This window comes from Sphingobium sp. SA916 (assembly GCF_002894065.1).
GTDB lineage: Bacteria > Pseudomonadota > Alphaproteobacteria > Sphingomonadales > Sphingomonadaceae > Sphingobium > Sphingobium fuliginis.
Genome location: NZ_LXYF01000041.1, coordinates 115,344 through 172,453, shown reverse-complemented (window position 1 = coordinate 172,453; position 57,110 = coordinate 115,344). Strand labels below are relative to the sequence as shown.

51 protein-coding genes and 2 tRNA genes (2 of these 53 cut by a window edge) are annotated in these 57,110 nt (G+C 63.9%); 18 read left to right on the top strand and 35 right to left on the bottom strand.

What is annotated here, in order from left to right:
- The 3 genes from A8G00_RS13330 to A8G00_RS13320 all read left to right on the top strand — a co-directional run.
- Positions 1-1,105, top strand: the final stretch of a protein-coding gene (locus A8G00_RS13330) for an efflux RND transporter permease subunit (protein WP_103000896.1). The gene continues 2,072 nt to the left of window position 1, outside the view; 1,105 of the gene's 3,177 nt are visible here — the last part of the coding sequence; its start codon lies off the left edge, out of view; it ends in the stop codon at positions 1,103-1,105.
- Positions 1,106-1,110: 5 nt separating this feature from the next.
- On the top strand, positions 1,111-2,511 hold the full coding sequence (locus A8G00_RS13325) for an efflux transporter outer membrane subunit (protein WP_103000895.1): 1,401 nt from the start codon (positions 1,111-1,113) through the stop codon (positions 2,509-2,511).
- A gap of 81 nt (positions 2,512-2,592) precedes the next feature.
- Positions 2,593-3,078, top strand: a complete 486-nt coding sequence (locus A8G00_RS13320) for a methylated-DNA--[protein]-cysteine S-methyltransferase (RefSeq protein ID WP_103000919.1) — start codon at positions 2,593-2,595, stop codon at positions 3,076-3,078.
- 14 nt (positions 3,079-3,092) lie between these two features.
- On the opposite strand, the gene A8G00_RS13315 is transcribed toward A8G00_RS13320, so the two are convergent.
- The 4 genes from A8G00_RS13315 to dapB all read right to left on the bottom strand — a co-directional run bounded on the left by A8G00_RS13315 (position 3,093) and on the right by dapB (position 5,144).
- Positions 3,093-3,169 (bottom strand) — tRNA-Arg (locus tag A8G00_RS13315).
- 74 nt (positions 3,170-3,243) lie between these two features.
- Positions 3,244-3,675: a hypothetical protein gene (locus A8G00_RS13310; RefSeq protein WP_061938857.1), complete on the bottom strand. Its 432-nt coding sequence runs from the start codon at positions 3,673-3,675 to the stop codon at positions 3,244-3,246.
- A 47-nt stretch (positions 3,676-3,722) separates the two neighbouring features.
- Complete coding sequence (nth, locus tag A8G00_RS13305) at positions 3,723-4,373, bottom strand: endonuclease III (protein ID WP_044662448.1); 651 nt, start codon at positions 4,371-4,373, stop codon at positions 3,723-3,725.
- Between the two features lie 6 nt (positions 4,374-4,379).
- A complete protein-coding gene (gene dapB, locus A8G00_RS13300) occupies positions 4,380-5,144 on the bottom strand; it encodes a 4-hydroxy-tetrahydrodipicolinate reductase (RefSeq protein ID WP_103000894.1) in 765 nt (254 codons plus the stop codon).
- A 187-nt stretch (positions 5,145-5,331) separates the two neighbouring features.
- Here dapB and A8G00_RS13295 point away from each other — a divergent pair, with 187 nt between their 5' ends.
- Positions 5,332-6,030, top strand: a complete 699-nt coding sequence (locus tag A8G00_RS13295) for an NAD-dependent deacylase (RefSeq protein WP_103000918.1) — start codon at positions 5,332-5,334, stop codon at positions 6,028-6,030.
- 172 nt (positions 6,031-6,202) lie between these two features.
- On the opposite strand, the gene A8G00_RS13290 is transcribed toward A8G00_RS13295, so the two are convergent.
- The 3 genes from A8G00_RS13290 to A8G00_RS13280 form a co-directional block, all read right to left on the bottom strand.
- Positions 6,203-7,228, bottom strand: a complete 1,026-nt coding sequence (locus A8G00_RS13290; protein ID WP_103000893.1) for a FecR family protein — start codon at positions 7,226-7,228, stop codon at positions 6,203-6,205.
- On the bottom strand, positions 7,146-7,751 hold the full coding sequence (locus A8G00_RS13285; protein ID WP_048575718.1) for a sigma-70 family RNA polymerase sigma factor: 606 nt from the start codon (positions 7,749-7,751) through the stop codon (positions 7,146-7,148). Before A8G00_RS13285 ends, A8G00_RS13290 begins: the two co-directional genes overlap by 83 nt.
- A 146-nt stretch (positions 7,752-7,897) precedes the next feature.
- Positions 7,898-8,089 carry a hypothetical protein gene (locus A8G00_RS13280; RefSeq protein WP_103000892.1) on the bottom strand — a complete coding sequence of 64 codons (192 nt, stop codon included), beginning with the start codon at positions 8,087-8,089 and terminating at the stop codon, positions 7,898-7,900.
- A gap of 145 nt (positions 8,090-8,234) precedes the next feature.
- Between A8G00_RS13280 and A8G00_RS13275 the strand changes: the two genes are divergently transcribed.
- The 6 genes from A8G00_RS13275 (at position 8,235) to A8G00_RS13250 (ending at position 17,074) form a co-directional block, all read left to right on the top strand.
- A tRNA-Leu gene (locus tag A8G00_RS13275) sits at positions 8,235-8,319 on the top strand.
- Positions 8,320-8,388: 69 nt separating this feature from the next.
- Positions 8,389-10,002 (top strand): trigger factor, encoded by a 1,614-nt coding sequence (tig, locus tag A8G00_RS13270; RefSeq protein ID WP_103000891.1) that lies wholly within the window; start codon positions 8,389-8,391, stop codon positions 10,000-10,002.
- A gap of 246 nt (positions 10,003-10,248) precedes the next feature.
- Positions 10,249-11,226: a glycosyltransferase family 2 protein gene (locus A8G00_RS13265; RefSeq protein ID WP_044662442.1), complete on the top strand. Its 978-nt coding sequence runs from the start codon at positions 10,249-10,251 to the stop codon at positions 11,224-11,226.
- A 113-nt stretch (positions 11,227-11,339) separates the two neighbouring features.
- Positions 11,340-11,975: an ATP-dependent Clp endopeptidase proteolytic subunit ClpP gene (gene clpP, locus A8G00_RS13260; protein WP_007685070.1), complete on the top strand. Its 636-nt coding sequence runs from the start codon at positions 11,340-11,342 to the stop codon at positions 11,973-11,975.
- Positions 11,976-12,110: 135 nt separating this feature from the next.
- On the top strand, positions 12,111-13,379 hold the full coding sequence (clpX, locus tag A8G00_RS13255; RefSeq protein WP_007685071.1) for an ATP-dependent Clp protease ATP-binding subunit ClpX: 1,269 nt from the start codon (positions 12,111-12,113) through the stop codon (positions 13,377-13,379).
- Between the two features lie 365 nt (positions 13,380-13,744).
- Entirely contained in the window at positions 13,745-17,074 is a 3,330-nt protein-coding gene (locus A8G00_RS13250) for a TonB-dependent receptor (protein WP_103000890.1), read from the top strand.
- Positions 17,075-17,123: 49 nt separating this feature from the next.
- Here the strand turns inward: A8G00_RS13250 and mtgA are convergent, their stop codons facing one another.
- The 3 genes from mtgA to A8G00_RS13235 form a co-directional block, all read right to left on the bottom strand.
- Positions 17,124-17,819 carry a monofunctional biosynthetic peptidoglycan transglycosylase gene (mtgA, locus tag A8G00_RS13245; protein ID WP_048575722.1) on the bottom strand — a complete coding sequence of 232 codons (696 nt, stop codon included), beginning with the start codon at positions 17,817-17,819 and terminating at the stop codon, positions 17,124-17,126.
- A gap of 204 nt (positions 17,820-18,023) precedes the next feature.
- Positions 18,024-18,938, bottom strand: coding sequence for an RNA polymerase sigma factor RpoH (rpoH, locus tag A8G00_RS13240; RefSeq protein WP_025548839.1), 915 nt, complete (start codon positions 18,936-18,938; stop codon positions 18,024-18,026).
- Positions 18,939-19,013: 75 nt separating this feature from the next.
- Positions 19,014-19,979 (bottom strand): RluA family pseudouridine synthase, encoded by a 966-nt coding sequence (locus A8G00_RS13235; RefSeq protein WP_103000889.1) that lies wholly within the window; start codon positions 19,977-19,979, stop codon positions 19,014-19,016.
- A gap of 17 nt (positions 19,980-19,996) precedes the next feature.
- Here A8G00_RS13235 and A8G00_RS13230 point away from each other — a divergent pair, with 17 nt between their 5' ends.
- A complete protein-coding gene (locus tag A8G00_RS13230) occupies positions 19,997-20,398 on the top strand; it encodes a Mov34/MPN/PAD-1 family protein (protein ID WP_103000888.1) in 402 nt (133 codons plus the stop codon).
- Between the two features lie 81 nt (positions 20,399-20,479).
- Positions 20,480-21,133 (top strand): histidine phosphotransferase family protein, encoded by a 654-nt coding sequence (locus A8G00_RS13225; protein WP_044662436.1) that lies wholly within the window; start codon positions 20,480-20,482, stop codon positions 21,131-21,133.
- Here the strand turns inward: A8G00_RS13225 and A8G00_RS13220 are convergent.
- From A8G00_RS13220 to map, 4 genes are all read right to left on the bottom strand, one after another.
- Positions 21,130-22,182: a nitronate monooxygenase family protein gene (locus tag A8G00_RS13220; RefSeq protein WP_103000887.1), complete on the bottom strand. Its 1,053-nt coding sequence runs from the start codon at positions 22,180-22,182 to the stop codon at positions 21,130-21,132. The two genes, A8G00_RS13225 and A8G00_RS13220, sit on opposite strands and share 4 nt — an antisense overlap.
- A gap of 301 nt (positions 22,183-22,483) precedes the next feature.
- Positions 22,484-23,896: a type I glutamate--ammonia ligase gene (glnA, locus tag A8G00_RS13215; RefSeq protein ID WP_025548834.1), complete on the bottom strand. Its 1,413-nt coding sequence runs from the start codon at positions 23,894-23,896 to the stop codon at positions 22,484-22,486.
- A gap of 96 nt (positions 23,897-23,992) precedes the next feature.
- A complete protein-coding gene (locus A8G00_RS13210; protein ID WP_007685085.1) occupies positions 23,993-24,331 on the bottom strand; it encodes a P-II family nitrogen regulator in 339 nt (112 codons plus the stop codon).
- Positions 24,332-24,573: 242 nt separating this feature from the next.
- Positions 24,574-25,404, bottom strand: a complete 831-nt coding sequence (map, locus tag A8G00_RS13205) for a type I methionyl aminopeptidase (RefSeq protein WP_025548831.1) — start codon at positions 25,402-25,404, stop codon at positions 24,574-24,576.
- Positions 25,405-25,484: 80 nt separating this feature from the next.
- Between map and A8G00_RS13200 the strand changes: the two genes are divergently transcribed.
- Positions 25,485-26,246 carry a molybdopterin-binding protein gene (locus tag A8G00_RS13200; protein WP_025548830.1) on the top strand — a complete coding sequence of 254 codons (762 nt, stop codon included), beginning with the start codon at positions 25,485-25,487 and terminating at the stop codon, positions 26,244-26,246.
- Positions 26,247-26,317: 71 nt separating this feature from the next.
- On the opposite strand, the gene A8G00_RS13195 is transcribed toward A8G00_RS13200, so the two are convergent.
- From A8G00_RS13195 to A8G00_RS13165, 7 genes are read right to left on the bottom strand one after another with little or no spacing between them, the layout of a single operon-like run.
- Entirely contained in the window at positions 26,318-27,514 is a 1,197-nt protein-coding gene (locus A8G00_RS13195; protein WP_048575727.1) for an acetyl-CoA C-acetyltransferase, read from the bottom strand.
- Positions 27,515-27,539: 25 nt separating this feature from the next.
- Positions 27,540-28,694, bottom strand: a complete 1,155-nt coding sequence (locus A8G00_RS13190) for an acyl-CoA dehydrogenase family protein (RefSeq protein WP_048575728.1) — start codon at positions 28,692-28,694, stop codon at positions 27,540-27,542.
- A 25-nt stretch (positions 28,695-28,719) separates the two neighbouring features.
- Complete coding sequence (locus A8G00_RS13185; RefSeq protein ID WP_103000886.1) at positions 28,720-29,544, bottom strand: hypothetical protein; 825 nt, start codon at positions 29,542-29,544, stop codon at positions 28,720-28,722.
- Positions 29,541-30,749: a CoA transferase gene (locus A8G00_RS13180; protein WP_103000885.1), complete on the bottom strand. Its 1,209-nt coding sequence runs from the start codon at positions 30,747-30,749 to the stop codon at positions 29,541-29,543. Before A8G00_RS13180 ends, A8G00_RS13185 begins: the two co-directional genes overlap by 4 nt.
- Positions 30,750-30,755: 6 nt before the next feature.
- Positions 30,756-31,772 (bottom strand): NADP-dependent oxidoreductase, encoded by a 1,017-nt coding sequence (locus A8G00_RS13175; RefSeq protein ID WP_103000884.1) that lies wholly within the window; start codon positions 31,770-31,772, stop codon positions 30,756-30,758.
- 10 nt (positions 31,773-31,782) lie between these two features.
- Entirely contained in the window at positions 31,783-32,928 is a 1,146-nt protein-coding gene (locus tag A8G00_RS13170) for an acyl-CoA dehydrogenase family protein (RefSeq protein ID WP_103000883.1), read from the bottom strand.
- 32 nt (positions 32,929-32,960) lie between these two features.
- Entirely contained in the window at positions 32,961-34,142 is a 1,182-nt protein-coding gene (locus A8G00_RS13165) for an acyl-CoA dehydrogenase family protein (protein ID WP_103000882.1), read from the bottom strand.
- Positions 34,143-34,409: 267 nt separating this feature from the next.
- On the opposite strand from A8G00_RS13165, the gene A8G00_RS13160 reads away from it, so the two are divergent.
- Together A8G00_RS13160 and A8G00_RS13155 are read left to right on the top strand one after the other, a co-directional pair.
- Entirely contained in the window at positions 34,410-35,636 is a 1,227-nt protein-coding gene (locus A8G00_RS13160; RefSeq protein WP_103000881.1) for a cytochrome P450, read from the top strand.
- A gap of 13 nt (positions 35,637-35,649) precedes the next feature.
- Positions 35,650-35,841: a ferredoxin gene (locus tag A8G00_RS13155; RefSeq protein ID WP_025548817.1), complete on the top strand. Its 192-nt coding sequence runs from the start codon at positions 35,650-35,652 to the stop codon at positions 35,839-35,841.
- A gap of 124 nt (positions 35,842-35,965) precedes the next feature.
- On the opposite strand, the gene A8G00_RS13150 is transcribed toward A8G00_RS13155, so the two are convergent.
- Positions 35,966-37,441, bottom strand: a complete 1,476-nt coding sequence (locus tag A8G00_RS13150; RefSeq protein ID WP_103000880.1) for an aldehyde dehydrogenase — start codon at positions 37,439-37,441, stop codon at positions 35,966-35,968.
- Positions 37,442-37,451: 10 nt separating this feature from the next.
- On the bottom strand, positions 37,452-38,837 hold the full coding sequence (locus tag A8G00_RS13145) for an MFS transporter (protein WP_253257993.1): 1,386 nt from the start codon (positions 38,835-38,837) through the stop codon (positions 37,452-37,454).
- 391 nt (positions 38,838-39,228) lie between these two features.
- Here A8G00_RS13145 and A8G00_RS13140 point away from each other — a divergent pair, with 391 nt between their 5' ends.
- Together A8G00_RS13140 and A8G00_RS13135 are read left to right on the top strand one after the other, a co-directional pair.
- Positions 39,229-42,282, top strand: coding sequence for a TonB-dependent receptor (locus A8G00_RS13140; RefSeq protein ID WP_103000879.1), 3,054 nt, complete (start codon positions 39,229-39,231; stop codon positions 42,280-42,282).
- A 318-nt stretch (positions 42,283-42,600) separates the two neighbouring features.
- Positions 42,601-43,944, top strand: a complete 1,344-nt coding sequence (locus A8G00_RS13135; protein ID WP_103000878.1) for a UDP-glucose/GDP-mannose dehydrogenase family protein — start codon at positions 42,601-42,603, stop codon at positions 43,942-43,944.
- A gap of 212 nt (positions 43,945-44,156) precedes the next feature.
- On the opposite strand, the gene A8G00_RS25645 is transcribed toward A8G00_RS13135, so the two are convergent.
- On the bottom strand, positions 44,157-44,405 hold the full coding sequence (locus A8G00_RS25645) for a hypothetical protein (RefSeq protein WP_146032594.1): 249 nt from the start codon (positions 44,403-44,405) through the stop codon (positions 44,157-44,159).
- A gap of 43 nt (positions 44,406-44,448) precedes the next feature.
- On the opposite strand from A8G00_RS25645, the gene A8G00_RS13130 reads away from it, so the two are divergent.
- Positions 44,449-45,594: a family 16 glycosylhydrolase gene (locus A8G00_RS13130; RefSeq protein ID WP_103000916.1), complete on the top strand. Its 1,146-nt coding sequence runs from the start codon at positions 44,449-44,451 to the stop codon at positions 45,592-45,594.
- Here A8G00_RS13130 and A8G00_RS13125 read toward each other — a convergent pair.
- The 11 genes in view from A8G00_RS13125 to A8G00_RS13075 are tightly spaced (at most 2 nt apart) and all read right to left on the bottom strand, a layout consistent with a single transcriptional unit that may run on beyond the window.
- Complete coding sequence (locus tag A8G00_RS13125; protein WP_103000877.1) at positions 45,579-46,514, bottom strand: glycosyltransferase family 2 protein; 936 nt, start codon at positions 46,512-46,514, stop codon at positions 45,579-45,581. The genes A8G00_RS13130 and A8G00_RS13125 overlap by 16 nt on opposite strands.
- Positions 46,514-47,599: an acyltransferase gene (locus tag A8G00_RS13120; protein WP_103000876.1), complete on the bottom strand. Its 1,086-nt coding sequence runs from the start codon at positions 47,597-47,599 to the stop codon at positions 46,514-46,516. Before A8G00_RS13120 ends, A8G00_RS13125 begins: the two co-directional genes overlap by 1 nt.
- Positions 47,596-48,723, bottom strand: a complete 1,128-nt coding sequence (locus tag A8G00_RS13115) for an endo-1,4-beta-xylanase (protein ID WP_103000875.1) — start codon at positions 48,721-48,723, stop codon at positions 47,596-47,598. Before A8G00_RS13115 ends, A8G00_RS13120 begins: the two co-directional genes overlap by 4 nt.
- The gene (locus tag A8G00_RS13110) at positions 48,720-49,688 is read right to left on the bottom strand and encodes a glycosyltransferase family 2 protein (protein WP_025548804.1); all 969 of its coding nucleotides are present in this window, start codon (positions 49,686-49,688) and stop codon (positions 48,720-48,722) included. Before A8G00_RS13110 ends, A8G00_RS13115 begins: the two co-directional genes overlap by 4 nt.
- On the bottom strand, positions 49,688-50,644 hold the full coding sequence (locus A8G00_RS13105) for a glycosyltransferase family 2 protein (RefSeq protein ID WP_103000874.1): 957 nt from the start codon (positions 50,642-50,644) through the stop codon (positions 49,688-49,690). The genes A8G00_RS13110 and A8G00_RS13105 overlap by 1 nt, the downstream gene beginning before the upstream one ends.
- Complete coding sequence (locus tag A8G00_RS13100; protein ID WP_103000873.1) at positions 50,641-51,570, bottom strand: glycosyltransferase family 2 protein; 930 nt, start codon at positions 51,568-51,570, stop codon at positions 50,641-50,643. Before A8G00_RS13100 ends, A8G00_RS13105 begins: the two co-directional genes overlap by 4 nt.
- Positions 51,563-52,927, bottom strand: a complete 1,365-nt coding sequence (locus tag A8G00_RS13095; protein ID WP_229742521.1) for an O-antigen ligase — start codon at positions 52,925-52,927, stop codon at positions 51,563-51,565. Before A8G00_RS13095 ends, A8G00_RS13100 begins: the two co-directional genes overlap by 8 nt.
- 2 nt (positions 52,928-52,929) lie before the next feature.
- On the bottom strand, positions 52,930-54,219 hold the full coding sequence (locus A8G00_RS13090; protein ID WP_044662419.1) for a polysaccharide biosynthesis protein: 1,290 nt from the start codon (positions 54,217-54,219) through the stop codon (positions 52,930-52,932).
- Positions 54,212-55,036: a WecB/TagA/CpsF family glycosyltransferase gene (locus A8G00_RS13085; protein WP_025548798.1), complete on the bottom strand. Its 825-nt coding sequence runs from the start codon at positions 55,034-55,036 to the stop codon at positions 54,212-54,214. The genes A8G00_RS13090 and A8G00_RS13085 overlap by 8 nt, the downstream gene beginning before the upstream one ends.
- Positions 55,033-55,950, bottom strand: coding sequence for a capsular biosynthesis protein (locus A8G00_RS13080; RefSeq protein ID WP_025548797.1), 918 nt, complete (start codon positions 55,948-55,950; stop codon positions 55,033-55,035). The genes A8G00_RS13085 and A8G00_RS13080 overlap by 4 nt, the downstream gene beginning before the upstream one ends.
- A protein-coding gene (locus A8G00_RS13075; RefSeq protein ID WP_025548795.1) for a GNVR domain-containing protein crosses the window boundary here: on the bottom strand, positions 55,947-57,110 show its 3' portion. It continues 195 nt past the right edge of the window; only the last 1,164 of its 1,359 coding nucleotides appear in the window; its start codon lies off the right edge, out of view — the gene reads right to left on this strand; its stop codon occupies positions 55,947-55,949. Before A8G00_RS13075 ends, A8G00_RS13080 begins: the two co-directional genes overlap by 4 nt.

The following is a 57,110-nucleotide window of genomic DNA, read 5'->3' as shown; positions in this document are numbered from 1 at the left end:
CCGCGCCGGGCTGGGCCATGACAGGATGCTGGAGGCGCGCAACCAGTTGCTGGGCATGGCCATGGCCGACAAGCGGCTGGCGCAGGTGCGCCCCAACGGGCTGGAGGATACGCCGCAGCTCAAGCTCAACGTCGATCAGGCGGCAGCGGGCGCGCTGGGCATCGCCCAGTCCGACGTCAACGATACGATCAGCACGGCGATGGGCAGCAGCTACGTCAACGACTTCATCGACCGCGACCGGGTGAAGCGCGTCTATGTGCAGGCCGATGCGCCGTTCCGGACCACGCCGGATTCGATCGGCGTGCTGCATGTGCGGGGAAGCGGCGGCGCGATGGCGCCGATCTCTTCCTTTGCGACGACCGAATGGACCCATGGCCCGGCGAAGCTGGAGCGGTTCAACGGCGTGCCGTCGATGCAGATCATGGGTGCGCCCGCGCCGGGCGTTTCGACCGGCGAGGCGATGAAGGCGATGGAGGAGATGGCGGCCAAGCTGCCGGCAGGCGTCGGTTATGAATGGAACGGCATTTCCTATGAGGAGAAGACCTCCGGCGGGCAGGCGCCGGCGCTTTATGCGCTGTCGATGCTGATCGTGTTCCTGTGCCTGGCCGCGCTTTATGAAAGCTGGTCCGTGCCCATCGCCGTGATGCTGGTGGTGCCGCTGGGCGTGTTCGGCGCGGTGGTCGCCGCGATGCTGGTCGGCCTCAACAACGACATCTACCTTCAGGTCGGCCTGATCACGACCATCGGCGTGTCGGCCAAGAACGCCATCCTGATCGTCGAATTCGCCGAGGAGAAGATGCGCGAGGGGCTGCCACCCGCGCGGGCGGCGCTGGAGGCGGGCAAGCTGCGCCTGCGGCCGATCCTGATGACCAGCTTCGCCTTCGTCTTCGGCGTGCTGCCGCTGGCGGTGGCGAAGGGCGCGGGCGCAGGCGGCCAGAACGCCATAGGCTGGGCCGTGGTCGGCGGCATGCTGTCCGCGACGGTGCTCGCCATCTTCTTCGTGCCGGTCTTTTTCACCGTCGTGAAGCGGCTGTTCCGCGAACATCATGGCAAGGATCAGGGCGGGCATGAGGGCGGCGCCCGGCTGGGTCCGCAGGAGGCATGAGGATAATGAACAAGATGAAGCCGTTTTCGGCGGCTGCTCTGGCGCTGACGCTCGCGGCCTGCGACATGGCGCCCAAATATGTGCGCCCTGCCTTGCCGGTGCCGGCGGGGAGCCCGCAGGGGCCGGCCTATCCGGCTGGGCAGGGGCAGGCGATCGTTCCGGCGGATATGGCCTGGAAGGATTTCTTCGTCGATCCCCGCCTGGCGCGGGTGATCGAGACGTCGCTGGCCAATAATCGCGACCTGCGTGTCGCCCTTGCCAATGTCGAGCAGGCGCGGGCGCAATATCGCGTGCGGCGGGCGGACATATTTCCCACTGTGAACGCCAGCGGCAGCGCCACCTATCAGGACACGCCCTTCTCGCAGGTCGGGACGGGCCGGATGGACATCTATTCGGCGTCCGTGGGCGTGTCGGCCTGGGAAATCGACCTGTTCGGCCGGGTGCGCAACCTCAGCAGGGCGGCGCAGGAACAATATTTCGCATCGGTCGAGAACCGGAATGCGGCGCAGACCGCGCTGGTCGCAGAGGTCGCGAACGCCTGGCTCGCCATGGCGGCGGATCAGGAGCGGCTGAGGATTGCGCGCGATCTGGAAAAAGCCTTCGGCCAGACGCTGGACCTCACCAAGGCCCGCTTCGCCAAGGGGATCGCGTCGGAACTGGAAGTGCGGCAGGCGCAGACCAGCCATGACCGGGCGCGGTCCGATATTGCCGAAGCGACGACCCTGGTGGCGCAGGACCAGAATGCGCTGAACCTGCTGGCCGGTATGACGGTGGCGGCGGAGGACTTGCCGGCGGCGATGCCGGATGGCGACGTCACCCTCTCCAACCTGCCGGCCGACCTGCCTTCCACGGCTTTGCTGCGACGCCCGGACATCATGGCGGCCGAACATCAGTTGCTGGCGGCCAATGCCAATATCGGCGCGGCGCGAGCAGCCTTCTTCCCGAATATCTCCCTGACTGCGGCGTTCGGGACCTTGAGCCTTGGCCTGTCCAATCTGTTCAAGTCGGGCAGCGACACATGGTCGGTGGTGCCGTCCGCCAGCCTGCCGATCTTCGATTTCGGCCGCAACAAGGGCAATCTGCGTTATGCGCGGGCCACCTATGACGCGATGGGCGCCACCTATGAGAAGAGCGTGCAGACGGGTTTCCGCGAAGTCGCCGATGCGCTTGCCCGGCGCGGTACGATGACGGGGCAAATGGAGGCGCAGACATCGCTGCGGGATGCGGCGCGGGTAAGCTATCGCCTGTCGGAAGCGCGGTTCCGCGCCGGCGTCGATCCCTTCCTGACCACGCTGGATGCGCAGCGGACGCTCTATAATGCCGAACAGAGCCTGCTGGCGACAAGGCTGGCGCGCGCCGCGAACATGGTCGAACTGTATCGCGCGATGGGTGGCGGCCTGAAATGATCTTTGACCGCAAGCGGCGGGAAGGCGGCCATGCATGTCATGCCCCATGCTGGCGTCGGCAAAGGGTTGAAAGGACAGGGCATGACTTATGCATATCGGACGCTGGCATCGCCCGTCGGTGAACTGACGCTGGTCGCGTGCGAGGCGGGGCTGGCGGCGGTCCTGTGGCAGGATGACGATCCCCGGCGGGTGCCCATGGGGCAGCGGACCGAAAGGGGCGATCATCCGGCGCTGGAGGAAGCGGGACGGCAACTGAATGAATATTTCGCCGGGCAGCGGGAGACGTTCGATCTGCCGCTGCATTTCAAGGGCACGGATTTTCAGAAAAGCGTCTGGACCGCGCTGCTGACCATCCCCTTTGGAGAAACGCGCAGCTATGCCGATATTGCGCGCCAGATCGGGAGACCGTCCGCCTGTCGCGCAGTGGGTGCCGCCAATGGGCGCAACCCGATTTCCATCATCGCGCCGTGCCACCGGGTGGTGGGCGCCAACGGCGCACTGACGGGCTTTGCAGGCGGCTTGAAGGCCAAAAGCTATCTGCTTGGTCTGGAGAGAAAATTTCTCTGACATCCATTCGAAAATGGCGCACCCAAGAGGATTCGAACCTCTGGCCTTTGCCTTCGGAGGGCAACGCTCTATCCAGCTGAGCTATGGGTGCGTGTCGCTGGTGCGAAGGGCCGCTTAGCAAAGCCCAATCGCTCGCGCCAGCATCAAAATCGCCTCAGGCCAAAGTTATTTCGCCATTTTCTGCATCGGCTGGAATTTTCCGAGGCCGCAGCTCGGTCCACGCTGCAATCCGCCAGTCTGATAGAGCACCGTGATGATGTCCACCGAGCAGAGCTGGGACAGGCTGGTCTTGTAGAGGAAGCGCCGCTCGAAACCCAGGCTGGGGCAACTCATCGGCAGGATATTCCGATAGACCTTGTTGCCGTTCATGATGAAATCGATGGTCCTGTCGTCGCGGACCTCGGTGGAGCGGATCGCATTCAGTTGAACGCAATCGACCGGCTTGCCGGCGGGGACCAGATTGTCCGGAGCCTTCCCGGCTAGGGCAGGGGCAGCCGTGCAGGCGAGTGCCGCGGCCAGGGCGAATTGGCGGATAAGGGGGGCAGACATATCGTCTCTCCTGTTGACTGTTCGGATGACGTCGCGGGAGCCTGTCATCCGTCCTGTCGCTCCTTCTACCGCGCGGCGGCTGAACCGCGCAATAATCAGGGGCTGGTGCCGGGCGCGGGAGTCTTGGGCTTGAAGCGGCAGAGGTCGGCCACGATGCAGCGCCAGCATTCGGGCTTTCGCGCCTTGCAGACATAGCGGCCATGCAGGATCAGCCAGTGATGGGCATCGCGGCGGAAGGGGCCGGGAACGTTTTTCTCGAGCTTCAGTTCGACGGCAAGCGGCGTCTTGCCCGGCGCGAGGCCGGTACGATTGCCGACACGGAAGATGTGGGTGTCGACCGCGAATGTTTCCTGCCCGAACGCGGTGTTGACCACGACATTGGCGGTCTTTCGTCCGACGCCGGGCAGGGTGGTCAGGACATCGCGATCCTGCGGCACTTCTCCGCCGAAATCGCGCAGGAGGATTTCGGACAGGGCGATGACGTTCTTCGCCTTGGCGTTGAAGAGGCCGATGGTCTTGATATGCTGCTTCAGGCCTTCTTCGCCCAGTTCCACCATCTGCTGTGGCGTGTGGACATCGCGGAAGAGCGCGCGGGTCGCCTTGTTGACGCCCACATCCGTCGCCTGCGCGGAAAGCACCACCGCGACCAGCAACTGATAGACATTGCCATATTCCAGCTCCGTTCGGGGCGCCGGATTGGCTTCAGCGAGGCGGCTGAAGAAATCGAAGATCTGGTCCTTCTTCATCGGCGTTTACAGGCCCAGCACGCCTTTCATGTCGTAGCGGCCGACAGGTTGGCCGATCAGCCATTGGGCTCCCTTCACCGCGCCCCGCGCGAAGATGACGCGGTTTTCAGCGCGATGGCCGATTTCGATCCGCTCGCCCTCGGCCGCGAGGATCACCTGATGGTCGCCCGCCACCGATCCGCCGCGCAATGCCGCAAAGCCGATCGCACCCCTGGCCCGTGCGCCGGTGATGCCGTCGCGCCCGCGTTCGCTATGGTTGGCAAGAGCGATGCCGCGCCCGCGCGCGGCGGCTTCGCCCAGCAACAGCGCAGTGCCGGAAGGCGCATCGACCTTATGACGATGGTGCATTTCGACGATCTCTATGTCCCAATCGTCGTTGAGGCGCGCCGCAGCCTGTTCCACCAGCGCCGCCAGCAGGTTGACGCCCAGAGAGGTATTGCCGGTCTGGAGGATCGGGACTTGCCTTGACGCTTCGTCGATCAGCGCATGGTGCGCGGATTCCAGTCCGGTGGTGCCGATGAGGATCGGCTTCTTCGCCGCAATGCAGGCGTCCAGATGGGCCGACAGGGCGGCGGGCACGGAAAAGTCGATCAGCACGTCGCTTTGCTCGGCCAGGGCAAGCGGATCGGCAGTGATGGCGATGCCGGGGGCAAGCTCTCCCGCGCAACCGCGGTCGGTGCCTCCGGCGATTTCCAGCCCAGCCTCCTGAGCGACCTGCGCGATGGCGCGTCCCATGCGGCCAGCCGCTCCGAAAATCCCGATCCTTGTCATCAGCCTCATTCCCTGGAAGGTCGGATGGCCGATGCCAGAACGGGCCGGGCTTGTCATCCCCGCGGTACGGAAATGGACGATAAATGGCTGGTGAGGCCAAGCCAATGATCCGTTCTGCAAAAACGATGTCCGGATGATCCCGAATGCGGCATAGCCATGACATGCAACCATGGCGCCGGAAGAAGAGATGGACGACATTCGCAATATCGTGATCCTGACCGGTGCGGGAATTTCGGCGGAAAGCGGCCTTGCCACCTTTCGCGGGCCCGATGGCCTGTGGGAGGGGCATCGGGTCGAGGATGTGTGCACGCCCGAAGCTCTGGCGCGGAATGCCGCGCTGGTGCATCGCTTCTATGACGAGCGGCGGGCCAGGCTGGATGAGGTGAAGCCCAATGCCGCGCACGAGGCGCTGGCGGCGCTGGATGCGGCATGGCCGGGCGAGTTGCTGATCGTCACGCAGAATGTGGACGATCTGCACGAGCGGGCCGGGGCGAAGCGGCTGGTCCACATGCATGGCGAGTTGCGGTCGGCGCTCTGTGCGGCTTGCGGCAAGGCGGTGCCATGGACGCCGGCTCTGCCCCCCGGCTCGGCCTGCGGCGGGTGCGGGCGTCCGGCCCTGCGCCCCGACATCGTTTTCTTCGGGGAGATGCCCTATCGGATGGATCTGATCGACGATGCCTTGCGGCGGTCCGACCTGTTCGTTTCGGTGGGCACTTCCGGGGCAGTGTATCCGGCGGCGGGATTCGTGCAGACCGCGCGCCATGTGGGCGCCCGGACGCTGGAGTTGAATCTGGAGCCATCGGCGGGCAGCTTCTATTTCGAGGAAAGCCGTATGGGGGCGGCGAGTATCCTGGTGCCGGAATTGGTGCGGGAATTATTGGGGTAGTCCGGAACGGGCCGCTTCGCATGGCCATTGGACCGAAAGCGGATTCTTCTGCTGCGGTCCGGTCGTGCCATCTCGCCTGAGATCCCGGGGTTCGCCCGGATGACGGGGTGAGAGGCCGGGGGACCATGGCGATAATGCCTGGGGATGAGGGGGAGTGTTTTGCTTCCCGCTCCTATTCGCCGGCGGCATTGTCCGCTGGCTCCGGCTCATCCTGATAGAGCAGCATGACCGAGCCGTCCTGTCCAGCGACCACCCGGATGGGCAGGCTGAGTTGCAGGGCGGAGAGGAATTCCTTGCTGTCGGTGATACGGAAGCGGCCGCCGATGCGGAGCGATGAGACCCGGGTGTCCCCGATCAGGATCGGCGCCGCACGGTAACGGTTGAACTCGCTCGCGGCCTGTTCAATGGTCTCTCCGTCCAGTTCCACCATCTGTTCGCGCCAGGCGGTCCGCTGGCCGATGAGGCGCGGGTCGAGATGGGTGAGCGACACGCTGCGCGGCTGGATGACGGCGCCGCTGCCGGCGCTGATCTGCTGGGCCAGATCGTTGCCGGAATGCACCGTGACGGTGCCCTGCGTGACGGTCAGTTCGACCAATGAAGGGCGCAACCGCACGTTGAAGGCGGTGCCGACGGCGCGGATGACGGCGGAGCGGGCCTCCACGTCGAAGGGGCGGGAGCGGTCGTGGGCAACGTCGAAAGAGGCTTCGCCCTTCAGGATGCGGACCTTGCGGCCATGATCGGTGAAGCGGACCTCGGCGGCGCTGTCGCTGTTGAGATGCAGGGTGGAGCCGTCGTCCAGCGCGATGTCGCTGATCTGGCCGATCCGCGTTTCATAATGGTCGACGCCGCTGAAGGTGCGGACCGTGACGATGGCAGCGACGATGAACAGCATCACCGCGACGGCGGCGGCGATCATGATGTTGCGCGACAGGCGGCGCTGCTGCTCCTCGCTGACGATGGCTTCCAGCGGGGGCAGGTTGACTTCGGCGGCCGCGCTCTTGAGCCGTTCGGCCGCTTCCCAAGCGGCTTCGGCCCGCGCGAACGCTACGGCATGACGGGGATCGGCTTCGACCCAGCGACAGATTTCCGCTTCGACCTCGGGACGAGGATCGCCATTAAGCCTTGCCAGCAGGCGCGCGGCTTCCGCCTCGATCTTGTCCCTGCTTTCGTAGCCCGAATCTGGTCCCGACGCCTGCACGTTCGAAATCCGTTTCCTCACGTTCCGCCCAGGCCCGCATAACTATTGCGATCGCTTTGGCCAGATGTTTTTCAACTGTAGAAACGGACAGGGACATTTCCTCCGCTATTTCCAGCATCGATTTTTCATGGATACGGCGGAGAATGAAGACCCGGCGGCATTGTGTCGGAAGCGAATCGACGATCGTCTCGACCTGTCGCAGGGCCTCGCGAGCGTGAAGCTGAGCCTCCACATTATTTTCGCCCTGCAGCAGTTCCAGGTCGGCAATGGTTTCGAAACTCACCACCTTGTTACGGCGCGCGGTGTCGATCACCAGATTGCGGGCTATGGTGAAGAGATAAGCCCGACCGGTCGTCACATTTTCCCAATTTTCAGTGGCATAGGCGCGGGCGAGTACCTCCGCGACCATGTCTTCCAGTTCCTGATTGGCAGGCAGGATCCTCCGGAGGCGCCCTCTGAGAGCAGCTTCCTGTGGTAGGATCACTGTCTTGAACCATTCCAGCTTAGCGCGAACCCTGTGCACGATGACCCCCTTGCTGTCAGCCGCGCCTCTCCCGAATTCATCTGTTTGTCATAGTTCAATCATGGATGCAGGGGCCTGTCCAGCGATTGCGCAGGCATTATTTCCCGTTTCTGTGGAAAACCCACGCTCTGTGACCAAAATGTCGATCAGACGGGAGGGAGTTCGGGCGGCGCGCTGTCCGGCTGGTCGAAATCGGGACCATTGGGCACGATTTCCGGCGGCTCGCCGGCGGGAGTTTCGTGGGGCGTGAGGGGCGCAGGGGTTTCCGGCGGCGATTGAGGGTCGATCCTGTCGGGGGGCGGCACGCCGTCGGGCGCCGGGTCGGGATGGGTGGCCATGGCTGTCTCTCCTTGATATGAGGGGTTACGCCCGGCCGGGCGGATGGGTTCCGTTCGGACTTATCCACCGGTTATCCACAGGCTGGACCTCTGGGCCTTGCTTCATGGGTCGCTTTTCTCTATGCCGCGCCGACCGGCGACCGATGCGGGCGTGGCGAAATTGGTAGACGCGCCAGATTTAGGTTCTGGTATCGCAAGATGTGGGGGTTCGAGTCCCTTCGCCCGCACCAGTGCGCCAGACTCTATAGGATGCGCAGGCGCCAACGAAATTCAGCTTTAGAAAGCGTTTGAGAGAAGAGATGCAGACTGTCGAGACGTTGAACGAGGGCCTGAAGCGCGCCTACACCGTGACCATCACGTCGAAGGACATCGACGCCCGCGTGGAAAAGGAAGTGGCCGCCATCGCGCCGCAGGTCCGCATGCCCGGCTTCCGCCCCGGCAAGGTGCCCGCCAACCTCGTCAAGAAGATGCATGGCGAATCGCTGCAGCGCGATGCGCTCAACAGCTCGATCCAGGACAGCATCCAGAAGCTGATCGCTGACCAGAAGCTGCGCCCCGCGATGCAGCCTTCGGTCGAGCTGGACGAGGCCTTCGAATTCGGCAAGGACGCCGAGGTGAAGGTCGAGCTGGAAGTGCTGCCCGAGATCGCGGCGCCGAGCATCGAAGGGCTGAAGCTGGAGCGTCTGACCGTCGAGGTCGCTGATGCGCAGGTGGATGAAGCCGCTGGCCGCATCGCGACCCAGCAGGGCGCGCTGGAAGAGCATGCCGCCAGCCACAAGGCGAAGGACGGCGATACGCTGACCATCGATTTCGTCGGCAAGATCGACGGCGAGGCCTTTGAGGGCGGTTCGGCCGAGGACGTGAAGCTCAAGATCGGCTCGGGCCAGTTCATCCCGGGCTTCGAGGAGCAGCTTGCCGGCGTCAAGAAGGGTGACGAGAAGACCATCACCGTCACCTTCCCGGAAGATTATGGTGCGGCGCACCTCGCCGGCAAGGAAGCGACCTTCGACATCACCGTCAAGGCGATCCTGAATGCCGACAAGCCCAAGCTGGACGATGATTTCGCCAAGTCGCTGGGCCTGGGGGGTCTGGACAAGCTCAAGGAACTGCTGAAGGGCCAGATCGAGCAGGAACATAATGGCCTGACCCGCACCCATATGAAGCGCAAGCTGCTCGACCAGCTCGCCGCTGCCCACGATTTCGACGTGCCGCCGAGCATGGTCGAGGCCGAGTTCAACCAGATCTGGGCGCAGCTCCAGCACGAAGCCAGCCATGAGGAAGACCCCGAAGCGGCCCTCAAGGAGATGGAAGCGGAGAAGGAAGACTATCGCGCCATCGCCGTGCGCCGCGTCCGCCTGGGCCTGCTGCTTTCGGAAATCGGCCAGGCCAATGGCGTTGTCGTCAGCGATCAGGAAATGAACCGCCTGATCATGCAGGCAGCCCAGCAGTACAGCCCGCAGGACCGCGAGCGCTTCGTGCAATATGTGCGTCAGGACCCGATGGCGGCCGCGCAGCTCCGTGCGCCGCTCTATGAGGACAAGGTGGTGGACTTCCTGTTCGAGAAGGCGGAGATCACCGACCGGGCCGTCAGCCGGGAAGAGCTGGAAGCCGCGATCGAGGCTGAGGATGGCGATCTGAAGCCGCACGTCCATGGTCCGGGCTGTGGTCATGATCATGACCATGATCATGACGAAAAGCCCAAGGCGAAGAAGGCTGCGCCGAAGAAGAAGGCTGCCGAGGCCGAGGAAGCGGCTCCGGCCGAGGCTGCCGCCGAAGAGGCCCCGGCCAAGAAGGCTCCGGCCAAGAAGGCCGCCGCCAAGAAGGATGAGGCCGTGGCTGAGGAAACCGCTGCCGAGGACAAGCCCAAGGCCAAGAAGGCTCCGGCCAAGAAGGCTGCCGCCAAGGCTGAATAAGGCCTTTTCGGTCTGACTGGACAAGCGCCCGGCTTCGCAAGGAAGCCCGGGCGCTTTTCATTTCGGGCGCGGCATGGCAGACGAAATGTTAGTGAGGTCCGTTCATATCGAGAGGGGGCAGGATCGGGGGAGTCGAACTCCTGCCAAGGCAGGATTCCAGTCCGGCCGTTTGAATTGGTTCCTGCCTTCGCAGGAACATGCCGTGTTTCCTAGGTGATGCGGCGGCGCTAAAAAGGTTTCAGGTCGATGAAGGAATTTCCGGCAGTGGAAAGCGGGGAGGGCGTTGCCACGCCGAGGATCGCCGTCATCCTGCCCTGCTATAATGAGGCCGGTGCGATCGTTCGGACGGTGGGGGATTTCCGGCGGGCGCTCCCCTCCGCCGAAATTTACGTGTTCGACAACAACAGCACGGACGGCAGCCGCGAACTGGCAGCTGGGGCTGGGGCTATCGTCCGCCGCGTGGCGCAACAGGGCAAGGGCCATGTGGTGCGCCGCATGTTCGCGGACGTGGATGCCGACATCTACATCATGGCGGATGGCGATGCGACTTATGAGGCTGCGGCCGCTCCAAAGATGGTGGCGGCAATGCTGGAAGACAATCTCGACATGGTCGTGGGCGCAAGGCGGAGCGAGATTGAGGAGGCCTATCGGCGCGGGCACCGCTTCGGCAATTGGGCGCTGACCAGCCTGCTCAAGCGGCTGTTCGGACGCAGCTTCACGGACATACTTTCCGGATACCGTGTCTTCTCCCGACGGTTCGTCAAGAGCTTCCCCGTCCTTTCCGCCGGGTTCGAGATCGAGACGGAGATCAGCGTCCACGCGCTGGAACTCGCCATGCCCGTGTCGGAGGTGGTCACCGCCTACGGCGCGCGGCCGGAAGGATCGGTCAGCAAGCTCAGCACCTATCGCGACGGCTGGCGCATCCTGCGGACGATCATCACCCTTTATCGCATCGAACGGCCGATCCTGTTCTTCGGCATCATCGCTGCCCTGCTGGCGTTGACGGGACTGGTCCTGGCGGCGCCGCTGATCCTCACCTATATGAAAACGGGGCTTGTGCCGCGCTTTCCGACCGCCATATTGGTGACGGGCCTCATGATCCTCGCCACGCTTTCGGGCATGTGCGGCCTTATATTGGACACCGTGGTGCGCGGGCGGCGGGAGGTTCGCCGGCTTGCCTATCTCGCCTTCAAGGCGCCATCCGACTTCGCCCGGCGCGACTGATTGCGCCCCGTTCGGCCGGGCAAACAGACCGCGTTTCACGCGACCCCTTGAACAGTCCGCTTTTTGTGCCGATGTAGAGAACGGGCAAAAGCAACACACCCTGAAAGAGCAAAATGACCGATATCATGTCCGATCCCATGGCCGCTCTGGTCCCTATCGTCATCGAACAGTCGAACCGGGGCGAGCGCAGCTTCGACATCTATTCGCGCCTGCTGCGGGAGCGGATCATCTTCGTCACCGGCCAGGTCGAGGATCATATGGCCTCGCTGATCGTCGCCCAGTTGCTGTTCCTTGAGTCGGAAAATCCGAAGAAGGACATCTGGATGTACATCAACTCGCCCGGCGGGGTGGTGACGTCCGGCATGGCGATCCACGATACGATGAAATATATCCGCCCGCAGGTGGGCACCGTCTGCATCGGCCAGGCGGCCTCCATGGGCAGCTTCCTGCTCGCGGCGGGCGAGCCGGGCAAGCGCATCGCGCTCAGCAACGCGCGCATCATGGTGCACCAGCCATCGGGCGGCGCGCAGGGCATGGCGTCGGACATCGAAATCCAGGCCAAGGAAATCCTGCGCATCCGCAGCCGCCTCAACAACCTCTACGTCCAATATACCGGGCGTTCGCTGGAGGAAGTGGAGCGCGCCATGGACCGCGATACCTTCCTGGAGGCGGAGGAAGCCAAGGCCTTCGGTCTGGTCGACGAAGTGTTCGACCGCCGGCCGGCCATGGCGGAAACCCCCGAGGGCTAAAACCTATGTTTACCGCACGCGCCCTTTTCTCCCCTTGTGAAACGGGCGCGTCGCGGTCTAGGATGATCCTAGGACCAGAATATCCCTCGGCATGGGGCGGCTGTTCGCCTCAAAAGAGGGAAGAGAGATTGGCGAATGACTAAGCTTACGGGCTCCGATTCTAAAAGCACGCTTTACTGCTCCTTCTGCGGCAAGTCGCAGCATGAGGTGCGTAAGCTGATCGCGGGGCCGACCGTGTTCATCTGCGACGAGTGCGTGGAACTGTGCAACGACATCATCCGGGAGGAGACCAAGGGCGGTCTCGTCGGCAAGAAGGATGGCGGCGTGCCGACCCCGCAGGAAATCTGCGATGTGCTGGACGATTATGTGATCGGCCAGAACCGGGCGAAGCGCGTCCTGTCGGTTGCCGTCCACAACCATTACAAGCGCCTCAACCACGGCACCAAGCCGGGCGAGGTGGAACTGGCCAAGTCCAACATCCTGCTGGTCGGTCCGACCGGCTGCGGCAAGACGCTGCTGGCGCAGACGCTGGCCAAGACGTTTGACGTGCCCTTCACCATGGCCGACGCGACCACGCTGACCGAGGCGGGTTATGTGGGCGAGGATGTGGAGAACATCATCCTCAAGCTGCTCCAGGCGTCGGACTATAATGTCGAGAAGGCGCAGCGCGGCATCGTCTATATCGACGAGATCGACAAGATCAGCCGCAAGGCCGAAAATCCGTCGATCACGCGCGACGTGTCGGGGGAGGGCGTGCAGCAGGCGCTGCTGAAGCTGATGGAAGGTACGACGGCTTCGGTTCCGCCGCAGGGCGGGCGCAAGCATCCGCAGCAGGAGTTCCTCCAGGTTGATACGACCAACATCCTTTTCATCTGCGGTGGCGCGTTCGCGGGCCTGGAAAAGATCATCGGCGACCGTCTGGAGGCCAAGTCGATCGGCTTCGGTGCTCATGTCGCCGCGCCCGAGGAGCGAAAGACCGGCGAACTGCTGCGCCAGAGCGAGCCGGAGGATCTGCTGAAATTCGGGCTCATTCCTGAGTTCGTCGGCCGTCTGCCGGTGATAGCGACGCTGGAAGATCTGGACGTGGCTGCGCTGGTCAAGATCCTGGTTGAGCCGAAGAACGCACTTGTGAAGCAATATGCCAAGCTGTTCGACATGGAGAATGTCGAACTCAGCTTCACCGACGATGCCCTGACCGCCATTGCCAAGAAGGCCATCGAGCGGAAGACGGGCGCGCGCGGGCTTCGCTCGATCCTGGAGGCCATCCTGCTCGACACCATGTTCGACCTGCCTTCGATGGAGGGCGTGGGAGAAGTGGTGGTCGACAAGGATGTGGTCGCCGGCAGCAAGGAGCCGATTCGCGTGTTCAGCGAAAAGGACAAGCGGGCCGAAGACGCGGCCTGAATCGATCCCACTTTTTGAAAGCTATAAGGGGCCGGTGCATTTCGCCGGCCCCTTTTTGCTGTCCATGATGCGCGTGCGCAAAAATTTTTGCTGCGTTGCAAAATTGCACCAGTGTCAGGCGGTAGTAGGGACCGTCCATAAATAGCGTAAAATCAATTATTTAACGGGGATATTCCCTCCCTAATGGAATGCATTTGACCATATCCCGGCTGCTGTCACTCTAAAACTGTTATATTGTCGTAAAACTGTAATCGGAGCATCACAGGGCCGTCGTCACGCATCGTTAGGCGGTGGCGGACTCAATAAAGTGAGTGACTTAAGGGTTTGCCAGTCGGGGTGGCTGGTGGCTCCAAAGGGGAATGTAAATGAGGGATCTCAAGATTTTTCTCGCCGCATCTGCGGCGGCCGTCGGTGTTGCAGGCGCACTTGTTGCTCCCGCGCATGCGCAGGAAACGACATCGACCATTCGCGGTAATGTGACAAGCAATGGCCAGCCGGTTGCTGGCGCGCAGGTTAAGGTAACGCATGTGCCCACTGGCACTGTATCGAATGCCGTTACCGATTCCTCCGGTGGCTTTACTGCTGCCGGTCTGCGCGTTGGCGGTCCTTATACGGTAGAAGTCATTGCATCCGGCTATACAACCTCGACCGTCACCGACATTCAGACAGCAGTAGGACAGACCTTTGCTTTGCCCGTCGAACTGGCGCAGGAAGGCGAGGCGATTGTGGTGACCGCTTCACTTGTACGGGGTGCTGGCAACATCTCGGCCGGTCCCGCAAATGTCATGACAGCTGAGGAAATCAGCAAGATTGCTTCGGTCAATCGCGACATTCGCGACATTGCTGCGCGCGATCCGTTCGCGACTTTGGATACCAGCCAGACGACAGGCCGCCAAGTGTCCTTCGCCGGACAGAATCCACGTTTCAACCGGTTCACTGTCGATGGGGTGCCGATCACGGATAGCTTCGGCCTCAATCCCGATGCCTTGCCGTCGCGTCGCGGCCCGGTTCCACTCGACTCCATTGGTCAATTCGAAACCAAGGTTGCGCCTTACGATATTCGTGAAGGCTTCTTTCAGGGCGGCGTATCCAACGCGATCCTGAAATCGGGTACCAACGAATTTCATGGCACCGCTTTCTACACCTTCAGCTCAGACGAATTGACGGGTAAGAAGACCAAATCCTATATCCTCAACCCGACCGGCCGGATCGTCCAGCCCAACTTCACCAGCAAGGATTTCGGCGCGGAGATTTCCGGCCCGATCATCAAGGATAAGCTGTTTTTCATGATAGCGGCGGAACGCGTGCGCGCCGCCCGTCCGGTCGCCTTTGGTACGCAGGAGGATAATGCCGGCACGCCCGTCATCGGTGCGCGCGACGCCGATCTGGAACGGATCACCCAGATCGCTCAGGACAGATATGGCTATGATCCAGGCGGTATCCTGCGTTCTGACGGGGACAAGGACGATCGTGTCGTTGCAAAGATCGACGCCAATCTTTCAGATACGCAACGTGTTTCGCTGACAGGCCTCTACACCAAAGACGAACTGAATGTCAGTACGACGACAGGAACGCGCGACCTGGGGCTTGAATCCAACGCCTACCGGAAGCCGAACAAGATGAAGGCCGGCATCGTCAACTGGAACGCCGATTGGACCGATCGTTTTTCAACCGAGGCGCGCGCGCTTTACAAGACCTATGACAGCGGGCAGTTCCCTCTGATGGGTCGCAGCGCGCAGATGTCGATCTGCGCTGCGCCTGTGTCGGACCGAAATACCGGCGGAGCAGTCACGACCAATGTAAGCACCGTGTGCCCCACCGGCACGCCGCAGTTCGTTCTGGGCGCTGGGGGGCCGAGCCAGTCCAACGTCCTTAAAATCCGCACCTGGGGTGGTTCGGTCTCGGCCAAGCTGAAGGCGGGCGATCATAATTTCCGCATGTTGGCGGAATGGAACCACACAAAGTCGTTCAACATGTTCGTGAATCCCTCAGCCGGAACTTATTATTTCGACAGCATTCAGGATTTCGCCAACGGCACAGCGCAATCGTTCAGCTACAACAATGCCGGATCGCTCGATCCTGCAGACGCTGCCGCGAGTTTCTCCTATGATGCCTACACTTTCGGCCTGCAGGATGATTGGCGGATCAACAGCCAACTGACAGTTGGGATAGGCGTGCGTTACGACCTGTTCGGCATGGACAGCAAGCCCGCGGTGAATCCCAACTTTTCGCGCCGTTACGGCTTCACCAATGCCAGCAACATCGGAGGCATCGGGTTAGTGCAGCCGCGTTTCGGCTTCACCTATAAGCCGACGCCTCGCCTGACGATTCGCGGTGGCGGTGGTATCTTCGGTGGCGGTGCACCGGACGTCTATATCGGCAACAGCTTCTCCAACACCGGCGTGATCAATACATCGATTTCGGCGCGCCAGACCGATGGCGGAGTTTATCAGTTGAACGGCGCGACCAATCCGTCTGCGGCATCTATCCTGACCAACCCTTCCTTTACCACCGTTCCGGCGGCGGCGGATGTCGCGGTCCAAGCGGCGGCGGCGGGCCTATCGTCCAATCCCAATGCGACCACATCCCTCAATGCGATTGATCCGAATTTCAAGGCGCCGAACCAATATCGCGGGACTTTGTCGGTGGATTACGAGGCCAATTTTGGCGCACTGGGGGATGGCTGGCGTTTTGGCGCAGACCTGCTTTATTCCAAGGTGCGCAGCCAGGTGATGGTCGTCGATTTGCGATCGGTGCCGATCCCTGGGTCGTTCACGCCGGATGGCCGTCAGCGTTATCGGAACCTCATCCTTGCTGCCAATGGCCAGCCGCTAAATGACACGGGCCAGGATCTGCTTTTGACCAATACCAAATATGGTCGCGGCTGGATCGGCGTGCTGCGTGCTGAAAAGAGTTGGGATTGGGGTCTGACGCTCAGCGGCGCCTACACCTACCAGGACGTGCGTGACGCGGGAGCGCTTACATCCTCGCAGGCTGGTTCGATCTATGGCAACGGCGCCAATTATGATGCGAATTTCGGCGGCCGAGGTCATTCGAACGATGAAGTTCGTTGGGCCTTCCGCTATAATGCCTCATTCGAGCGGGCGTTCTTCGGTGACTACAAGACGCGGATAGACATCTTCGGTACGACCCGCGCCGGTTCGCCCTACAGCTACACCATGCAGGATCTGTCAGGTCAGCGTTCGGGCGTGTTCGGCACGGCCGGTAGCGCGTTGCGGTATCTACTATATGTGCCGACGGAGAACGATCCAAAGGTCGTTTATGATAGCGACGCGACGCGTGACCGCATCAATGCGATCATCGAAGGCTCCGGTCTGAAGAACTATCGCGGGCAGATAGCGCCGCGCAACGCCTTCCGGTCCAAGGCCTTCACGCGCATCGACTTGCATGTAGAGCAGGAGGTGCCGCTGCCGTTGGGCACCCGCTTCTCTCTGTTCGCGGATGTCGAGAATTTCACCAATCTGCTGAATCACAAATGGGGCCAGCAGTTGCGGTCGAGCTTCCCGTTCCGTAAGGTCGTAACCAAGGTCAGTTGCGTGGCTGCGGGTGCCAATGCCTGCGCGCAGTATAGATATGAGCAGCCTTCATCCGATACGGTACTGGCGGACGAACTGGTGACCACCAACGGATCGTCGCTTTATGCAATCCGTATCGGCGCCCGCATCAGCTTCTGATCAACGGGATGATGAGAAAGGAAAGGGCGCGGAGAAATCCGCGCCCTTTTCATTTCAGGCAGCTATCCAGCCCGTCGCGCTGGACAATACCGATGCGCGCGGTGATGCTGTTGCCATAGCGGCGGGTGAAGCCATGAGGGTCGATGGCTTCGCGCTTCTTGGGAAGAGGCAGGACTGCGGCGATGCGGGCGGCCTCTGCACGGGTCAGTCGCTGGGCGCCGTGGTGGAAATAGCGGATCGCGCCAGCCTGCGCGCCATAAGTGCCGATGCCGGTTTCCGCGACATTCAGATACACCTCCATGATCCGGCGCTTGCCCCAGATCGCTTCGATCAGGAGCGTGAACCAAGCCTCCAGCCCCTTGCGGACGAAACCGCCGCCCTGGAACAGGAAAACATTCTTTGCGGTCTGCTGGCTGATGGTCGATCCGCCGCGGATGCGGCCGCCGCTCGCATTGTGCCGCATGGCCTGAGCGATGGCGACGGCGTCGAAGCCATGATGGCTGCAAAAGCGGCTATCCTCCGCAGCGATGGCGGCGCGCGCCATGTCCGGGTCCATCTTGTCCAGGCTCATCCAATCCTTGGTGATGCCGTTGGGGTCCAGCAACATCGTCCATGTCACGGGCGGCGGCACGAAGCGATAAATCACCACCATCAACAGAGAGAGGGCAACGAAACCACCGATGATCTTGAGGATGATCCCGATCCAGCGGGAGCGGCGGCGAGGGGAAGCGGACTTGGCGTTCATACTGCCGTGGTAGCGCGGATGCCGGGCGGTTCAAGATGGGAGAAGGCCACTCTTAGCGCCGACGAAAGCCGGGCTCATGACGCCGGGTGCACATTTGCTGCCTGAGATCCCGGTTTAGCGCGGATCACGAATGATTACTGAGTGGGTGAGCGAAAAAAAAGCCCCGGATTTCACTCCGGGGCTCCTTTGCGCTTTGCCATCCGATCAGACAGCGGCGAGCCGGGAGATTTTACCCAGCTTGTCGCCTGCAATCCGCATCATCGCCTTTTGCAGCTTCTCGAAAGCGCGGACCTCGATCTGGCGGACGCGCTCACGGCTGACGCCATAGACTTGCGAGAGTTCCTCGAGCGTCTTGGGCTCTTCCGCCAGGCGCCGTTCGGCCAGAATATGCTTCTCCCGATCGTTGAGGTCGTCCATTGCCTCCACCAGCATGTCGTGGCGCAGTTCGCTCTCCTGCTGGTCGGCGACGCGTTCGTCCTGGAGCGGATCGGTGTCAGCCAGCCAATCCTGCCACTGGCCCTCGCCATCCTCGCGCATCGGCACGTTGAGCGACGTGTCGCCGCCCATCGCCATGCGGCGGTTCATGGAGATGACATCCTCCTCCGTAACGCCCAGATCGGTCGCGATCTTCCTGACGTCGTCGGGGTGCAGGTCTCCATCCTCGAACGCTTCGATATTGTTCTTCATCCGGCGCAGGTTGAAGAACAGCTTCTTCTGCGCAGCGGTGGTGCCCATCTTCACGAGGCTCCAGGACCGCAGGATGAATTCCTGGATCGACGCGCGAATCCACCACATGGCATAGGTCGCAAGACGGAAGCCGCGATCCGGCTCGAACTTCTTCACGCCTTGCATCAGGCCGATATTGCCTTCGCTGATCAGCTCGCTGACCGGTAGGCCATAGCCGCGATAGCCCATGGCGATCTTCGCCACGAGACGCAGATGCGAGGTCACGAGCTGGGCAGCGGCCTCGGAATCCGCATGCTCGGCATAGCGCTTCGCGAGCATATATTCCTGCTCGGGCGTCAGAATCGGAAATTTGCGGATTTCCGACAGATAGCGGTTGAGGCTGGCTTCACCGCCCAGCGCCGGAACCGCGGGGACATTGCTTTTATCAGCCATGTCGTCACCTTTCCCTTTCATGCGCGGCGGGACCCAGAAGAGGCGTCCAAGGCGCCGTCGCAAACTTGTCCAAAACTATACGTGAAGCTCGCTTAACAGTTCCTGCATATCGACAGGGAGTTTGCTGTCGAAGCTGAGCGCCTCACCCGTTAACGGATGTATGAACCCCAGCCTTTTCGCGTGCAATGCCTGCCTTTCGAAACCCAGCGTTTCCAGTATCGATTTGAAACCTTTTCTCTCTCTACCGTAAACCGGGTCGCCGATCAAGGGGTGTCCCAGATGCGCCATATGGACGCGGACCTGATGGGTTCGTCCGGTTTCCAGCCTGCATTCAACCATGGCCGCGCCGCGCAGCCTTTCCATCGTCCGGTAATGCGTCACGGCATGTTTGCCGCGCCCTTCCCGATGAACCGCCATCTTCTTTCGATCGGCGTCGGACCGGCCGATCCATGTGTCGATGGTGCCCGTCGCCGGCTGCGGCACGCCATAGACGATCGCGGCGTAGAGCCGATCGATCGAATGTGCCTTGAACTGCTGCGCGAGCCCTTCATGCGCGCGGTCGGATTTGGCAACGACCAACAGCCCCGAAGTATCCTTGTCGATGCGATGGACGATGCCTGGCCGCGCCACCCCGCCGATGCCGGAAAGCTGGCCCTGGCAATGATGGAGCAGCGCGTTGACAAGCGTGCCGTCCAGATTGCCCGCCGCCGGGTGGACGACCAGGCCCGCCGGCTTGTCGATGACGATCAGGTCTGCGTCTTCATACACCACGACCAGCGGGATGTCCTGCGCCACGGCCTCGGCTTCGACGGGTGGCGGAAGGGCGATGGCGAAAGCCTGTCCCGCGGCGACCTTCATGGAAGGATTGGGAGATCGCGCACCCCCCTTGCCCAGGTCTTCCGTCACTTGGCCCTCGACGATCAGCGCCTTCAGCCGTTCGCGCGAAAGATCGGGAATCAGCTCGGCAAGCGCCTTGTCGAGCCGCATGCCAGCCTGCGCCTCACCGATTGTCGCTTCAATGATGGAAACCCCCGAACCCATTGGGTAGAAATGTAGGAATGAGGGTTGGGATTTCAAGAGGGCTGCTGGAACAAATCATGTCCGAAGCGGCGGCGAACAGGCATGAGGTCTGCGGGCTGCTGCTGGGGAGGGCTGGCTGGATCGAGGCGGTTCGGCCCGCCGCCAATGTCGCCGCCGATCCGGCGCGGCATTTCGAACTGGACCCGGTCGAACTGATCGCTGCCCATCGCGCGGCGCGGGCGGGCGGGGCGGCGATCGTCGGCCATTATCATTCGCATCCGGGCGGTCAGGCCGTGCCGTCCCAAACCGACGCGGCCTGCGCGACGCCCGATGGCAGCCTCTGGCTGATCGTCGGGGGCGGCGCGGCCCGCCTGTGGCTTGCCACGGCGGGGAGAGACGGACAGGTGCAATTTGTCGAGGCTTTGCTCGACATCATGTGAGTGAGGGTTGCATCGCGATGCAGGGCAGCGCATTAGCCGTTCATTCCTTCCTGTTCATTTCTCCGGCGGCAGCGAACCTTCATGACCAATCCGATCGACAGCATCGATTTTGCCAGCCTGCTCTGCTCGCGCCTTTGTCATGACCTTTTGAGTCCGGTCGGCGCGCTCAACAACGGGCTCGAGCTGATGGCGGACGAAACGGACCCGGAAATGCGCCAGCGTTGCCTGGACCTGCTGGCGGACAGCGCGAAGACCTCTGCGAACAAGCTGAAATTCTTCCGCCTGGCCTTCGGTTCGGCGGGCGGCTTTGGCGATGCCGTGCCGACGCATGAGGCGCGGGTCGCGATCGAGGGTATGTTCGCGGCTTCGGGCCGGGTGAAGATCGGCTGGCTGGTCGAGGACGACATGCTGGAAAAGCTGCCGGTGAAGGTGTTGCTGAACCTGGCGCTGATCGCGGGCGATGCGCTCGTGCGGGGCGGCCAGCTCGACATCGGGGCGGAAAAGCGGCCGGGCGTGACGGAGATCGTCGTGCGGGCGGAAGGGCCGAAACTGGTGCTTGATCCCGACCTGCGCGCCGCGCTGGCGGGGACTTTGCCGCCGGAGGGGCTGGCTTCGCGCACGTCGGCGGCGTGGATGGTGCGCACCCTGGTGACGAGCGTCGGCGGGGAGATTGCGCTGTCGCCTGCTGGCGAGCCGATCTTGCTGTTCGGGGCGTCCATTCCCGACGCGCGCTAAGCGCTTTCCTGCATTTCCCTCGCCAGAAGGCTGATCAGCTCGGCGACGGGCAGGGCGCGAGCCAGCGGTGCACCCTGGCCGGCCCATTGCGCGCCGAAGCCGCCTTCGCCCTTGGCTTTTGCCGCGGCGTTCAGCGCTTTGCCCGCATCATAGGCGATGGGGTAGGCGGGCGGCTGCAATGCTGCCTCGGCGCCCCAGGCGGTGAAGCGATTGGCAAGGCAGCGGGCCGGACGACCTGAAATGGCGCGGGTCATCGCGGTGTGATGGGCAGCGGGGCTCGTGAGGGCGGCGCGATAGGCTGCGTCGGCGCTGCTTTCCGTGCAGGCGATGAAGGCTGTGCCCAGTTGTGCCGCGACCGCGCCGAGGGCGAGCGCGGCACGAATGCCTTGCCCGTCCATGATGCCGCCCGCTGCGATCACGGGCAGGTCGCATTGGGCTGCAAGCAGGCGGGTGAGGGCGAAGGTGCCAAGCTGGTCGTCAGGCGCTTCGGGATCGAAGGCGCCTCGATGGCCTCCTGCCTCATATCCCTGTGCGACTATGGCGTCGATGCCCGCTTCCCGCGCAGCCCGCGCTTCGGCCGGACTGGTGGCGGTTGCGAGGAGAAGGCATCCGGCTCGCTTGAGCGCTGCGATGCTGGTTGGATCGGGCAATCCGAAATGGAAGCTGACGACCGGCGGCGCAAGTTCGACCAAGGTGGCGAGCATCGCGTCGTCCTCCACGAAGCTGCGGTAGATTTCGCGGAGGCCGGTCGGAGGCTGGGCATCATAGGCCTGGAACAGTGGCGTCAGTGCAGCGAGCCAGGCCGCTTCCCGGACGGGGTCGCTGCGCGCGGGCCGATGGGTGAAAAGGTTGACGTTGAAGGGACGGCTGGTCTGGGCGCGGAGGGCTTCTATCATGGCGCGGGCACCCGCCGCGTCGGTGGCGCCCACGGCAATGGAGCCAAGCGCTCCTGCATTGGAGACGGCTGCCGCCATGGCGGGCGTCGAGACACCGGCCATCGGCGCCTGGATGATGGGATGGGACAGGCCCAGCGATTCGATGATCGACATGGGAACGATTGTCGGAGTTTTGCGGCAGGCGGGCAATGGGCGGATCTGGGCTGAAGCTGAATTCGCCAATTGTCGCCATCAAGCGCATCATGCTTCTGCAAAGGCAGCGGAATGAGGCAAGTGGCTCATGAGGGCCCTGTCCGGCGCTTAAACATCGTTTGATCTGTGCGTCGGCCTTCGGAGGAGCATGGCCCGGTTGGGTCGGATAATCGCGTTCTGCTTCCGTCCATTCCCACATCCCAAATGAAAAGGGCCCGGTCGCCTGTGCGACCGAGCCCCTTTTTCAACAGTCCCGAATGGATCAGGCGCTGTAGTACATGTCGAATTCCACCGGCGAGGGAGCCATTTCCCAGCGGTACACTTCGGGCCACTTCAGTTCGAGATAGGCCTCGATCTGGTCCTTAGTGAACACGTCGCCCTTCAGCAGGAAGTCGTAGTCGGCGGCCAGCGAGTTCAGCGCTTCACGCAGCGAACCGCAAACGGTCGGCACCTGGCTCAGTTCTTCCGGCGGCAGGTCGTACAGGTTCTTGTCCATCGCGGCGCCGGGATGAATCTTGTTCTCGATGCCGTCAAGGCCGGCCATCAGCAGCGCCGAATAGCACAGATAGGGGTTGGCCATCGCGTCGGGGAAGCGGAATTCGACGCGCTTCGCCTTGGCGCCCGCGCCGTAGGGAATACGGCAGGAGGCCGAGCGGTTGCGGGCCGAATAGGCCAGCAGAACCGGGGCTTCGAAGCCCGGCACCAGGCGCTTGTAGCTGTTGGTGGTCGGGTTGGTGAAGGCATTCAGGGCCTTGGCGTGCTTGATGACGCCGCCGATGAAGTAGAGGCAGGTTTCGCTGAGGCCGGCATAGCCTTCGCCCGCGAAGAGCGGCTTGCCGCCTTCCCAGATCGACATGTGGGTGTGCATGCCGGAACCGTTGTCCTGCGCGATCGGCTTCGGCATGAAGGTCGCCGTCTTGCCATAGGCCTGGGCGACCATCTGCACGACATATTTGTAAATCTGCATGCGGTCGGCGGTCTGGACCAGCGTGCCGAAGGTCAGGCCGAGTTCGTGCTGGGCAGCGGCCACTTCATGGTGGTGCTTGTCGCAGGGCAGGCCCATTTCCAGCATGGTCGACACCATCTCGGCGCGGATGTCGGTGCAGGGATCGACCGGCGCGACGGGGAAATAGCCGCCCTTGGCGCGCGGACGGTGGGCAAGGTTGCCGCCTTCATATTCCTTGCCGGTGTTCGTCGGCAGCTCGACATCGTCGATCTTGAAGAAGGATTCATTATAGTCCGAGTTGAAGCGGACATCGTCGAACATGAAGAATTCGGCTTCCGGGCCCACATAGACGGTGTCGCCGAAACCGGCCGATTTGACGAAGGCTTCGGCGCGCTTCGCGGTCGAACGCGGGTCGCGGCTGTAGAGTTCGCCGGTGTCGGGTTCCACGATGTCGCAGAAGATGATGAGCATCGGCGTGGCGCTGAACGGATCGACATAGACGGCGTCCAGGTCGGGCTTCAGGATCATGTCCGATTCGTTGATCGCCTTCCAGCCTTCGATCGACGAACCGTCGAACATCAGGCCCTGGGTCAGTTCATCCTCGCCCAGCACCGAAGACACCATGGTCAGGTGCTGCCACTTGCCCTTGGGATCGGTGAAACGGACATCGACCCATTCGATCTCCTTTTCCTCGATCATCTTCAGGATGTCTTTAGGCGTGTTAGCCATGTGAACCTTGCCCTTCTTTCATGATACCCCCCCGAAGGGGTAAGTTGATGTGGTCAGCCGCCAGACCGCTGAAGCCGGCGAGAAGTTTGGTGAAAATCAGATGGCGTCGCTGTCGCGCTCGCCGGTGCGGATGCGCACCGCACCCTCGATATTGGAAATGAAGATCTTGCCGTCGCCAATGCGGCCGGTCTGCGCCGCGGCAGAGATCGCCTCCACCACCCGTTCGGCGAGCGAATCGTCCACCACGACCTCCAGCTTCACCTTGGGCAGGAAATCCACCACATATTCGGCGCCGCGATAAAGTTCCGTATGGCCCTTCTGGCGGCCGAAACCCTTGGCTTCTGTGACGGTGATGCCCGACACGCCCACTTCGTGCAGGGCCTCCTTCACTTCGTCGAGCTTGAACGGTTTGATGATCGCTTCGATCTTCTTCATCTCTAGATATCCCAACTCAAACGCGCGCCAAATGGCGGGTATGATCCCGCCCTTCGTCCTGATCGAGCGACGACCGTCATGCCCCCCGAAGGCAAGAGCCGCCTCTCTTCCTAATCAATTACCGTGCCAAATAGCGAATCGCTGGAAACTGCTTTCTGCGATGCAGCAACTTTTGTCCATATTGCCCGGATTCCGGGCAATATCATGATGTGCTGCCCATTTTTTAGGCATAGCTGATATGATCAACGCTGATAGGGCGGCGCGTCGAGACCCGCAGGGCTCCTGGTGAATATCTCGCAACCGGTTTCAGTGATGCCGATGCTGTGTTCGAACTGCGCGGACAGGGTACGGTCGCGCGTGACCGCCGTCCAGCCATCCTCCAGCATCTTCACGCCCGGCTTGCCGATATTGATCATCGGTTCGATGGTGAAGAACATGCCGGGCTTGAGTTCCGGGCCGGTGCCAGGGCGGCCGACATGGACCACCTCCGGGCTGTCATGGAACACGCGGCCCAGGCCGTGGCCGCAGAAATCGCGCACGACGCCATAGCGGTGTTTTTCCGCATGACGCTGGATGGCATGGCCGATGTCGCCCAGCATATTGCCGGGCTTAGCCTGCTCAATGCCCAGCATCAGGCATTCATAGGTGACTTCGACCAGGCGCCGCGCCTTGATCGGGGCTTCGCCGCAAATATACATGCGGCTGCTGTCGCCGTGCCAGCCATCGACCAGCGGCGTCACATCGATATTCAATATGTCGCCTTCCTTCAGCTTCTGATCGCCGGGAATGCCGTGGCAGATGACATTGTTGAGCGAGATGCAACAGCTATGGGTATAGCCGCGATAGCCCAAAGTCGCGGGTACGCCGCCGCCGTCCAGCGTCATGCGGCGGACGATGTCGTCCAGCTCTCCGGTCGTGACGCCAGGCACGACGTGGGGCACCAGCGCGTCCAGTATCTCCGCGGCCAGCCGCCCGGCCTTGCGCATGCCTTCGAAACCGGCCGCGTCATAGAGCTTGATCGCGGTCGAGCGAGAAATCGGCGCGTCCGCCGTCATCGTCATATATTCGGTCATGGACGTGATTATAGGCGGGGATGCCGCATAATGCGAGAGGGCGGCTAGGCAGGGCGCGCGGCAGAAGCTATGGCCAGCCTATGGCCGACCCGACCCGCATATGGACCGCAGCGCTGATCGTGATCGGCGACGAGATTCTCTCGGGCAGGACCCAGGACAAGAATGTGTCGCAGATTGCGACATGGCTGAATGTGCAGGGCATCCGCCTGCGCGAAGTGCGGGTGGTCGCCGATGACAGCGACGCAATCGTGGAAGCGGTGAATGCGCTTCGTGCGCGCAACGATTATCTGTTCACAACCGGCGGCATCGGGCCGACCCACGACGATATTACCGTGGACGCCATTGCCGCGGCGCTGGGCGTCGACGTTGAAATCCACCCCGAGGCGCAGGCGATGCTGTCGGCCTATTATGAAACGCGCGGAGGCTTGACCGAGGCGCGTCTGCGCATGGCCCGCGCACCTGCCGGATCAAGCCTGATCGAAAATCGCATGTCGGGCGCTCCGGGCATTCGGCATGGCAATATCTTCATCATGGCCGGGGTGCCGCACATCACCGCCGGGATGCTGGATAGCCTGACGGGGAAGCTGGAGGGGGGCCTGCCGGTGCTGTCCGCCACCATCGGTTGCTGGGTGGCGGAAAGCGAGATCGCGGACCTTCTCGGCGCGACGGAACGGGCGCATGAGGGTTGCCAGATCGGCAGCTATCCCTTCTTCCGCGAGGGGAGGACGGGCGCTAATTTCGTGATCCGCTCAGTCGACGCGGAAGGGCTGGATCGGTGCGTGGCGGACTTGAGCGCCGGGTTGGAGCAGGGCGGCTGGCCGGTGGTGGCCGGCGGAATTTGAGCCGCGTCCCATAGGTGCTTCGGATGGGGAGCGGACATTGACGCTCCCCCTTGGGCGGCCATGCTCCTTTGTCAGGCTCGCTCGAATATGGCGGCCAGACCCTGGCCGCCGCCGATGCACATCGTCTCCAGTCCATAGCGTCCATCGCGTCGCTGCAATTCGCGCAGCAGATTGGCGAGAATCCGTCCGCCCGTAGCCCCGATGGGATGGCCCAGCGAAATGCCCGAGCCATTGACGTTCAGCTTGTCCCGGTCGTCCCAGTTCCAGCCCTTGAGGCAGGCGAGCACCTGCGGCGCAAAGGCTTCGTTGAGTTCGACCAGATCGATGTCTTTCCACCCGAGGCCGGTGCGTGCGAACAGCCGTTCGACCGCCGGAACCGGCCCGATGCCCATGCGCGAGGGGTCGCAGCCCGCCGCCGACCAGCTATGCAGATAGCCCATGGGCTCCAGGCCAAGTTCGCTGAGCTTGCCTTCCGCCACCACGAGGCAGGCCGCCGCTGCGTCATTCTGCTGGCTGGCATTGCCGGCGGTGACGACACCGTCCTTCTCGATGGGCTTCAGCAGGGCCAGCGATTCCGGCGTGGCGTCGGCGCGGATGCCCTCATCCTTCACGAACATCAGGGGCTCGCCCTTGCGCTGCGGCACTGGGACGGGAACCAGTTCGTCGTCGAACTTGCCTGCTTGCCATGCGGCGGCGGCGCGCTGGTGGCTCATCGCGGCATATTCGTCGCAGGCTTCCCGCGATATGTCATAATCCCTGGCGAGATTGTTCGCCGTCTCGATCATGCCGCTGATGATGCCATAGCGTTCGATCGGCTGGGACATCACCCGGCCCCGCGTCAGGCGGTCGTGGAACTGGGTCGAGCCGGACCGGGCGCCCCAGCGATGATCGATCGAATAATATTCGACGTTCGACATGCTTTCCACGCCGCCCGCGATCACCATGTCCGCGGCGCCGGTCTGGATACGCATGGCGGCGTCGATCACCGCCTGAAGTCCGGAGCCGCAGCGCCGGTCGAGCTGCACGCCGGGAATGGATTCGGGCAGCCCCGCCGCCAGCGCCGACCAGCGGCCGATGCAGGGCGCCTCGCCATTGCCATAGCCCTGGCTGAACACCACGTCGTCGATCCGCTCGGGGTCGATCCTGGTGCGATCCACCAGCGCCTTGATGATGATGGCGCCCAGATCGCCCGCCGTCATCGACTTGAGCGACCCGCCATATTTGCCGACGGCGGTGCGGATGGGGGCGACGATGGCGGCTCTGCGCATGGGGATAAGTCCTTCGGATGAAAAATCAGCGGGCGGATTCGGCCTGGCGGATCATCTGCCTGGCGATGATGGTCTGCTGGATCTGGCTGGTGCCCTCATAGATGCGCAGCAGACGGACATCGCGATAGAAGCGCTCCACCTTATATTCGGCCATATAGCCGGCGCCGCCATAGATTTGCACGGCGCGGTCCGCGATCCGGCCCACAGCTTCAGATGCATGATATTTGAGCGCGGCGCATTCCAGGCTGACGGGCTCGCCCGCGTCGAACTTCGCCGCGACCGACTGCATCAGCGCTTCGGTGGTCAGCATGTCGACCTTCATGTCGGCCAGCATGCCCTGGACAAGCTGGAAGTCGGCGATGCGCTGGCCGAACTGCTTGCGCTCCAGCGCGTAGGAGAGAGCCATGTCGATCAGCCGCTGGCACATGCCGAGCGAGACGGCCGCGATGTGGATGCGTCCGCGATCCAGCACCTTCATCGCGGTCTTGAAGCCGCGCCCGGGCACGCCGCCGATGATGGCGCTCGCTGGCACGACCACATCGTCCAGGATGACGTCCGTGGTGATCGACCCCTTCTGCCCCATCTTCTTGTCGGGCTTGCCGAAGCTGATGCCGGGCGTGCTGGCGGGCAGGATGAAGGCGGAGATGCCCGCCGCGCCCTTCACATCGGGCTCCGTGCGCGCCATCAGCGTGAAGACGCTCGCGCGGGGGGCATTGGTGATGTAGCGCTTGGTGCCGCTGATGCGGTAATTGTCGCCGTCCCTGATCGCGACCGTGCGCAGCGAACCCGCGTCGGAACCCGCCTCCGGCTCTGTCAGGCCGAAGCTGGCGATGGCTTCGCCGGTCGCGAATTTGGGCAGCCATTCGCGCTTCTGCTCCTCGGTGCCGTCCATGACGATGCCCTGGCTGCCGATGCCAACCGTGGTGCCGATGACCGAGCGGAACACGATCGAGGCGCGGGTGATCTCCCGGATGATCGCCGCTTCCTCCGCCATGGTGCAGCCAAGGCCGCCAAATTCCTCCGGCACGGAAAGGCCGAACAGGCCCATGTCGCGCATCTGCTGGATGATGCTTTCGGGGACGGCGTCGGCCTCCTCGACCGCATCTTCGGCGGGGATCAGCTTTTCCGCGACGAAGCGCTGGACGGTGGTGCGGAACAGGTCGAACGTCTCGGCGTCCATCTCGAAAAACTCCTCTCTCAGAACTTCAGTAAGCGACGTCCGCCACCATGGCGTCCATGCCGTCACAGCGAATGGCGCGGAAGCGACCGCCCTCATCCTCGCGCAGCAGCACGCTCTGGCCGCAAAAGACCGGGGCGACGGCGCGGAAGGAGAAGCGGCTGGGCTTGCGCCCTCCGTTGCGGGCTTGGCCGAACAGCTTGGCGGCGGTGAAGGGACCGTGGATCACCAGCCCCGGATAACCTTCGTCCGCGCAAGCATAGGGCAGGTCGTAATGGATGCGATGGCTGTTGAATGTCACGGCGGAAAAACGGAACAGATCGACCGTGGACGGCGTCCAGACAGCGTCCTTCTCCTCCGGGGGGAATGGGGCCGGAACGATGGCGGGAGTCGCGCCGCCTGCATCGCGATAGACGATGGTCTGGGTCTCGCGCACGCATTCATCGCCCCCCTGGACGATGCGATGGTCCACGGTCAGCAGGATCAGCTCGCCGCTGCGTCCCGATTTATGCGCGACATCGCGCACGGTGGAGATGCGCGTCGCTTCCCTGTCGAGCAGCAGAGATGGACCGAATGCCATGTCCGATGCCGCGAACATGCGCCGGGGCAGGCTGACCGGGGGCAGGAAGCCTCCACGTCTGGGGTGGCCATCAAGACCGATCCGGTCCGCTGCGGCGATGGGCAGGAAGAAGGCCCAATGGGCGAGGGACGGCTGGATTTCCCCGACGTTCAGCGGTTCGCCTATGGCGGCGGCAAAGCGGGTGAGCGCCTGACCATCCAGAATTTCAGTGCGGCTCTCTGTCTTGCCGATCCAGCTGCGCCAATGGGCGATTTCGGCTTCGGTCACGGTCATTCCACCAGCCCTTCATCATGCAGCCGTCCGATCGCGCCGCTGTCCAGGCCCAGTACGGTGGCGAGCACTTCGTCGGTATGTTGCCCCAGCTTCGGCGCGATGGCGACAGGACCGCGGGCTTCGTTGGCCAGCGTGCCGGCCGGACCGGATGTCGGATAGCTGAGGCCGCTCGGATGGGTCAGCGTCTCGAACAGCGGATTGGCGGTGAACAGGCGCGCGTCGGTCGTCACCGCCCGATGCAGCGTCTGATATTCGCCCCAGGTGACGCCGCCCGCGTCGAAGGCGGGTTTCAGCGCTTCGGCCGTGCGGCTTGCGAAGGCAGCCTCGAACAGCGGGAAGAGGCGGGTGCGGTGGGTGAAGCGGGCGCCTTCATCCCTGGCGAAGCTGGTCCCAAGTTCCGTTTCGATGGCGCCCACCGCATCGCTGAGGTCCAGCGTCTTGAGCAGGCCGCTCCACTGGCGCGGCGTGATGGCGACGACGATCAGCCGCTTGCCGTCAGCCGTGACGAAATCGCGTCCGAAGGCGCCGAACAGGTCATTGCCCATGCGGGGGCGGTCTCCGGCGGACAGCACTTCCGCCACCGAACCCAGATGCGACAGGCTGGACGCCGCCAGATCGGACAGGGGAATGCGGATTTCCGCGCCCTGGCCGCTGGTCCTACGGCGGAGGAGGGCCGACGTCAGCGCGAAGGCGGCATAGGCTCCGCCCAGCAAATCCCACGCCGGCAGCACATGGTTGACGGGCCGTTCGTCATCGGCCGGCCCCGTCATCTGCGGCACGCCGACCGCCGCGTTGATCGTATAGTCGACCGCTGGCGATCCGTCAGCCCAGCCCATCACCCGGACGGTGATGATGTCGGCGCGCCTCGCCGCCAGCGCTTCGTGGCTGAGGAAACCCTTTACCGGATAGTTGGTGAGGAACAGCCCGGCATTGTCGCCCGGCGCCGTCGCCAGCGCCACGGCCAGTTCGCGGCCTTCGGGACGGCCAAGGTCGATGGCGATGGATTTCTTGCCCTTGTTCAACCCCTCCCAATAGAGGCTGTCGCCACTGGGCGCGACCGGCCAGCGGCGGTAGTCCGGACCGCCGCCGATGGCGTCGAAGCGGATCACTTCCGCGCCCATCTGAGCGAGGTGCAGGCCACAGGATGGCCCGGCTATGAAGGCGGCGCCTTCGACGACGCGCAGGCCTTTCAGCAAATCATACATGCAGTTTCACCCCAGGAATCCGACAAGGGTCCGACCGATATTCGCGCCGGTGAACAGACCCCAAAAGGCATCCAGCGCCTTGTCGATCCCTTCATAGACCGTTTCCGCCGAAGCCATTTGCCCCGCGGCGTTCCAGGCCGTCATCCGCTCCACCATCTCGCTCTCAAGGTCCATATGGTCGAGTGCGATGAAGCCTTCCATGCGGATGCGCTTGGTCATGATCATGGTAAGGTTGCGCGGTACGACCGGCGCATCGGTGACGTTATATTGGGAGATCATCCCGCACACCGCGAAACGGGCGAAATTATGGGCCAGCGACAGCGCGGCCTGCAAATGATCGCCGCCGACATTTTCGAAATAAACGTCGATGCCCGTCGCGCCGATCGCCTTGACCTCACGGGCGAGCGCTTTGGTGAGGTTCGGCTCCGCCTTGTAATCGATGGCGGCGTCGACCTTCAGCACATCGCGCAGGAAGGCGGTCTTTTCCGGGCCGCCCGCCGATCCGATTACCTTGCATCCGATGTTGCGGGCGATCTGGCAGGCTATCGACCCGACCGCACCGGACGCTGCCGAGACGAATACGACCTCGTCAGGTCGCAGCCGTGCGATCCGCATCAGCCCGGCATAGGCCGTCAGGCCCGGCATCCCGGCGAAACAGAGCCAGGCCTGGGTGGGGAGGGCGCTCCTGTCCCGCTGCTGAAGCGCACTGGCAGGGGCGTTGAAAACCTCCCGCCATCCAAGGCGGGAGAAGACGAGATCGCCCGGCGCGAAGGCCGGATCATTGGAAGCGATGACCTCTCCGATCGCCGGCCCCTCCATCGGCGCATCGAGCGCGAAGGGCGGGACATAGCTCTTGGCGTCGCTCATCCGCCCGCGCATGGCGGGATCGACCGCCATCCACAGGTTGCGGACCTGCACTTCGCCCGGACCGGGCGGCGGTGCGTCGACCGTGACCATGGCGAAGTCTTCCGCGACCGGCGTGCCGATCGGGCGGCGCTTCAGGTGGATTTCACGCGATTGCATGCCGGTCGCCTCAATAGCCGTTGAGCCGCGCCCAGCGCTCGCGATGCCAGGCGGTCGAGCCATAGCATTGCGCCGCCACCCGCGCCCGCTTCAGATAAAGTCCCGCATCATGCTCATGGGTCATGCCGATGCCGCCGTGAAGCTGGACCATCTGGGATGAAATACCGTGCAGCGTTTCCCCAACGGTCGCCTTGGCCAGGGAGGCGAGGGCGGGGAGGGCGGGATCGTTCGCGTCCATGGCGTCCAGCGCCGCCTCCACAGCCGAGCGGGCGAGCTGCAATTCCCCGAACATCTCCGCCGCGCGATGCTGCAAGGCCTGGAAGGAGCCGATGATTGCGCCGAACTGCACCCGGGTCTTGAGATAATCGAGCGTGGTGTCGAAGGCCTGGGATGCATTGCCCAGCATTTCCGCCGCCAGGCCGATGGCCGCCCGGTCGAACAAGCTGTCGAGCAGGTCGATGCCCTTGCCCACTTCGCCCAATACGGCGTCAGCGCTCACCGTCACATTGTCGAAGCTGAAGAGAGCGGGCCGCCGCGCATCGATCTGGTCCAGCGCTTCCCGCGAGAGGCCGGGCGTATCGCTTTCCACCAGGAACAGGGTGATCCCGTCCCTGTCGCCGGGGAGGCCATGGGTGCGCGCCGCGACGATGGCGAAGGTCGCCGCCATGCCATCCTGCACGGGCCGCTTGATGCCGTTCAGCACCCACCCGTCGCCCACCGCCATGGCGGCCAGCGCGATCTTCTCGCGCTCATGTTGCGACCCTTCCTCCGCCGCGAGCGTGCCTATGGCCGATCCGTCGGCAATGCCCGGCAGCCAGCGCGCCTGTTGCGCCTCCGTCCCGCCCAGCCGCAGCGCCGATGCCGCCACCAGCGCCGAACTCAGCAGCGGCGAAGCGCCTAATGTCCGACCCAGTTCCTCCAGCACCAGTCCCATGCTGCGACAGCCGAAATCGGAGCCGCCCTGCGCCTCCGGCACCAAAATGCCCGTCCAGCCCATCTGGGCCATTTCCGTCCAGGCCGCCGGATCGAAACCCTCCGCATCCGGCCGGCCGCCACCATCATGGCCATAGAGCGACCGCAGCGCCGTCACGGGCAGGCGATCACGCACCCATTCCGCCGCCATGTCCCTCAGCATCTGCTGTTCTTCGTTCAGCATCCTCCCGATCCCATCCTTATTCGTCTCTTTTGTCAGGCCGGCAGATCCAGCGTGCGCTTCGCCGTGATGTTGTTCTGGACTTCATAACTGCCGCCGTAGATCGAGAAGGCCTTGCTATGCAGCCAGGCCCGCGTCGCTTCCCGTTCCGCGTCGGTGTAATGTTCGTCCGACCAGCCGAGTCCGTTCGCGCCCATCAGCTCGACCAGCAGTTCGGCCCTTTCCTGGATGATCCCGGACCAGAGATTCTTGAGGGCCGACACCCCATTGCTGGGGCCGCCGCTTTTCGCCTCCCGCGTCAGGCGCGCAACCGTCGCCAGATAGGCTTCGTGCCGCATGGCGTTGCGGACCATGCGCACCCTGAGGTCGGGATTGTCGATCCGTCCCATGCTGTCCGTGCCGCAATATTCATGAGCCAGCGGTGCCAGCGGCGTAATCTCCGCCTTCACATCCGACAGGCTGTTGCGTTCGAACTGGAGCAGGCGCTTGGCGATGGCCCAGCCCTGATTGACTTCGCCAACCAGATTGCCCTTGGGCACTTTCACATCGTTAAAGAAGACTTCGCAGAAATGGGTCGATCCGCTGATGAGGACGATAGGGCGGGTTTCGATCCCCTCGGACTTCATGTCGATCAGCAGGAAGCTGATGCCGCCCTGCTTCCGGCTGGTGTCGGTGCGCACAAGGGCGAAGCACCAGTCGGCCTGATCGGCGCCGGACGTCCAGATCTTCTGCCCGCTGACCAGCCAATGATCGCCCATGTCGATGCATTTCGTCTGGAGCGAGGCAAGGTCGGACCCCGCGCCCGGCTCCGAAAAACCCTGGCACCAGCGGCGTTCATTGGTGGCGATGAAGGGCAGATGCTCCAGCTTCTGTTCCTCGCTGCCATATTCCAGCAGCGTCGGGCCCAGCATCATCGTGCCGTAGCTGCGGATCGGATTGAAACCGCCGATCGCAGCCAGTTCCTGCCCGATGATCTTGGCCTGCGCCTCGCTAAGGCCGGCGCCGCCATAGCGCGGTTCCCAGGTGGGCACGCCCCACCGCTTTTCCGCCATGCGTTCGCGCCACAGGCACCAGTCGGCATTGGATTCCGCCGCATGCCGGTCGCTGACGAAGTGAATGGATGGAGCATTGGTCAGCGAGGGCGGGAAATTCGCCCGCAGCCATGCGCGCGCTTCCTGCCGGAACGACTGCGCTTCCATTCCATCCCACTCGGCCATGCACCCTGTCCCTGTTTCCCGCAAAAGCCACGCGGCCTTCCGATGGAGCATCCCGCCTCCATGACCGAATCCTTATGCCAATTCTGCACCGCTGGCTAGGCATAAATTGCACAGGTGGGTAAAATTAGTCGCATCTTCATCGATCATGACCGTGATGGTTGACAGCTTTGCCACAGGTCATAAACTATACTCAAATGCAAAATTAATAAGATCAGCCGCAGCCTTGCGATTCGGCGGCGGGCGGCTCGTACATAGGAGAGCGCGCATATGGAGACCTTCGCGGCCCGACCCATTCCGGCGCATGTTCCGCCCGATATGGTCAGCGATTTCAGCCTGTTTTCCTCGCCCGGCATGCAGCCCACGCCCAATGGCGATCCGCAGGCGGCCGCCGCCGTCGTGCATCAGGGTCCGCGCATCTTCTATTCGCCGGTCAACACCCGCGACGGGCGCGGCACATGGGTCATCACCCGCGCGCAGGACCAGCGGAAGGTGTTGCAGGACCCGGAAACCTTCTCCAGCCATCGCAGCATCTTCGCCTCCGCCCTGGGGGAAAGCTGGCCGATGATCCCGCTGGAACTGGACCCCCCGGACCATGGCAAGTTCCGCTCGCTGCTCAATCCGCTGCTCTCGCCCAAGCGGGTGATGGCGCTGGAAAGCGCCGTGCGAGAACGGGCGATCTTCCTGATCGACAGGATCGCGGCGGCGGGCACCAGTTGCCATGTCATGGAGGATTTCGCCTTTCCCTTCGCGGTGAACATCTTTCTGCGCTTCCTTGGGCTGTCCGACGACCGGCTGGATGAATTCGTCCGCTGGGCGAACGAACTGCTGCATGGCGACAATGTCCAGCGTCCCGCCGCCGCGCGGACCATCATCGGCTTCATCGACGAATTGTCCGCCGAACGGCGCAGGCAGCCGGTCGATGACTTCATGTCCTTCCTGGTGCAGTCGAAGATCGATGACCGGCCGCTGACCGACATGGAAATTCGCGGTACCGGCGTGCTGCTGTTCATCGCAGGGCTGGATACGGTGGCGGCCGCCATAGGCTTCGACCTCAACTATCTGGCGCGGCATATGGACGACCAGCAATTGCTGCGCAGCGATCCGTCCCGGATCGTGCTGGCGGCGGAGGAACTGCTGCGCGCCTATCCCACCGTGCAGATGATCCGCGTGGCGACCCGGGACATCGATTTCGAAGGCGCGCCGATCCGCCGGGGCGACTATGTGTCCTGCGCGACGATGATCGCCAATCGCGACCCGCTGGAATTCCCGCATCCCGAAAGGATCGACCTTGCGCGGGAGGATAATCGCCATACCGCCTTCGCCTATGGCCCGCACCGCTGCCTGGGATCGCATCTCGCCCGGCGGGAGATCGTGGTCGGGCTGGAGGAATGGCTGAAGCGCATTCCGCCCTTCCGCATCAAGCAAGGCACGGCGCCGGTCACTTTCGGCGGGCATGTGTTCGGCATCGAAAATCTGGTCCTCGACTGGTCCTGAGGAGGGACTTTCCATGAAAATCATCGTGCACAATGACAAATGCCAGGGCCATGCGCGTTGCTGGGCCATGGCGCCGAATATCTTCGAGCTGGACGATGAGGGCTATATCAAGCCCGGCGACATCGACGTGGCGGAGGCGGATGAGAAGCTTGCCTGGAAGGGTGCGAAATCCTGCCCGGAAAGGGCGCTGGAAATCGGCAAGTGAACACGAGGCAGGGAAGGGGGTGCTCCTGCTGAGGCAGGAGGCGGTTCCGGCGGCGGGAATGGGCTGCCGCGAGCCCCCCCCATCTCGCTCTAATGCCTTCGCGGGAGCAGAAAGGGGCTCCAGCTTATGTCCTGATCCACACGCCCTTGGTCTGCAAATAGGCGTCGATATGTTCCGCGCCGCCCTCCCGTCCGAAACCGCTCATCTTGTAGCCGCCAAAGGGGACGGACGGGTCCATCGCGAAATAATGGTTGACCCAGATCGACCCCGCCCGGATGCGCTTCACCGCCGCCATGGCCTTGCCGATGTCCTTCGTCCACACGCCGCCCGCCAGGCCGAAGCGCGTCGCATTGGCGCGAGCGATCACCTCGTCGAAATCGTCGAACGGCATGATGCAGGAGACGGGGCCGAAAATCTCCTCCCGCGCGATCCGCATCTCATCCTTCACATCGGCAAAGATGGTGGGCGCGACCCAATGGCCCTTGTCGAAGGCGCCGCCCGTCACGCGCCCGCCGCCCGTCACGAGCCGCGCGCCTTCCGTCGGCCCCAGTTCGAGATAGGAGGAGACGCGGGCATATTGCCTGGCCGACACCAGCGGACCGATCTGGGTGTCGGCGTCGAGGCTGGGGCCGATCTTCAGGGCCCTCGCGAAGGCGGCGATGCGCTGGACCATCTCCTCATAGACAGGACGTTCCACGAACAGTCGCGTGCCGGCCGCACAGACCTGACCCGAATTGTTGAATACCCCCATCGCCGCTGCTGGCGTAGCCATGTCGAGATCGGCATCGGCGAAGATGATGTTGGGCGACTTGCCGCCCAGTTCCATCGTCACCTTCTTCACAGTCCCGGCGGAAGCGGCGATGATCCTCTGGCCGGTCTCGCAGGAGCCGGTGAAGGCGATCTTGTCCACATCGGGATGCGCGGACAGGGCGCCTCCGGTTTCGCCCGCGCCGGTCACGACATTGACGACGCCCGGCGGCACACCCGCCTCCAGGCACAGTTCCCCGAAGCGGAGCGGGCTGAGCGATGCATCTTCTGCGGGTTTCAGGACGATGGTGCAGCCGGTCGCGAGTACAGGCCCGACCTTCCACGCCGCGCTGAACAGCGGGCCGTTCCATGGGATGATCGCACCCACCACGCCCACCGGCTCGCGCAGCGTGTAGGACAGCAGGTCCACCGGGAAGCTGTTGGACAGCGTCTCCCCATGGATCGCTGTTGCAGCGCCCGCAAAATGGCGCAGCGAACGTTGCAGCATGCCCCGCAATCCACGAGCGGCCGTGATCGGGCGGCCCATTTCGATGCAGTCGAGCAAGGCGAGATCGTCGAACTCCGCATCCACCAGATCGGCCAGCTTCAGCAGGACTGCCTGACGTTCGGCCGGTTTGAAGCGGCTCCATGGCCCTTCAAAGGCGGCGCGGGCGGCGCGGACGGCGCGGTCCACATCTTCCGCGCCCGCCAGCGCCAGTTCGGCCACCAGTTCGCCGGTCGATGGGCTGAAACTCTGGAACGTCTCGCCGGACAGGGCGTCGACAGGCTTGCCGTCGATCAGCAGCTTTTTGGGCTTGCCGTCGATGAAGGCGGGGCGGCGTGTCTCGATCATCGGATCATCCTCAAGCAATGGCTTCATGGGCGCGCCGCATCGAGGCGCGACCGAAGGCGAAAAGAAGCGCGGCGGGCAGCAGCACGCAGAACACGCTGATGACGAGCGACAGGCCGACCTTCATCTCGTCGCCCAGCAGCTTGTCGGTGACAAGGCCGATGAAGGCAGGCCCGCCCGCCATGGCGATCAGGCCGGACGCCAGCACATAGAGCGCCGACACGCGCCCGCGCAGATATTGCGGCGTCACCACCTGCACCGTGGCAGGCCCCATGCTGGAGGTGGAGAGGATCAGCGCCATGAAGCACCAGTAGCAGGCGACGGTCGTCCAGGGGCTGCTGACCAGAAAGGCGGCGATGCCGAAGGGCGCCGAGGCCAGCACCGTCAGCAGGCACCAGAACAGATGGGCGTCGCGCTTTCCCCGGCGATAGAGCCGGTCGACTGTCCAGCCATGCAGAGGGATCATCGCCGCCGCCCCGATCTGGGCGAGGCCGATGACCGGCCCGATGCGTCCCGGTTCCCAGCCATGAACCCGCGCAAGATACACCGGCGTCCACAGCTGGAAACCGATGGTGGCGGCATAGGCCAGGCCGAAGCCGACAAAGGTCGCCAGATAGAGCGGCTTATATTCGCGCATGAAAGCCCATGCCTCGCCATAGCCCGCGCCCGCGCTGATCGCCCTGCGCCGGGGTGGTTCGCGAAAGGCGAAGACCAGGAAGGCGAGCGCTATACCGGGCGCGCCGGTCATGATGAACACCTGTTGCCAGGGTTGCAGCAACCCGAAGACCGGCCAGACGGCGGGGCCGGCCTTCATCGCGGCGGCGACGATCGGGCCGCCGAACAGGAACACGATGCCCGCGCCCATCACCCCGCCCATGATGAAGACGGACATGGCGAGCGAAACCTTGTGCGGCGGGAAGCTGTCCCCGACCACCGAATAGCTGCCGGTGCCGAAGCCCGACTCGCCCGCGCCGACGCCTGCTCGTGCCATGGCGAGCGCCGCGAAGCTGCCGGCAAGGCCGCAACTCGCCGCCGCGATGCTCCACACCGTCACCGACAGATAAAGGACGACTCGGCGGCTGAAGCGGTCCAGCGCCATGCCCAGCGGAATCGCGCACAGGCAGAAGAGAATGGCGAAGGCCGGTCCTTGCAACAGGCTGATCTGGAGGTCCGACAGGCCCAGATCCTTTTTGATCGGCCCGACCATGAGGGCCATGATGTTTCGGTCGGTCAGTGATAATATGTACAGCAGGAACAGGATCGCCACGGTCAGCCAGCCCATCAGGGGCGAAGGATAGGCGGCCTGTTCGGGGAGAGGTGAGGCGATGTTGGCTTCGACATCTCCGTGCGCGCCGCCTGATCCTGACGATGACGCCATCGTCGCGGAAATCTGCGTCATGGTTGCGCTGCCCGGGCGCAAATGGCGCTGTCTGACTGACGATCGTGCGGCAAGGCCACTCTCCCTATCTCTCGGCCCTATAGCGCCCGGCAAGGTCTGCCGGCGCACTGCCGCTCCAGCCATTATAACGCACATTTCTGCACAGTGGGTCAATATATGTTCGTGGCATGTGCGCGGAAACGTCGGACCGCCGGGGCGGCGCGGGGAAATTATGCCGGGGGATTCCGGTGAAGGAGGGCGAGGAATATCTGCAATTAACTTTTCCCACTAGTGCAAAATTTATTGACATCGGCGTTGGCTGGGATAACTATAAAAGTGCACACGGGGATAATAATGATCGCGCCCGGTGACGTTGCCGGACAAAGATCGTGCAGGGAGAGGAAAAGGAAAGATGACGAAGGACAGGCTGTTCATATCGTCGCTGGCCGTCGGCGCCAGCATCATCGCAATGGCAGTGCCCGCCTGGGCGCAGGAAATGGCCGCGGCGGCGCCCGCGCAGGAAGATGCCGTGCCCCAGGCCGCGGCGCCGGCGAGCAATGCCGACATCGTCGTGACGGGATCGCGCATCGTGCGCGACGGCTATACCGCGCCGACTCCGGTGACGGTCGCATCGACGGAGGAACTGGCCAAGACGACGCCCTCGGGCGTGGCCGACGCGCTCAACAAGCTGCCCCAGTTCAACAATTCGCTGAGCCCGTCCAAGTCGGCGAATAATTTCTCCAACCTGCCGATCCACGGCAATGTTCTGAACCTGCGCGGCCTCGGCACGCCCAGCAACAATCCTAAGGGTCCGTTGCGTACGCTGATCCTGTTCGACGGGATGCGGGTTTCGCCCACCGAATATGTCGGCACCATCGATACCAACGTCCTGCCGCAACTGCTGATGCAGCGCGTCGACGTGGTGACGGGGGGCGCTTCGGCCCAATGGGGTTCCGATGCGGTTGCGGGCGTCGTCAACTTCATCCTCGACAAGAAGTTCACGGGCTTCAAGGGCGTGGCCCAGGCCGGCGTGGACCAGCGCGGCAATAACGGCAACCAGCGGCTGGGCGGCGCATTCGGCGCGGATTTCGCCGGCGGCCGCGGCCATGTGCTGCTGAGCGCGGAATATTCCAACAGCGACGGCATGTTGCGGCAGGACCGCGACTTCGCGACGCAGGGCTATAATTTCGTCGGCAGCGTGACATCCACCTGCGCTCTTTCCGCCAACGGCCAGTCGCGCACCTGCACGGCGGCGCCCGGCACGGTTGCCAATCCCTATGTGGTTGCGTCGGACATCCGCATCTCGGCCCTGGCCGCCAACGGCCGTATCGTGGGGTCCAGCGTGGCCGGCAATCCGTTCGTCGGACGGGTCATCAACAATGACGGCTCCACCCGCCCGTTCAACCTGGGGACCGTGGTCGGTACCACCGGCTTCCAGCAGGGCGGCGACGGCTACAAGATTCCCGACGACACCAATGCGATTTCGCCGCTCACCAACTATAACGGTTTCGGTCGGGTCAGCTACGACCTGACGGACGACATCAATTTCTTCGTCCAGGGGCTCTACGCCCGCAGCAAATATCATTATTTCACACAGGGCAATTCGCTGATTCCGGCGACGCAATCGGCGCGCATCTACAAGGGCAATCCTTATCTCTCCACTGCGCTCGACAGCGCGCTGACAGGCGCGAACGATTATTATGTCGTCGGTCAGCAGGATGCAGGCCAGCCCAAGCCGATCGCCTATGAAAAGACCGATTATTGGACGGCGACGACCGGCCTTGCGGGCAAGTTCGACGACTTCAACTGGCAGGTGACCTACAGCCACGGCGATTCGAAGCATTCGATGGACAATGTGGGGCTGTACGACAACCAGAAGCTCTATGCCGCGCTCGACGCCGTGCGCGATCCCTCGACCGGGCAGGTCACCTGCCGCGTGCTGCTGAACCCGACCTATGCCAGCCAATATGCCGGGTGCAAGCCGATCGACGTGATGCATGGCGATCCCTCGAAATCGACGCCGGAGGGCTATGCCTATGCGACCGGCACCTCCAGCTATCGGGCGCGCTTCAAGCAGGATGCGATCGCCGCCAATATCAGCGGCAGCCTGTTCGAACTGCCGGCAGGCCCGGTCGACATCGCGGTGGGCGTGGAATATCGGCGCCAGTCCCTGCGCCTCACCAGCAATGCCGATCCGTCGCTGCTGGACACGGATGCGGAGCGGGAAGCCTATTTCGCCGGCTTGCGCGGCGTCCCTCGGGCGGAATCGGCGACGGTTCCCTATCCTACCGGCTCGATCAACACGCTCTTCTACTGGCTGACCAATGTCGGATCGGCAGCGGGCAAGCTGAACGTCAAGGAGGCCTATGCGGAACTTGCGGTGCCGATCCTGAAGGACACGCCCTTCTTCCGCGAATTGAGCGTGAACGGCGCGATCCGTGTGACCGATTACTCCACCTCCGGCACGGTCAAGACCTGGAAGGTGGGCGGCACCTGGAAGCCGGTGGACGACCTGCTGCTGCGCGGCACCTATTCGCATGACATCCGCGCGCCCAATCTGTTCGAACTTTATGCCGGCGCGCAGAGCGGCATCGGCATCGTCAACGACGTCAGGAGTGCGGACGGGAGCTATGGCAGCGGCCAGAACGTCAATGCCAACACGGTGACGTCGGGCAATCCCAATCTGAAGCCGGAAGTGGCGGACACCTACACCTTCGGCGCGGTGTTCTCGCCCAGCTTCCTGCGCGGTTTCTCGGCCTCGATCGACTATTACAACATCAAGGTCGACAAGCTGATCGACTCCCTGTCGGCGCAGCAGATCCTGACCAACTGCCTCAATGCCGGAGGATCGGGCGTTGCGGAATGCAATCTGATCGAGCGCGCGAGCCCGACCAGCTTCCCGTCGCTGATTCGTCTGACCCCTGCGAACATCGCCTTCCTGAAGACGGCGGGCATCGATTTCGACTTCACCTATCGCACGGCGGTCGGCAATGGCGGGCTGGGCCTGCGGCTCTACCTCAACTATCTCGACAAGTTCGATGCCCAGCAATATGCGGGCGCGCCGATCGCCCATTATGCGGGCGTCAGCGTCGTCACCAGCAACCCGCAGGGTTTTCCCCGCTGGCGCGGCAACCTGACGGTGGACTATACCAATGGCCCCTTCGGCCTCACCATCGGCGAACAATATATCGGCAAGATGCGGCTCGATATTCCGGGCGGCGCGACGCCGATCCAGTTCGTCAATCCCAAGGTGAAGCCGGTCTGGTACACCGACCTGACGATGCGCTACACCATTCCGCATGGCGATGGCGGCAATTTCGAATTCTTCGCGACGGTCAACAACCTGTTCGACAAGAAGCCGCCGCTGATTCCCGGCACCGTGCCGGGCGTCAACCCGCCGACCAATATCGCGGTGTACGACATTGTCGGCCGCGCCTTCACGGCCGGCGTGCGCGTCAAATTCTGACCGGTTCCTCAGGGCGAGGGCGAGGGGCGGGAGCAGCGATGCTCCCGCCCTTTTCCATGGGCTAAGCGCCTGATCCGCGCCCATATGTGTGGGAAGAGCGGCAGGCTGCGTTGCATCCAGCCCGCGCAGGACGGTATGCTGCGCTGCGTCAATCGCCGGCTGGTTCCGGCCAATTGGGCATCGGGCTCGGTCGCCTGGCGCCCAACCCATGATGAGGGATGAGGGTCCGTGCATCCGGGGTTTCCCGGAATGGATTCGTGCGTCCTTTCATGATCGGTTGGCTGTCGGTCGAAAGCCGTTTGAAGAAGGAGAATAGTGATGCGGATCGTTATGACCGGCTCGGGCTATGTCGGCCTGGTATCCGGCGCGTGTCTCGCGGATTTCGGCCATGATGTCATCTGCGTGGACAAGGACGCGCGCAAGATCGAGTTGTTGCAGGGCGGCGGCGTTCCGATCTACGAGCCGGGTCTTGCCGATCTGATCGCGCGCAATGTGAAGGCGGGTCGCCTGACATTCACCACCGATCTTGCCGGATCGGTTAGCCAGGCCGATGTGGTGTTCATCGCCGTCGGCACCCCCGCGCGGCGAGGCGATGGGCATGCGGACCTCAGCTATGTCTACGCCGCCGCGCAGGAGATCGCTTCCAACCTGAGCGGGTTCACCGTCATCGTCACCAAATCCACCGTTCCGGTCGGTACGGGGGACGAGGTCGACCGCATTGTCCGCGAAACCAATCCCGATGCGCAGTTCGCCGTCGCCTCCAACCCCGAATTCCTCCGCGAGGGTGCGGCGATCCAGGATTTCAAGCGCCCTGACCGCATCGTCGTCGGCATAGAGGATGAGCGCGCCCGCCCGGTGATGGAGGAGGTCTATCGCCCCCTCTACCTCAACCAGGCGCCGATCCAGTTCACCGGCCGCCGCACAAGCGAACTCATCAAATATGCCGCCAACGCCTTCCTGGCGATGAAGATCACCTATATCAACGAAATTGCCGAACTGTGCGAGAATGTCGGCGCGGACGTCCAGCAGGTGGCGCGCGGCATCGGTCTCGATAACCGGATCGGTTCGAAATTCCTTCATGCCGGACCGGGCTATGGCGGCTCCTGCTTCCCGAAGGATACGCTGGCGCTGGTCAAGACGGCCGAAGACGCCGGCGCGCCGATCCGCCTGATCGAAACGACCGTGGCGATCAACGAAAGCCGCAAGCGGGCCATGGCGCGGAAGGTGGTCGCGGTCTGCAACGGGTCGGTGCGCGGCAAGACCATCGCCGTGCTGGGCCTGACCTTCAAGCCCAATACCGACGATATGCGCGATGCACCGTCGATCGCCATCATCCAGGCCCTGCTGGACGGAGGCGCGCAGGTGCGGGCCTATGATCCGGAGGGGATGGATGCCGCCCGTACGATGATGGCGAATGTCGAATTCTGCGATAATCCCTATGTCGCGGCGCAGGGGGCTGCGGCGGTCGTCATCGTCACGGAATGGGATGCGCTGCGGGCGCTCGATCTGCCGCGCCTCAAGGGCATCATGAGCGGTGACGGTCTGGTCGACCTGCGCAACATCTATCGTCCGGCCGATGCCGAGGCGGCCGGCTTCGTCTATGTCAGCGTCGGCCGCGGCGCCACGCCCGAGATAGAAGAGTTGGTTCAGGCGGCGGAATAAGCCGCGACCGAAATCCCTTCCCCGCGGGAAGGGCTGTAGCAGGCGCGCTCCCGGCCTTGTGTCGGGAGCGCTTTTCATTTCCGGCGTGGAAATCCCGGGTCATATCGATTCTGAAAACATGGCCAGGTTCAGCCAGTTTTCGGCATGTCCACCAACAACTCGTCGCAAATTCCGAAAGGATACGACGAGTCGTCGTTGACCCGAAGTTTTTGTTAACCTTCTTGGGAGACCCTATTGGGGTTAACTGCGGGGGTCGCAACCATGCCTGTCAAAATGACTGGCTCCATTTTTGGAGCCGGAATGCTTTGTATTTTCGCAGCGGGAGCCGCTACGATCATGACTGGGGGGTCGACATCGAATATGATGTCGACCGCAACCGGCACCAGTTCGCAGCTTCTTTCCGCCACGAATTCCACAACGATAACGTCGTCGACGATCAGCGGTTCCACGACGATGAACATTGTCTCTGATTTTTCCGATTTCGACTTCGCCAATGGGACGAAGCTGCCGGCAAAGGCGACGCTGTCGCTGGGCAATGCGAGCTTTCGTCCGGGCAGCAGCGTGGCCTATGTGCCGGTGACGCTGGATCGGCCGACGCCCAATACGGTGATCGCGCGGATCATCACGGTCAACGGATCGGGCACCTATCGCGCACTGTCGGGCTATAATTACCAGACGGTCGACACGGTGGTGATCTTCCGCCCCGGCGATCCGCTGGTGCAGACCGTCGCGGTGCCGATCATCGGCGCCACGGAAGGCCAGCAGTTCCAGGTCAAGCTGCGGGAGGCGCCCTGGGGCGGCCTTCAGGGTCAATCGACCGCGACGATCATGGCCAGCAGCACGGCCATCGCAACCGCCAGGGCGACGGGTATGTTTCGCGAGCCGCGCAGCTTCGCGGCGACCGGCACGCTTCAGTTCGAACTGCTCAAGGACACGCATAGGCGGTCCCCCGATGGCGGTTGGGACCGGTGGGCGACTTCGCTTGCCCATGGCCGGACGCAGATCGCCAATGGGGAAACCGGCCTCTATCTCGATTCCAGCATTTTCCCCGGCATCGAAGGGCCGGTCTATTGGGGGGCGAACGGACTCGTCCTGCATACGCAAAAGCTGAAGACGCCGATCAGCTATGGCGGCCAGACATGGTATTATGGGTCGTCGGTGCTCGACGGGCGCAATTTCCTGGCGACGCAGATCGGCTATGGCCAATATGAATGGGAAGCCAAAATGCCCAGCCGCCGCGGATCATGGCCTGCCTTCTGGCTGGTGTCGACCAGCGGCTGGCCGCCCGAGATCGATATTTATGAAGGGTTCGGCTATCAAAGCTATTGGGATTTCGACCGCCATGTCGCCCATACCCTGCATATCGGGGCCAACGGCACCCGTTACGATCAGCGGGGCGTTACGGTCCAGACGCAGCAGGCCTATGGCCTCAGTGGCTATTCCCAGGGCTTCCATCGTTTCGCCGTGGACATCCAGCGCGATTACATCACCTGGTTCGTGGATGGGGTGGAAACCTATCAGTCGGTCAATCCCTTCCGGGGCTTCCGCTTCTACCCCATCATGGACGTCGCGGTGAAGACCGATGGCGCTTATGATGACGGGTCGGGCGACATGGTCGTCAAGAGCTTCAAAATCTACAGCGCGCCATAATGGCTCGCCCCGTAATAGCTGCGCGCGCCTCCTGCCAGGGCATAGAGGCGCGCCCAGCTCTTGACCCACTGTCCGGCGATGTCCACCCGACGCGCGCCGGGCAGCAACAGGGCCGCCAGTCCCGCGGTCCGCAGTCCCAATATCGCAATCGACCGGGCCAGCAGCTTCGCGGCGCCGATGCGGCCGGGCAGGGCCTTGCGCCGCGCCATGGTTTCGGTGCAGCCGATGCGCCACATGCGTTTCAGCACCCATGAAAGGCGCGCCCGCTCCGCCGGCACCCATTCGCTGACCCGTGCATCGGGCGACCAGCCGAAGCGGGCGCCTGCCTCATGCAGCCGGGCCAGGAAATCCAGATCCTCTCCGCCGCTGCGGTTGAAGCGCGGATCGAAGAAGGGCACGCCGATCATTGCAAAGGCGCGCCGGCCGACCAGCAGGTTGTTGCTGGCCCAGAGCATGCCGGTCGCCCCCCATGGGCGTTCCTCCGCGCGGAAGACCAGCGTTTCGCGCGCCCATCGCGGCGGCTGCCCCACGAAGCAACTGTCCACCGGCCCGGCAACGACATCCGCGCCCACCTGCGCCTGACAGATCAGCAGCGCGTCGAGCCAGCCGGGTTGCGGCCACTCATCATCGTCGATCATCGCCAGGAAACGCATCGCCGGGTCGTCCAGAGCGGCGGCGGCGATGGCATTGCGAACTGCGCAGAGCCCCGGCTGCGCCACCGTCAGCAGCGTTATGGGCAGGCCATATCCCACCGCCAGCAGGGACCGGACCACGGCTGCCCCCTCCTGCCGGACCGGATCATTGTCCGCCACCAGCACCATCACGTCATGGCGGTCGGTTACGCCGGGCAGGGCCTCCAACAGGTGGCGGAGCTGTTCGGGCCGGCGGAAGGTGGGAATGGCGATCCAGACCGCGGGCATCAGGCGGCCGCCTCGACCACGGGCTTGCGGCTCCGTCCGCCGCGCTGGAGCCATTTGATGAAGCGGTGCCCGCGCACCTCCACCAGCGCATAGCTCGCCCAGCAGAGCAGCCAGGTCGCCACCAGCATGGCGAGGACGATCAGTCCGTCGAAGCCGGTGATCCCATGCCTGTGCGCCACGCCCATGCCGCGGGCGAACACGTCGCGCACCAGCGGATGCCAGAGATAGATGGAATAGCTGATCAGGCCCAGATGGAAGCTGACCGGATTGGCCATCACCGCCCGCGCCGCGGTGCCGTTATAATAGCAGCTCAGCACCAGCGCCGGCATCAGGCAGACCACCAGCAGATCGGCCTTTCCAGGCAGCAGCAGGGCGAGCGCGATGAGCGCGCAGATCATGGCGAATGCGCCCGTCCGGTCGATGAGCCGCCGGCACCACGCCTTCTCTGCGCAGCGATAGCTGAGAACGCCCAGCGAGAAACCGGCGAGGCAGCGCAGCAGCGTCAGCACGCTGTCGCTGTCATTGACGTCCAGCGGACCGCTGGAACCCCGGCCCGACAGCGCCACCAGGCCCAATATTCCGACGCACAGCAACCCCTGCACCCACGCCCATCGCGAGAAGGCGATGATGGCGATCAGCGGGTAGATGAGATAGGCCGCGACCTCTGTGCTGACCGACCAGCTGTTGCCCGCGATCGGCTCCGTTCCCCAACCCCAGCTCTGCACCATCAGCAGGTTGGTGAGGATGTTCGGAGCATCGAGCGCGATCGCCTGGCTGCCGGAGATGTTCAGGACGATGCGCGCCATGAACACCAGGGTCACGATCAGGTGCAGCGGCCATACGCGCGCCATGCGGTTGATGAGGAAGTCGACATAGCTTGCCCGTCCCAGATGGTTCACCACCCGGTCGTGATAGCCGAAGGAGATGACGAAGCCGCTCAGGATGAAGAACAGGTCGACCGCCAGATAGGCGCGGGAAAAAAGCGGCAGGCGAAACGCCTCGAACGCCGGATTATGCGGGATGTGGTACAGCAGTACCGACACCGCCGCCACGCCGCGAAGGCCGGTCAGCGAGGAAATTCTCATGCGCCTGCGCTCCTCATGGCGGGCGCCGCGTCGAAGGCGGCGGCTATGGCGTCCCACAGCGGCTTGCGGCGCATCCCGCCGTCCAGCGGCAGGCCGCGCGACAACTGGCCGTCGGGCCACTTGTAATCCTTGAAATTGGACAGCCAGCTATAGCGGTCCGACAGCCCCCAGCAGAGCACTGACCGCATCGCCGGATTGTCCAGCGCGACGTCCAGAAAGGCCTTGGCGACGGAGGCGACCTCCTTGTCCCGTTTGTCCGGATTGGGTGGCCCACCCCGGTCCGCGACGTCGAATTCCGTGATGGAGAGGGCCAGCCCATAGCCGCTGAGCTGTTCCAGAAAGCGCGCGAACAGGGCCTGGTTGAAACCTTCCCTATAGGGCTTCAGATGCCCTTGTATGCCGACCGCGTCCACCGGCACGTTGCGCGCCATCAACCGGTCGAGCAGCTTCAGCAGAGCAGTGCGGCGGCGCTCGCAGCGGGGGGAGTCATGTTCTATCCCGAAATCGGTCAGGAACCGCATGGGCCGGGGATCGACTTCCCGCGCGTGGTGGAAGGCGATGTCGATATAATCCTCGCCCAGCGCATCCATCCACATGCTTTTGGCGCGCATGCCGTCGGCGCGGCCATCATTGGGCTCGATGGCTTCGTTGACGACGTCCCATTCGCGGATTTTGCCTGCGTAACGGCGCATGGCGGTGTCGATATAACTGGTCATCAGCGTTTCGCGTTCCGCACGGCCGGCGGCCTTCAACGCCGGTTCCAGCCAGGGCGGTTGCGCGGCGTACCAGACCAGCGTATGCCCCCTCGCGCGCATGCCATGCTGCTGTGCGAAGGCGATGATCTGGTCGGCGCCGCTGAAATCATATTTGCCGGGTTTCGGCTCGGTCGTGCCGCGCTTCAGTTCATATTCCTGGACGACCATGTCGCACTCCCGGGCGACGGCGGCGGTGAAATCGGGGTCTTCGCGCAACTGGCGCGACTTGATCGCCGCGCCGAAATAGCGGCCCGACTTGCGGGCATGGGCGGCAAGCCCTGCCGTGCCGCCGACCTGCGCGGCGCTCGGCTGGATGGGGGAGCAGGCGGAAAGCGCCGCCGCGCCCGCCAGAAATTCACGCCGCCTCACAGCCGCTGCCCCTTGCCGGCGAGCATGTGGGACAGGTCGATCCAGCGGTCGGAAATGCGGCGATAGACCGGGTCGGGCATCACGATCTGCAACAGCACGGTCGCCGCCAGGCGGGGACCGAAGGCGCCCCGGCAGACGGCGCCCAGATAGTAGCGCATCGCCTGCCGCCTGCTGGTCGGCCAGATGCTTTTCGCGGCGTGCCAGCCCATATAGGCGGAAAAGGCGCGCGGGCTGATATGGGGGCGCAGGTCCCGCAGCCAGGTCAGGCTGCCGATGCTGCCGCGCACCTGCGAAAGCCGGTCGTCGGCATCGCGGTCGGCCCATATGGTGCCGGGCCGTTCCGTCATCAGGAAGCGCGCCCCGGCCAGCGACAGGCGCAGGGCGAAGTCGGTATCGTCGCCGAATTTCACATCCTCGCGATAGCGCACCTTCTCCGCCAGCGTCCGGCTGAGGGCCATGCTGCTGGTCTGGATGAAGCCGCGATCGCACATCAGATAGCGGTCCATGGTTTCGCCATGGGCGATGGCGCGCGGCGGCTTGAGGAAATTGCGTCCTTCGCCACGGTCGGCCAGCACCTGGCCATAGGCGACGACATCCTCGCTCTCCTGCAACAGGGGCAGCAGGTCGGCAAGATGGTGCGGCAGGAACCGGTCGTCGCAGTCGAGAAAGGCGATATAGCGCCCGCGGGCATGGTCGATGCCCTTGTTCCTCGCGGCCGCCGCACCGCGATTTTCCTGCACGATGACCTTGAGACGCGGATCGTTGATCGCGCCCAGGGCAACTTCCGTCCCGTCCGTCGATCCGTCCACGACCACGATCACCTCGATGATCGCGACCGTCTGTTCAAGGGCGGACATGACGGCGGCCACCGCCGCGTCGCGCCGCTGATAGGTGGGGATCACCACGGAAAACAGCGGCGCGGCGGTGGCAGCCTTCAGGCTGGACGGAGGTTGCCAGGCGGTCATCACGAACCGGCTCCACTTGTGGCGGCCTCGGCCTTGCCGAAGCGCAGGACGAAGCCGTTGACCAGCGATCGGTAGAGCGGCTTGGGCAGATAGGATCGCAGCACCTGCCGGGCGATCACGCGGGGAGGAACGCCGCCCGCCACCATGCCCACCGCCAGATCCTTGATCGCCACCACCGGCCTGATCGGCGCCATATGATAGGCCAGCACGGTTGCGCGATAGCCCCGCCGCGCCCGGTTGGTGAGCATGTGGCCGCAACGGTCGAGCCAGTCGAGCGAGGTTTCATAGCCCTTCACATAGGATGTCCGGCCCGCCTCCGTCGCGTCGAGCCAGATGGTCAGCGGCTGGTCGATCATCCGGAACCGGGCCCCCGCGCCCTGGAGCCGGACGCAGAAGTCGAGATCCTGTCCCTTCTTCAAAGCCGGGTCGAACAGCACATGCTGCGCCATGCCGGTCGGCACGACCATGGTGCTGGTCTGCATGAACTGATTGGCGCAGAACAGATATTCCCCGACATCCTCGCCCTCGCGAATGCCGCGGTCGGGCCTGATCCAGTAGCGGTCGACGCCCCGGTCCACCTTCATGCGGGAATAGAGCACCGTTCGCCCGTCATCTCCCGCCAGCGCCTTCGCCATGATGGAAAGCTTGCCCGGAAGGAACAGGTCGTCGGAGTCCAGAAAGGCGATATAGCGCCCGTCGGCCGCCATGATGCCGGCATTGCGCGCCGCGCCCCCGCCGGCGTTATCCTGCCGGATATAGCGGACGCGGGGATCGCCTATCGCGTCGATCACGGGGCCCGGATTGTCCCGCGAACCGTCGTCGATCACGACGACCTCGAAATCCTGCCAGTCCTGCGCCAGCACGGACCGGATGGTGTCGCCGACGATTTCCGCTCGGTTGTAGAGCGGGATGACGACGGAGAAAAAGGGTTGCTTGCCCAGCGCGGCATCGCTCATGCGCCATGCACCTTTCGATATTCTTCATAGTGGAATCCGGCGAGCCCGGCGATCTTGCCGGCCGCGCGATAAAGCTTGCCGAGCCGTTCGACCCGCTTGCCCCGGTCGAACGTCGCGACAGCGCCCAGCGATCCGACAAGGAATCCCGCGACGATGCGCGGCGCTTCGCCCAACAGGGCGCGCAGCCGGCCCCTGTGGAAACGCTCCACCATCATGTCGGTCATGCCGACGCGATAGCCGCGCATCAGCAGCCATCGGGCGGTGACGCGGCTGGCGGGGATGAGTTCGGTCACGACCGCCTCCTCCGACCAGGCGAAGCGGAAGCCGGCGCGCTGCATGCGGGTGAACAGTTGCTTGTCCGACCCGCCGGTCAGCGCCATGCGCTCGTCAAAGGGGCGCTCCCCCATGGCGCGCAGGGCCGTGGCGGCGATCAGCACATTGGCGGTGCTGTCCACCAGCGCGACCGGGCCGGACTGCCCGCGTTGCTTGGGGGCGAGCAGGGGATGGCGCGCCGCCCAGGGAGCGATGGCGCTGTCCATCTCCCGCAGCACGGCGCCGCCGACCACGTCCGCCTCCCAGCGCTGCGCCGTATCGGCCATGGCGTCGATCCACCCGGGGGAGGCGGCCTCGTCATCGTCCAGCATGGCGATATGCGTCACGCCGGGCCGGGCCAGCGCGGCGGCCGCGAGCGCGTTGCGCACCAGCGGAATGCCGCGTTCCGCAACCAGCAGGGCTTCGACCGGCCAGCGATAGCCTTGGGAAGCGAGCTGCTCGACCACGGCGAGCCCTTCCTGACGGGCCGCGTCATTGTCGGCCACCAGCACTTCCAGATGGTGCTGAGTTTGCTGCGCAGCGAGGGATTCCAGGGTCCGGCGCAATCCCTGTGGCCGGTTGCAGGTGGCGATGCAGACGATGATATTAGCCATGGACGCTCTCCTGCTGGAGATGGTGGCGCCGGGTCCATTGCGGGCGCGGCTTGGCCTTGAAAGTGGCGTGGGCGGCCGCGATGGCCGCGAGGAAGATCACCCAGACCTGGCGATCCTTGTCGAAAAAGCTGGTTTCCAGCAGGTTCTGGTACATGACGAACACCCAGATGGCGAAGGCGGGCACCATCAGCGCCTGGTTCTCCCTGGTCGAGCCGGTCAGGAACCAATAGGCGGGCAAGGCAAGGAAGCTGACCAGCAGCATGATGAGGCCCAGCGGCCCGGTCGTCACCCAGATTTCCAGATAGCCGTCATGCGAATGGGCGGTCAGCATCTGGAATTGCTGGTTCAGATAGTCATGCGCAGGGCTGTTCACGCCCACCTGCCAGAAGCCGCCGAAGCCCGCGCCCAGATAGGGATGATCGGCCAGATAATCGAACACCACCCGCCAGATCGATACCCGCCCGGTGAAGCTGGTCGGATCGGCGAACAGCCGCTCGATGGTCGGTTGATAGGCGATGTAGAGCGCCAGGAAGCCCACCATGCCGAAACCCAGCATCAGCAGCAATATCGCGCGCTTCTGCGTGTTGTCGCTCAGCGCCCGATAGATGTTGCTGATCGCCAGCATGCCGACGCACAGCGCGAGCGAAGTCTTGCTCTTGGTCCCGATCACGAAGACGAACGCCATGACCGCGAACAGCGCATAATACCATTTGCGCCGGTCGATCCATGCATTGCCGCAGACGATGAAGGTCAGCGCCATGACGGCACCGGCGATATTCTTGTGGAAGAAGAAACCGCGCCATGCGCCGATCAGCGCCTTGTCGCTTTCGGTCGGCGGATGGACGGCGGCGGGTGTCAGCGGCAGCGACACCCAGCAGATGATCAGCGAGACGATCAGCGCCGCGCGCAGCGCGTCGAACAGCCGCTGCGGCCCTATCAGGGACAGCGCGCAGAAGGTGATGTAGATCACGATGAGCTGCTGCATCGCCCGCTTGAAGGACACGAACGGGTCCACGCCCCAGGTGCAGGAAATGAAGAACCAGACCAGCATGATCGCCAGCGGCCAGAAGGTGAATCTATATTGCAGCGGATGCTTGCGGATGATCTGCACGCCGGTCAGCAGCAGGGCGAAGCCGATGAACAGCATCTGCTTGAACAGGTCCGACCCGTCATTTTCCTGCGCCATCGCCACCAGCTCGTCCTGCGTGCGGGAGGCGAAGGGTTGCTGGCCGATGAAGACCATCATCAGGAAGACGAAATAGAAGATCTGGGTGATCCAGATCATGCGCATGCTCTGGCCGCCGCCCGTCTGTGCGGGGATGGCGGCGACACCGCCGCGATGCCAGCTTGTCGCCATGGTCAGGCGGCTCCCCGCTGATCGCGCCGCCATTTGCGGTCGAGTTGCCAGATGCCGAGCATCATGACGAGCTGCGACAGCACGACCCCGCCGATGGAGAAGACGGGCGCGGTGCCCAGCACCAGCAGCGTCACGGCGACCAGCCCGACGCCGCAGCTGCGCATGCTCTGCGCGGCGAGTGGGCGGAAGGCCTTGCGCGCCTGGGTCATCACGCTCATCGGCGTCTGCACGCACTGGACGAGGGAGAGGAGGGCGCACAGGCCCACCGCGACCATCACCAGCCGGTGGTCCAGCGTGGGCTTCAGGATCAGGCCTGGAAAGGCATAGAGGGCAATCGCCGCCACGGCGCAGGTCGCCAGCCACAGCATGACCAGCGCGGCCATGAAGACCCGTTCCGACCTGATCGCCGCGTCATGATCGCCGCGCGCCACGGCCCGGGTCATGCGGGGCCGCTCCAACTGTGTGAGGGCGGTGATGCAGACATTGACCGGGCGGAAGAACAGCATCCCCACGGCGATCGGCGCGAAGGCGGTCGGCCCGGCGAGCAGCGTCACGATATAGCTGTGCGAATTGGAGGTCGCCTCCGTCGACAGCACGCCGACCAGCGTCCAGGCCGACTGCTCCTTCCACACCGGGCGATAGGCGCCCATCGCGCGGGCGGGCGCCATGGCGAAGTGCCGCCGCAGATAGGCGAGACCGAAGGGGAGCAGTCCGACCAGGCTGGCCGCCACCAGCATGCCGCCGATGGCGGGCATGTCCGCGCCGGTCCGCATCGCGATCAGCAGTCCGGCGAGGATCGTCCCTGCATAGGCGAGGTCCGATCGTGCAGCCCTTGCCGGAGCATGATGCGCATAGGCATTGGAGCGCCCGAACCAGCGGATCAGCGACAGCATGCCCGCCATCCCGAACAGCAGGGCGGCGGCGGGAGAGGCGGTTGCCCAGGCGATGGCGGCGCAGATCAGTCCCTGGCTGGCCGCCAGCATCAGGTTGACCGGGAAGAAGAAGTCGAAGCTCCGGGCATCGGCATCGTCTCCCTGGTTCACCGCGATGGTGTAGGGCGTCGACACCAGCGCATTGGACAGGCCATAGCCGAACTGGATGATCACCAGCAGGAATGCCAGCGTGCCGATGGCCGCCGTTTCCAGATGGTGGATGGAAAAGAGCTGGACCAGCAGATGGCTGACCGAGACGATCGCCGACGACAGGCTCGCCAGCCCGAAGCGGCCGAACAGGCTGCCAAGGCGCCGGACGCGGCCCGTCGGAAGATTTTCAGCCACCTGGGCTTCAGCCATGGCGATGTTTCCAGATCAGCCAGAGGGCGTGCGGATTGGTGGTGATGTAGCGCCAGGCCAGTTCTTTGGGCCGCGTCGCCATGCGGTGCAGCCATTCGAAACCGGACTTCTGCATCCAGAGCGGCGCGCGCGGATAGTCGCCGGTGATATAGTTGAACAGGCCGCCGCAGGTGACGATCCAGCCGGCCTTGATCCGGTCGCGATTGCGCACGCAAAAGGCCTGCTCGCGCGGCTTGCCGGTGCCGACCCAGAGGACGTCGGGCGCGGCGGCATTGATCGCGTCGATCACCGCATCCTCTTCCTCCGGCTTCCAGAAGCCGTTGCGCCGTCCGGCGAGCTGAAGACCCGGCGCCAGCGCAAGGATCTCCTTCGCGCAGGCGGCGTTCACCTTCTCCTCGCCGCCGAGCAGATAATAGCTGACCTGAGCCTCCGCCGCCGGTTTCAGGCTGTCGATGAACATGTCCGTCGTGCTGGAGCGGTCCGCGATCTGCGGTCCGCCGAACCAGCGGGAGGCCGCGACGATGATCTGTCCGTCGGCATGGATCAGGTCCGCCTGCGCCAGATTGGCGCGGAAGTCCGGATCGGTGGCGTTCATCGACAGGCCCTGGCCGTTGGCGTCGAACACCAGCGACGGCTGCTGTTCCAGGCTACGGCGCAGGGGCGCTTCCACCAGCATCTTCGCGATCAGCGCATCCAGCGACAGGGTGGATACGGGCAGGCCGCCGACATGCGCGACGGGGGCTTCATTCCCTATGCCCGGACCGATTCCGGGAGAAGGAAGGGGCTGGGGACGCGCCAGCGCTTGTTCGGCGCTCATGCAATCACCGTCCCGGCGATCGGTACGCCATGCCGGTCCAGATCGTCGATGACCCGGCGCATGTCGGCAATGGCGGTATCGCCGCGCCGCGCGACGATCACGACGGCGTCGAAGCCCGCCAATATGCTGCCATAGGGCGTCTGGTCGCCCTTCCGCTCCGCAAGGTAGAACAGCATCGACGTGTCGCGCAGGCCCCAGCCATTGGCCGTTTCCGCCAGCGGGCCGCGCGTCACGAGGCTCGCCGCGCTGCCGGATGCGCGACCGGCGGTCATCAGCCACAGGCCCTCCACCGCCGTCCTGGCCGCGGGCAGCAGCGCGGCGCTGCCCATTAATTGTTCGGCCAGTCCTGCCTTGTTCGCGATGCGGAACAGCCGGTCGAGCGAAGGCCGGCCCATGTCGACGTCGATCAACATCGTCTGCCCGTCCATCTGGGCCAGCACGACGGCAAGGTTCGCCGCCATGATCGCAGCCTCGTCGCCTGCCTCTATGGCCAGCACCGCCAGCCGCAGGGCAGCGGGATCGCCCTCCTTGGCCGCGGCGCGCATCTTGGCGCGGATCGTCCGCACCTTGGCGGCATAGGCATTGGCGGGGTCGAAGGCCGCGACCACCAGCGGATCGACCCGCTGGTCGCCCTCCGGCAACAGGGCGAAGCCGCCCTGCAAGGCCGCGAGCATGCCCGCATCCTCCGGGTTCAGCAGCCCCAGGTCAACCGCCGCGTCATGCAGCGCCAGCCCTTGGGATCGGGCATGCGCCTCGACCTTGTGCACATCGGCTTCGGCCAGGAAACCGTGCTCCACCGCCAGTCGGGCGAAATTATGGCTGTCGCGGGCGCGGGGACGCAGCGCGGCGCCGCCGCCCGCCATGCCGCCCGAGGCCAGTTGATGCGGCGCGCCCGCCGTGGAACGCAGTCTCATGCGGCCTCCTGTTGCTTGAAGAACTTGGCCTGGCGCGCAGGGACCGGCACCAGTTCGGTGATGACATCGACCTCGGTGGCGCGGGCGACGCCGGCCGCGGAACGAACGCGGGGATGGACGATCTCCATCAGGATGACGGCAGCTACGCCGCCGACCAGGCCAAGCGCGATCCCGCCGATCAGCCACAGCATGATATTGGGCTTGGCAGGCAGCAGGGGCACGGTGGCCTCATCCAGCGGACTGGCATTGGGTTGGGAGATCTGGCTCTTCAGCACCGCCTCGTTGAAGCGCTGCCGCACCGTGTCATAGGTCTGCCGCGCGGCATCCACGTCGCGCTGGAGGACCATGAGCTGGTCCTGAACGTCCGACATGCGGATCATGCGATCCTCCTGCCCCGCCATGTTGGACTTGAGGTCGCCCTCCCGCCGGCTGGCCGCCACGCTGTTGGCGCTGACCGCGCCGGCCTGGCTGGCGCGCGCCGCCGCCAGCTTGGACTGGAGTTCGGACAGTTGGGCGGCGGCCGCCGCCATGGTCGGGTGATTGGGCCCCAGGGTCTTTTGCAGTTCCGATACCCTGGCGGACTGCGCCGCCACCTGTTCCTGCAAATTCTGGACGATCAGCGATCCTTCGATGTCGGAAACGCTGCCCGCACCGGCCTTGGACCGTGCGGCTGCCGCTTCCGCCTGCGCCTGGGTAAGCTGATAGGACAGGTTCTTCAGCTTCTCCGCCTCAAGGTCCATGCGGTTGATGCCGATGATGTCGTGCGCCCGCTGGAAGTCCGACAGCTTCTTTTGCGCGATCTCATAGCGACGGCGCACTTCCTCCGTCTGCTCGTCGAACCATTTGGCCGATCCGCGCGCCGGGGAGGCGCGCAGTTCCACCTGTTCGCGCATGTAGATCCGGGCGATCAGGTTGGCGACCTTTGCGGCCACCTGCGGATCGGCGTCCAGATACTGGATCTGGAGCACGTTGCTCTGCCGGCCGGTGGTGATGGTCATGTTCTTCGCGACCGTGGCGGCTGCCGCCTGCACCCGTGCATCGGCGGGCATGTCCGTCGGCATCGCATCGACGAAGCCCGCTTCCCTTGCCACGGCGTTCATCACCTTGCCGCTGCGGATGATGTCCGTCTGCGTGCCCAGGATGGAATCCGTGTCGGGCTT

Bases quoted from the DNA above. Each gene is read 5' to 3' on its own strand.
- A8G00_RS13325 (WP_103000895.1), top strand. From the start codon at position 1,111: ATGAACAAGATGAAGCCGTTTTCGGCGGCTGCTCTGGCGCTGACGCTC.
- A8G00_RS13320 (WP_103000919.1), top strand. From the start codon at position 2,593: ATGACTTATGCATATCGGACGCTGGCATCGCCCGTCGGTGAACTGACG.
- A8G00_RS13310 (WP_061938857.1), bottom strand. From the start codon at position 3,675: ATGACAGGCTCCCGCGACGTCATCCGAACAGTCAACAGGAGAGACGAT.
- nth (WP_044662448.1), bottom strand. From the start codon at position 4,373: ATGAAGAAGGACCAGATCTTCGATTTCTTCAGCCGCCTCGCTGAAGCC.
- dapB (WP_103000894.1), bottom strand. From the start codon at position 5,144: ATGACAAGGATCGGGATTTTCGGAGCGGCTGGCCGCATGGGACGCGCC.
- A8G00_RS13295 (WP_103000918.1), top strand. From the start codon at position 5,332: ATGGACGACATTCGCAATATCGTGATCCTGACCGGTGCGGGAATTTCG.
- A8G00_RS13280 (WP_103000892.1), bottom strand. From the start codon at position 8,089: ATGGCCACCCATCCCGACCCGGCGCCCGACGGCGTGCCGCCCCCCGAC.
- tig (WP_103000891.1), top strand. From the start codon at position 8,389: ATGCAGACTGTCGAGACGTTGAACGAGGGCCTGAAGCGCGCCTACACC.
- A8G00_RS13265 (WP_044662442.1), top strand. From the start codon at position 10,249: ATGAAGGAATTTCCGGCAGTGGAAAGCGGGGAGGGCGTTGCCACGCCG.
- clpP (WP_007685070.1), top strand. From the start codon at position 11,340: ATGACCGATATCATGTCCGATCCCATGGCCGCTCTGGTCCCTATCGTC.
- clpX (WP_007685071.1), top strand. From the start codon at position 12,111: ATGACTAAGCTTACGGGCTCCGATTCTAAAAGCACGCTTTACTGCTCC.
- A8G00_RS13250 (WP_103000890.1), top strand. From the start codon at position 13,745: ATGAGGGATCTCAAGATTTTTCTCGCCGCATCTGCGGCGGCCGTCGGT.
- mtgA (WP_048575722.1), bottom strand. From the start codon at position 17,819: ATGAACGCCAAGTCCGCTTCCCCTCGCCGCCGCTCCCGCTGGATCGGG.
- rpoH (WP_025548839.1), bottom strand. From the start codon at position 18,938: ATGGCTGATAAAAGCAATGTCCCCGCGGTTCCGGCGCTGGGCGGTGAA.
- A8G00_RS13235 (WP_103000889.1), bottom strand. From the start codon at position 19,979: ATGGGTTCGGGGGTTTCCATCATTGAAGCGACAATCGGTGAGGCGCAG.
- A8G00_RS13230 (WP_103000888.1), top strand. From the start codon at position 19,997: ATGAGGGTTGGGATTTCAAGAGGGCTGCTGGAACAAATCATGTCCGAA.
- A8G00_RS13225 (WP_044662436.1), top strand. From the start codon at position 20,480: ATGACCAATCCGATCGACAGCATCGATTTTGCCAGCCTGCTCTGCTCG.
- A8G00_RS13220 (WP_103000887.1), bottom strand. From the start codon at position 22,182: ATGTCGATCATCGAATCGCTGGGCCTGTCCCATCCCATCATCCAGGCG.
- glnA (WP_025548834.1), bottom strand. From the start codon at position 23,896: ATGGCTAACACGCCTAAAGACATCCTGAAGATGATCGAGGAAAAGGAG.
- A8G00_RS13210 (WP_007685085.1), bottom strand. From the start codon at position 24,331: ATGAAGAAGATCGAAGCGATCATCAAACCGTTCAAGCTCGACGAAGTG.
- map (WP_025548831.1), bottom strand. From the start codon at position 25,404: ATGACCGAATATATGACGATGACGGCGGACGCGCCGATTTCTCGCTCG.
- A8G00_RS13200 (WP_025548830.1), top strand. From the start codon at position 25,485: ATGGCCGACCCGACCCGCATATGGACCGCAGCGCTGATCGTGATCGGC.
- A8G00_RS13195 (WP_048575727.1), bottom strand. From the start codon at position 27,514: ATGCGCAGAGCCGCCATCGTCGCCCCCATCCGCACCGCCGTCGGCAAA.
- A8G00_RS13190 (WP_048575728.1), bottom strand. From the start codon at position 28,694: ATGGACGCCGAGACGTTCGACCTGTTCCGCACCACCGTCCAGCGCTTC.
- A8G00_RS13185 (WP_103000886.1), bottom strand. From the start codon at position 29,544: ATGACCGTGACCGAAGCCGAAATCGCCCATTGGCGCAGCTGGATCGGC.
- A8G00_RS13180 (WP_103000885.1), bottom strand. From the start codon at position 30,749: ATGTATGATTTGCTGAAAGGCCTGCGCGTCGTCGAAGGCGCCGCCTTC.
- A8G00_RS13175 (WP_103000884.1), bottom strand. From the start codon at position 31,772: ATGCAATCGCGTGAAATCCACCTGAAGCGCCGCCCGATCGGCACGCCG.
- A8G00_RS13170 (WP_103000883.1), bottom strand. From the start codon at position 32,928: ATGCTGAACGAAGAACAGCAGATGCTGAGGGACATGGCGGCGGAATGG.
- A8G00_RS13165 (WP_103000882.1), bottom strand. From the start codon at position 34,142: ATGGCCGAGTGGGATGGAATGGAAGCGCAGTCGTTCCGGCAGGAAGCG.
- A8G00_RS13160 (WP_103000881.1), top strand. From the start codon at position 34,410: ATGGAGACCTTCGCGGCCCGACCCATTCCGGCGCATGTTCCGCCCGAT.
- A8G00_RS13155 (WP_025548817.1), top strand. From the start codon at position 35,650: ATGAAAATCATCGTGCACAATGACAAATGCCAGGGCCATGCGCGTTGC.
- A8G00_RS13150 (WP_103000880.1), bottom strand. From the start codon at position 37,441: ATGATCGAGACACGCCGCCCCGCCTTCATCGACGGCAAGCCCAAAAAG.
- A8G00_RS13145 (WP_253257993.1), bottom strand. From the start codon at position 38,837: ATGACGCAGATTTCCGCGACGATGGCGTCATCGTCAGGATCAGGCGGC.
- A8G00_RS13140 (WP_103000879.1), top strand. From the start codon at position 39,229: ATGACGAAGGACAGGCTGTTCATATCGTCGCTGGCCGTCGGCGCCAGC.
- A8G00_RS13135 (WP_103000878.1), top strand. From the start codon at position 42,601: ATGCGGATCGTTATGACCGGCTCGGGCTATGTCGGCCTGGTATCCGGC.
- A8G00_RS25645 (WP_146032594.1), bottom strand. From the start codon at position 44,405: ATGTTCATCGTCGTGGAACCGCTGATCGTCGACGACGTTATCGTTGTG.
- A8G00_RS13125 (WP_103000877.1), bottom strand. From the start codon at position 46,514: ATGCCCGCGGTCTGGATCGCCATTCCCACCTTCCGCCGGCCCGAACAG.
- A8G00_RS13120 (WP_103000876.1), bottom strand. From the start codon at position 47,599: ATGAGAATTTCCTCGCTGACCGGCCTTCGCGGCGTGGCGGCGGTGTCG.
- A8G00_RS13110 (WP_025548804.1), bottom strand. From the start codon at position 49,688: ATGACCGCCTGGCAACCTCCGTCCAGCCTGAAGGCTGCCACCGCCGCG.
- A8G00_RS13105 (WP_103000874.1), bottom strand. From the start codon at position 50,644: ATGAGCGATGCCGCGCTGGGCAAGCAACCCTTTTTCTCCGTCGTCATC.
- A8G00_RS13100 (WP_103000873.1), bottom strand. From the start codon at position 51,570: ATGGCTAATATCATCGTCTGCATCGCCACCTGCAACCGGCCACAGGGA.
- A8G00_RS13095 (WP_229742521.1), bottom strand. From the start codon at position 52,927: ATGGCGACAAGCTGGCATCGCGGCGGTGTCGCCGCCATCCCCGCACAG.
- A8G00_RS13090 (WP_044662419.1), bottom strand. From the start codon at position 54,219: ATGGCTGAAGCCCAGGTGGCTGAAAATCTTCCGACGGGCCGCGTCCGG.
- A8G00_RS13085 (WP_025548798.1), bottom strand. From the start codon at position 55,036: ATGAGCGCCGAACAAGCGCTGGCGCGTCCCCAGCCCCTTCCTTCTCCC.
- A8G00_RS13080 (WP_025548797.1), bottom strand. From the start codon at position 55,950: ATGAGACTGCGTTCCACGGCGGGCGCGCCGCATCAACTGGCCTCGGGC.